At 65.1% G+C, this 56,321-nt stretch carries 51 protein-coding genes (2 of these 51 cut by a window edge); 31 read left to right on the forward strand and 20 right to left on the reverse strand.

The genetic code is table 11. The annotated features are described in order from the left end of the window. The 4 genes from M2342_RS08070 to M2342_RS08085 all read right to left on the reverse strand — a co-directional run. Nucleotides 1–253, reverse strand: partial view of a response regulator gene (locus M2342_RS08070; protein WP_264575982.1) — the 5' portion only. The gene continues 467 nt to the left of window position 1, outside the view; 253 of the gene's 720 nt are visible here — the first part of the coding sequence; it begins with the start codon at nucleotides 251–253; its stop codon lies off the left edge, out of view. 157 nt (nucleotides 254–410) lie between these two features. After that, nucleotides 411–1,010 carry an EF-hand domain-containing protein gene (locus tag M2342_RS08075; RefSeq protein WP_264578703.1) on the reverse strand — a complete coding sequence of 200 codons (600 nt, stop codon included), beginning with the start codon at nucleotides 1,008–1,010 and terminating at the stop codon, nucleotides 411–413. Nucleotides 1,011–1,145: 135 nt separating this feature from the next. Next, nucleotides 1,146–2,927 carry a diguanylate cyclase gene (locus tag M2342_RS08080; protein WP_264578704.1) on the reverse strand — a complete coding sequence of 594 codons (1,782 nt, stop codon included), beginning with the start codon at nucleotides 2,925–2,927 and terminating at the stop codon, nucleotides 1,146–1,148. A 77-nt stretch (nucleotides 2,928–3,004) separates the two neighbouring features. Further along, on the reverse strand, nucleotides 3,005–3,304 hold the full coding sequence (locus tag M2342_RS08085; RefSeq protein WP_264570091.1) for a chorismate mutase: 300 nt from the start codon (nucleotides 3,302–3,304) through the stop codon (nucleotides 3,005–3,007). 177 nt (nucleotides 3,305–3,481) lie between these two features. On the opposite strand from M2342_RS08085, the gene M2342_RS08090 reads away from it, so the two are divergent. Continuing rightward, on the forward strand, nucleotides 3,482–4,495 hold the full coding sequence (locus M2342_RS08090) for a polyprenyl synthetase family protein (RefSeq protein ID WP_264570092.1): 1,014 nt from the start codon (nucleotides 3,482–3,484) through the stop codon (nucleotides 4,493–4,495). 512 nt (nucleotides 4,496–5,007) lie between these two features. Further along, complete coding sequence (locus tag M2342_RS08095) at nucleotides 5,008–5,598, forward strand: FxDxF family PEP-CTERM protein (RefSeq protein ID WP_181559422.1); 591 nt, start codon at nucleotides 5,008–5,010, stop codon at nucleotides 5,596–5,598. A gap of 102 nt (nucleotides 5,599–5,700) precedes the next feature. Here the strand turns inward: M2342_RS08095 and M2342_RS08100 are convergent, their stop codons facing one another. Then, on the reverse strand, nucleotides 5,701–6,498 hold the full coding sequence (locus tag M2342_RS08100; protein WP_264578705.1) for an N-acyl amino acid synthase FeeM domain-containing protein: 798 nt from the start codon (nucleotides 6,496–6,498) through the stop codon (nucleotides 5,701–5,703). A 372-nt stretch (nucleotides 6,499–6,870) separates the two neighbouring features. Here M2342_RS08100 and hrpB point away from each other — a divergent pair, with 372 nt between their 5' ends. Continuing rightward, nucleotides 6,871–9,342, forward strand: a complete 2,472-nt coding sequence (gene hrpB / locus M2342_RS08105) for an ATP-dependent helicase HrpB (RefSeq protein WP_264578706.1) — start codon at nucleotides 6,871–6,873, stop codon at nucleotides 9,340–9,342. 190 nt (nucleotides 9,343–9,532) lie between these two features. After that, nucleotides 9,533–9,811, forward strand: a complete 279-nt coding sequence (locus M2342_RS08110) for an ETC complex I subunit (RefSeq protein ID WP_181559425.1) — start codon at nucleotides 9,533–9,535, stop codon at nucleotides 9,809–9,811. Nucleotides 9,812–9,841: 30 nt separating this feature from the next. Here M2342_RS08110 and dmeF read toward each other — a convergent pair whose 3' ends face one another. The 5 genes from dmeF to purM form a co-directional block, all read right to left on the reverse strand. Then, nucleotides 9,842–10,813, reverse strand: a complete 972-nt coding sequence (gene dmeF / locus M2342_RS08115; RefSeq protein WP_264578707.1) for a CDF family Co(II)/Ni(II) efflux transporter DmeF — start codon at nucleotides 10,811–10,813, stop codon at nucleotides 9,842–9,844. A 9-nt stretch (nucleotides 10,814–10,822) separates the two neighbouring features. Continuing rightward, nucleotides 10,823–11,098 (reverse strand): metal/formaldehyde-sensitive transcriptional repressor, encoded by a 276-nt coding sequence (locus tag M2342_RS08120; RefSeq protein WP_264578708.1) that lies wholly within the window; start codon nucleotides 11,096–11,098, stop codon nucleotides 10,823–10,825. Nucleotides 11,099–11,225: 127 nt separating this feature from the next. Next, the gene (locus M2342_RS08125; RefSeq protein ID WP_264578709.1) at nucleotides 11,226–11,915 is read right to left on the reverse strand and encodes a lamin tail domain-containing protein; all 690 of its coding nucleotides are present in this window, start codon (nucleotides 11,913–11,915) and stop codon (nucleotides 11,226–11,228) included. Between the two features lie 205 nt (nucleotides 11,916–12,120). After that, nucleotides 12,121–13,083, reverse strand: coding sequence for a phosphoribosylglycinamide formyltransferase (gene purN, locus M2342_RS08130; protein ID WP_264578710.1), 963 nt, complete (start codon nucleotides 13,081–13,083; stop codon nucleotides 12,121–12,123). 28 nt (nucleotides 13,084–13,111) lie between these two features. Beyond that, entirely contained in the window at nucleotides 13,112–14,218 is a 1,107-nt protein-coding gene (gene purM, locus M2342_RS08135) for a phosphoribosylformylglycinamidine cyclo-ligase (protein ID WP_264578711.1), read from the reverse strand. Between the two features lie 58 nt (nucleotides 14,219–14,276). On the opposite strand from purM, the gene M2342_RS08140 reads away from it, so the two are divergent. From M2342_RS08140 to M2342_RS08155, 4 genes are read left to right on the forward strand one after another with little or no spacing between them, the layout of a single operon-like run. Further along, nucleotides 14,277–15,521, forward strand: a complete 1,245-nt coding sequence (locus M2342_RS08140) for a heavy-metal-associated domain-containing protein (protein ID WP_264578712.1) — start codon at nucleotides 14,277–14,279, stop codon at nucleotides 15,519–15,521. Continuing rightward, on the forward strand, nucleotides 15,518–16,156 hold the full coding sequence (locus M2342_RS08145; RefSeq protein WP_264578713.1) for a DnaA/Hda family protein: 639 nt from the start codon (nucleotides 15,518–15,520) through the stop codon (nucleotides 16,154–16,156). The genes M2342_RS08140 and M2342_RS08145 overlap by 4 nt, the downstream gene beginning before the upstream one ends. 2 nt (nucleotides 16,157–16,158) lie before the next feature. Then, nucleotides 16,159–18,309: an RNA degradosome polyphosphate kinase gene (locus M2342_RS08150; RefSeq protein WP_264575970.1), complete on the forward strand. Its 2,151-nt coding sequence runs from the start codon at nucleotides 16,159–16,161 to the stop codon at nucleotides 18,307–18,309. A gap of 16 nt (nucleotides 18,310–18,325) precedes the next feature. Continuing rightward, nucleotides 18,326–19,834 (forward strand): Ppx/GppA family phosphatase, encoded by a 1,509-nt coding sequence (locus M2342_RS08155; protein ID WP_264578714.1) that lies wholly within the window; start codon nucleotides 18,326–18,328, stop codon nucleotides 19,832–19,834. Nucleotides 19,835–20,140: 306 nt separating this feature from the next. Here M2342_RS08155 and M2342_RS08160 read toward each other — a convergent pair whose 3' ends face one another. Both M2342_RS08160 and rnd read right to left on the reverse strand, forming a co-directional pair. Next, nucleotides 20,141–20,437 carry an I78 family peptidase inhibitor gene (locus tag M2342_RS08160; RefSeq protein WP_264578715.1) on the reverse strand — a complete coding sequence of 99 codons (297 nt, stop codon included), beginning with the start codon at nucleotides 20,435–20,437 and terminating at the stop codon, nucleotides 20,141–20,143. Between the two features lie 68 nt (nucleotides 20,438–20,505). Continuing rightward, nucleotides 20,506–21,693 (reverse strand): ribonuclease D, encoded by a 1,188-nt coding sequence (gene rnd / locus M2342_RS08165; RefSeq protein ID WP_264570104.1) that lies wholly within the window; start codon nucleotides 21,691–21,693, stop codon nucleotides 20,506–20,508. Between the two features lie 146 nt (nucleotides 21,694–21,839). Here rnd and aspS point away from each other — a divergent pair, with 146 nt between their 5' ends. Beyond that, nucleotides 21,840–23,621: an aspartate--tRNA ligase gene (aspS, locus tag M2342_RS08170; protein ID WP_264578716.1), complete on the forward strand. Its 1,782-nt coding sequence runs from the start codon at nucleotides 21,840–21,842 to the stop codon at nucleotides 23,619–23,621. A gap of 38 nt (nucleotides 23,622–23,659) precedes the next feature. Next, complete coding sequence (locus M2342_RS08175) at nucleotides 23,660–24,445, forward strand: polyphosphate kinase 2 family protein (protein ID WP_264578717.1); 786 nt, start codon at nucleotides 23,660–23,662, stop codon at nucleotides 24,443–24,445. Between the two features lie 5 nt (nucleotides 24,446–24,450). On the opposite strand, the gene M2342_RS08180 is transcribed toward M2342_RS08175, so the two are convergent. Genes M2342_RS08180 through M2342_RS08200 form a run of 5 tightly spaced genes read right to left on the reverse strand, consistent with a single transcriptional unit; the run spans nucleotide 24,451 to nucleotide 28,325 of the window. Continuing rightward, a complete protein-coding gene (locus M2342_RS08180) occupies nucleotides 24,451–24,948 on the reverse strand; it encodes an N-acetyltransferase (protein ID WP_319801087.1) in 498 nt (165 codons plus the stop codon). Between the two features lie 10 nt (nucleotides 24,949–24,958). Then, complete coding sequence (locus tag M2342_RS08185; protein ID WP_264578718.1) at nucleotides 24,959–25,609, reverse strand: hypothetical protein; 651 nt, start codon at nucleotides 25,607–25,609, stop codon at nucleotides 24,959–24,961. Beyond that, a complete protein-coding gene (greB, locus tag M2342_RS08190; protein WP_264578719.1) occupies nucleotides 25,606–26,094 on the reverse strand; it encodes a transcription elongation factor GreB in 489 nt (162 codons plus the stop codon). Before greB ends, M2342_RS08185 begins: the two co-directional genes overlap by 4 nt. After that, a complete protein-coding gene (locus M2342_RS08195) occupies nucleotides 26,091–26,273 on the reverse strand; it encodes a hypothetical protein (protein ID WP_264578720.1) in 183 nt (60 codons plus the stop codon). The genes greB and M2342_RS08195 overlap by 4 nt, the downstream gene beginning before the upstream one ends. Nucleotides 26,274–26,327: 54 nt before the next feature. Further along, a complete protein-coding gene (locus M2342_RS08200; protein ID WP_264578721.1) occupies nucleotides 26,328–28,325 on the reverse strand; it encodes a lytic transglycosylase domain-containing protein in 1,998 nt (665 codons plus the stop codon). A gap of 102 nt (nucleotides 28,326–28,427) precedes the next feature. On the opposite strand from M2342_RS08200, the gene dapA reads away from it, so the two are divergent. The 9 genes from dapA to M2342_RS08245 all read left to right on the forward strand — a co-directional run bounded on the left by dapA (nucleotide 28,428) and on the right by M2342_RS08245 (nucleotide 40,847). Next, nucleotides 28,428–29,306, forward strand: a complete 879-nt coding sequence (dapA, locus tag M2342_RS08205; RefSeq protein ID WP_181559441.1) for a 4-hydroxy-tetrahydrodipicolinate synthase — start codon at nucleotides 28,428–28,430, stop codon at nucleotides 29,304–29,306. 46 nt (nucleotides 29,307–29,352) lie between these two features. Continuing rightward, nucleotides 29,353–29,835, forward strand: coding sequence for an SsrA-binding protein SmpB (smpB, locus tag M2342_RS08210; protein WP_264570111.1), 483 nt, complete (start codon nucleotides 29,353–29,355; stop codon nucleotides 29,833–29,835). Continuing rightward, a complete protein-coding gene (locus M2342_RS08215) occupies nucleotides 29,835–30,443 on the forward strand; it encodes a DUF2062 domain-containing protein (protein ID WP_264578722.1) in 609 nt (202 codons plus the stop codon). Before smpB ends, M2342_RS08215 begins: the two co-directional genes overlap by 1 nt. Before the next feature lie 68 nt (nucleotides 30,444–30,511). After that, on the forward strand, nucleotides 30,512–32,881 hold the full coding sequence (locus tag M2342_RS08220; RefSeq protein WP_264580017.1) for a response regulator: 2,370 nt from the start codon (nucleotides 30,512–30,514) through the stop codon (nucleotides 32,879–32,881). Nucleotides 32,882–32,988: 107 nt separating this feature from the next. Further along, nucleotides 32,989–34,170: an HlyD family efflux transporter periplasmic adaptor subunit gene (locus tag M2342_RS08225; RefSeq protein WP_181559444.1), complete on the forward strand. Its 1,182-nt coding sequence runs from the start codon at nucleotides 32,989–32,991 to the stop codon at nucleotides 34,168–34,170. 5 nt (nucleotides 34,171–34,175) lie between these two features. Further along, nucleotides 34,176–36,350, forward strand: a complete 2,175-nt coding sequence (locus M2342_RS08230; RefSeq protein WP_264578723.1) for a glycosyltransferase — start codon at nucleotides 34,176–34,178, stop codon at nucleotides 36,348–36,350. A gap of 109 nt (nucleotides 36,351–36,459) precedes the next feature. Next, entirely contained in the window at nucleotides 36,460–37,539 is a 1,080-nt protein-coding gene (gene recA / locus M2342_RS08235; RefSeq protein WP_181559446.1) for a recombinase RecA, read from the forward strand. A gap of 188 nt (nucleotides 37,540–37,727) precedes the next feature. Further along, a complete protein-coding gene (gene alaS / locus M2342_RS08240) occupies nucleotides 37,728–40,382 on the forward strand; it encodes an alanine--tRNA ligase (RefSeq protein ID WP_264578724.1) in 2,655 nt (884 codons plus the stop codon). Nucleotides 40,383–40,448: 66 nt separating this feature from the next. Continuing rightward, a complete protein-coding gene (locus M2342_RS08245; RefSeq protein ID WP_264578725.1) occupies nucleotides 40,449–40,847 on the forward strand; it encodes a cupin domain-containing protein in 399 nt (132 codons plus the stop codon). A 13-nt stretch (nucleotides 40,848–40,860) separates the two neighbouring features. On the opposite strand, the gene M2342_RS08250 is transcribed toward M2342_RS08245, so the two are convergent. Then, nucleotides 40,861–42,645, reverse strand: coding sequence for a cation:proton antiporter (locus tag M2342_RS08250; protein WP_264578726.1), 1,785 nt, complete (start codon nucleotides 42,643–42,645; stop codon nucleotides 40,861–40,863). A gap of 113 nt (nucleotides 42,646–42,758) precedes the next feature. Then, a complete protein-coding gene (locus M2342_RS08255; protein ID WP_264570116.1) occupies nucleotides 42,759–43,979 on the reverse strand; it encodes an NADP-dependent isocitrate dehydrogenase in 1,221 nt (406 codons plus the stop codon). Between the two features lie 208 nt (nucleotides 43,980–44,187). On the opposite strand from M2342_RS08255, the gene M2342_RS08260 reads away from it, so the two are divergent. Continuing rightward, nucleotides 44,188–44,934, forward strand: a complete 747-nt coding sequence (locus M2342_RS08260; RefSeq protein ID WP_264570117.1) for a phosphatidylserine decarboxylase — start codon at nucleotides 44,188–44,190, stop codon at nucleotides 44,932–44,934. A gap of 58 nt (nucleotides 44,935–44,992) precedes the next feature. Beyond that, a complete protein-coding gene (locus M2342_RS08265; RefSeq protein WP_181559452.1) occupies nucleotides 44,993–45,775 on the forward strand; it encodes a CDP-alcohol phosphatidyltransferase family protein in 783 nt (260 codons plus the stop codon). Here M2342_RS08265 and M2342_RS08270 read toward each other — a convergent pair. Further along, nucleotides 45,735–45,962, reverse strand: a complete 228-nt coding sequence (locus M2342_RS08270) for a hypothetical protein (RefSeq protein ID WP_264578727.1) — start codon at nucleotides 45,960–45,962, stop codon at nucleotides 45,735–45,737. The genes M2342_RS08265 and M2342_RS08270 overlap by 41 nt on opposite strands. Before the next feature lie 210 nt (nucleotides 45,963–46,172). On the opposite strand from M2342_RS08270, the gene rpsB reads away from it, so the two are divergent. From rpsB to M2342_RS08320, 10 genes are all read left to right on the forward strand, one after another. Beyond that, complete coding sequence (rpsB, locus tag M2342_RS08275) at nucleotides 46,173–46,931, forward strand: 30S ribosomal protein S2 (protein ID WP_181559454.1); 759 nt, start codon at nucleotides 46,173–46,175, stop codon at nucleotides 46,929–46,931. A gap of 114 nt (nucleotides 46,932–47,045) precedes the next feature. Beyond that, entirely contained in the window at nucleotides 47,046–47,972 is a 927-nt protein-coding gene (gene tsf, locus M2342_RS08280; protein ID WP_264570120.1) for a translation elongation factor Ts, read from the forward strand. 106 nt (nucleotides 47,973–48,078) lie between these two features. Continuing rightward, nucleotides 48,079–48,801 carry a UMP kinase gene (gene pyrH, locus M2342_RS08285; RefSeq protein WP_264570121.1) on the forward strand — a complete coding sequence of 241 codons (723 nt, stop codon included), beginning with the start codon at nucleotides 48,079–48,081 and terminating at the stop codon, nucleotides 48,799–48,801. 18 nt (nucleotides 48,802–48,819) lie between these two features. Continuing rightward, nucleotides 48,820–49,377, forward strand: a complete 558-nt coding sequence (gene frr, locus M2342_RS08290; RefSeq protein ID WP_264570122.1) for a ribosome recycling factor — start codon at nucleotides 48,820–48,822, stop codon at nucleotides 49,375–49,377. 60 nt (nucleotides 49,378–49,437) lie between these two features. Further along, complete coding sequence (locus tag M2342_RS08295) at nucleotides 49,438–50,181, forward strand: isoprenyl transferase (protein ID WP_264575953.1); 744 nt, start codon at nucleotides 49,438–49,440, stop codon at nucleotides 50,179–50,181. Further along, nucleotides 50,178–50,843, forward strand: a complete 666-nt coding sequence (locus tag M2342_RS08300; RefSeq protein ID WP_264578728.1) for a phosphatidate cytidylyltransferase — start codon at nucleotides 50,178–50,180, stop codon at nucleotides 50,841–50,843. Before M2342_RS08295 ends, M2342_RS08300 begins: the two co-directional genes overlap by 4 nt. Then, on the forward strand, nucleotides 50,840–52,006 hold the full coding sequence (locus M2342_RS08305; RefSeq protein WP_264578729.1) for a 1-deoxy-D-xylulose-5-phosphate reductoisomerase: 1,167 nt from the start codon (nucleotides 50,840–50,842) through the stop codon (nucleotides 52,004–52,006). Before M2342_RS08300 ends, M2342_RS08305 begins: the two co-directional genes overlap by 4 nt. Continuing rightward, entirely contained in the window at nucleotides 52,003–53,139 is a 1,137-nt protein-coding gene (locus M2342_RS08310) for a M50 family metallopeptidase (protein WP_264578730.1), read from the forward strand. The genes M2342_RS08305 and M2342_RS08310 overlap by 4 nt, the downstream gene beginning before the upstream one ends. 175 nt (nucleotides 53,140–53,314) lie before the next feature. Beyond that, a complete protein-coding gene (gene bamA / locus M2342_RS08315) occupies nucleotides 53,315–55,918 on the forward strand; it encodes an outer membrane protein assembly factor BamA (RefSeq protein WP_413715162.1) in 2,604 nt (867 codons plus the stop codon). Then, on the forward strand, nucleotides 55,918–56,321 hold the 5' portion of the coding sequence (locus tag M2342_RS08320) for an OmpH family outer membrane protein (protein WP_264572649.1). It continues 268 nt past the right edge of the window; the window shows 404 of its 672 coding nt (coding positions 1–404); it begins with the start codon at nucleotides 55,918–55,920; the stop codon falls past the right edge of the window. Before bamA ends, M2342_RS08320 begins: the two co-directional genes overlap by 1 nt.

Raw genomic sequence — 56,321 nt, forward strand, 5'->3', positions numbered from 1 at the left:
TGCGGGCGGTGAGCAGGATCACGGGCAATTCGCCCTGTTCGCGGATCGAGCGGCAAAGGCTGAGGCCATCCTCACCCGGCATCATGATATCCAGCACCACCAGTTCGATGGCGCTGCCGGCGAGGATCTTGCGCGCGTCGGCCGCATTCCCGGCATCGGAGACGCGAAAGCCGGCCCGCTGGAGATATTGCCCCAGCGGCTCGCGAATGGCCGCTTCATCGTCGACGAGGAGGAGATGGGGCCGTGCGGACATCAAAGTGCTTTCGCAAAATCGGTGGGATGCAATTCTCTGCCCTGCTTGGGTCTTGAGGTCCATCCCTCAGCCGCCTGAAAGGCGCAGGCGACCGAGGGCAGTAGGGATGGCCGACCCGGCGGCATGGGAGTTGTCTCCGCCGGATCGGCCAAGGGGCTCAGCGCACCGGGGGCGTTTGCGCAGGCCGTTGGTCGGTATTGCGGCGCTCCATCATGGCTTTCCGGCCGGCCTGCCGTTCCTCGGGCGAAATCTTGCCGTCACGGTTGGTGTCCATTCGGTCAAAGCCAGCAAGGCCTGCCTGAATGAAGGTGGCGCGGGGGATCGGCTTGTCACGATAGGCAGCAAGCTCGCCTCCCATCATCATCATGCCGCCGCCCATGCCGGGGCCGCCATGACCACGCCGTTTGCCTTCATGGCCGCGTCGCTGATGGCCGCCGGCCATCGCACCAGCTTCCGCAAATTCGGCTTTTGAGATCGAGCCATCCTTATTGGCATCGAGGCGGGCGAACATCGCATCGCGCATTTTGTCGCGATTCTGCGCCTGATGGGCCTTGCGCTCCTCAACCGAGAGCACGCCGTCCCGATTGGTGTCGGCGGCATCGAACATGGTCGCGAGGCGCTTTTCAAGAGACGCGCGATCCATCGGCGGACGGGCTTCGCCGCGCTGGGGCGGCTGCGGTGCCGATTGAGCGATTGCCATGGTCCCGATGGACAGCAGGCCGACGCTGGAGAGCGCGATTGCGGTGAGACGTTTCATAGACTTGAATTCCTGGTCTGCCGGCGCTGGGGGGTAGCGCCATGACCATGATATAGCGGGGACTTGTCGCGAGACTTTGTCGCGGGCAGGCGCAAATGTCACAAAATGTCGCCAGTTCGCGGCCGCCTTTGCGGATCAGGCAGCGACCACCCGATTGCGACCGCCGCGCTTCGCCTGGTAGAGCGCGATGTCCGCCTCATGGATGAAATCCTCGGCACTTTGTCCCTGCCGGTAGCGCACGACGCCGCAGCTGATCGCAGCCCGCAGGCTGTTGCCCGAGGGCAGGGCAATGGGCTCGCTGCTGACCGCGGAGACGATCCGGCCGCAGATTTCCTGCACACGATCCCAATTCGAGGTGGCGAGGAGCACCACAAACTCGTCGCCACCCATGCGCCCGACCGCGTCGCTCGCCCGGACCTGGCTCGAGATGCGACATGCGATTTCCCGCAGCACGGTATCGCCCATCTGGTGGCCGCTATTGTCATTGATCAGCTTGAATCGGTCGATGTCGATCACGGCGAGGCTGAGGGTGCCCGGTGTCGCCTTCACCAGCGCCTGCTCCAGCCGCTGATGGAAGCCGGCGCGGTTGAGCAGACCGGTCAGGCTGTCCGTTGTGGCGGTGCGGGAGAGCCACAGCTCCTGCTTCTTGCGCTGCGTGATGTCCTGCACAGTGGCGATCGTCCCGATGCACCGGCCGCGCTCATCGAAGTGGGCGCGGAATGTGGCTTCCATCCAGGCGTCACGCAGCTTGAGGGTGCGAAACTCGGCAATCTGGCTGGTGCTCACATCCTCAAGCGCCGCGCTATGCGCGCGGGTCAGGTCATATTGGCCTTCCTCCGAAATGTCGGAGAGCCCTGCGCCGACGAGCGCGTCGAACGGGCGGTCGAGCAGCAGTTCGCGGGTGCCCACGACCCGCGTGCAGACGCCTTCGAGGTTGAAGGCCAGCAGGAGCACCGGAGAGGCTGAGGCGAGCAGGTTCAGCGATTGTTCGTTCTGGCGCATTCGCTCGATCGTCGCTTGGCGGCTGGCGAGCATGGCAGAGATCGGCACCTGCACCACGATGAGCAGGGCGATGAACATCTGGATGCCGTAGAGGTGATGGGCCGCATGATGGCTGTGCATCACGGGCGGCCCATAGCCACCCATCATCGCTCCGCCGCCGATGACGGTGACGATGGCGAGGGCGATCTTCGTCGCCATCCACCCACTGCGCAGCAGAACGAGCAGCATGGGCGGAACGACGAGCAGCAGATGCGATGATTCCGTCGAGAAGAAGGCGATGCTAGCCGCACCGGCGGTGAGAGCGAGCAGCGCAGCGGCTTCCAGCCTGCGTCGCCGGGTCTGGCTGGCGAGGCTGCGCTTCATCTCGCCGTTGAACATGGCAAGGAAGACCGGGGTGAAGATCAACAAGCCCAGAGCATCCGCCAGGAACCAGCGCGCATAGGCTTCGCTGAGCGGATGGGCATTGTTGGCCCAGGCGCCGAGCCCGCCGAGAAAAGCGCCGCAAGCCGGGCCGACCAGCCCGGCCCAGATCAGGACATGAGGGAGAGCCTCCGGGTCCGAAAAGGCGTGGGCGCCATTCCTGTGCAGCTTGAGCCCGGCCACCGCGACGGCGATTTCCAGCCCATTGGCGAACCCGTAGACCAAAGCCGTCTGGAGATTATTGCCAGCCGGCAGGCCAGACAGCACATTGGCGACCATGCCCGCAATGATGAGGACAGGGGCCTGCCGCGCGGGCCGGGTGAGCACGAGCGCCAGCAGGAAGGCGTTGGCGATCCAGACGGGCGCGACCATGCCGTTCGTGGACTTGAGCGAGATTGTCGCGTAGGAAATCACGAAATAGCCCAGGCCCGCCAGTACCGGCAGACCGGCATGGCGGATGAAGGCGTAAAGGATTTGGCGCTGGCTTTGCCCCATGGCCCATCATGGCCCGGCGCAGGTTGTTACCTGGTTAACGCAGCGGGAATAATCTGGCGGCGTTACCCTCGGGCGCCTCAGGCGCCAGCGGCATCCGCCTCGTCGGCGCGCATCTGCTCGTGATGCCGGATCACTTCATCGATGATGAAGCGCAGGAACTTCTCGGTGAAATCCGGGTCGAGATTGGCGTCGACTGCCAATGTGCGCAGGCGGGCGATCTGCCGGGCTTCGCGGTCCGGGTCAGCGGGGGGCAGGGCGGACTGAGCCTTGTGCTCACCCACCGCCTTGGTGATCTTGAAGCGCTCTGCCAGCATGAAGACCAGCGCTGCGTCGATATTGTCGATGCTTTCGCGGTAGCGCCTGAGCGTTTCGTCCATTCCGGGTCGTCTCCCTGAGCTTCTGGGGCATTGTTCCTGTGGCCTGATCTCGCTGGGGCGAACCAGGCTGATGAGGGGCCGGGCAGCGCCCGCAACGGCGCATCACTTGCCGCTCCGGGCGCACAAGGCAAGCCAATTTGCTTGCCAAAGCGCGGTCATCTGGTCAGAGCACCGCGCATGAGCGCCACAATCCACCACCTGCCCCGCCAGGGCGCGCCATCCCTCCAGCCGATGCTGAGCCTCGTTGCGGAGGATATGAACCGCGTCAACGAAGTCATCCTCGCGCGAATGCAATCGCGCATTCCGCTGATCCCGGAGCTGGCCGGGCATCTCATCGCCGGCGGCGGCAAGCGGCTTCGGCCCATGCTCACGCTCGCCTGCGCGCGGCTTCTGGATTATGCCGGCACCCGGCACCACAAGCTGGCGGCGACGGTGGAGTTTATCCACACCGCCACACTGCTGCACGATGATGTGGTGGACGGCAGCGCCATGCGCCGCGGCAAGCAGACCGCCAACATGATCTGGGGCAACAATGCCTCGGTTCTGGTCGGCGATTTCCTGTTCAGCCGGTCCTTCGAGTTGATGGTCGAGGATGGCAGCCTCAAGGTTCTCAAGATCCTCTCCAACGCATCTGCGGTGATCGCCGAGGGGGAGGTCAATCAGCTGACCGCCCAGCGTCGGGTCGAGACCGACGAGGACCAGTATCTCGACATCATCGGCGCCAAGACCGCCGCCCTGTTCGCCGCGGCCTGCCGCATCGCCGCCGTCGTCGCTGAGCGCCCGGAGGCGGAGGAGCTGGCGCTCGACGCCTATGGTCGCAATCTCGGCATTGCCTTCCAGCTCGTCGACGATGCGATCGACTATGTCTCGGACGGCGCGACGATGGGCAAGGATACCGGCGATGACTTCCGCGATGGCAAGATCACGCTGCCGGTAATCCTAGCTTATGCGCGCGGCGGCGAGGCGGATCGCAAATTCTGGAAAGAGGCGATGTCCGGCCTCCATGGCGACAATGCCGATCTCGCCCATGCCCAGCATTTGCTGCGCGAAACCGGCGCGATCGACGACACTATGGCGCGGGCGCGCCATTATGGCCAGCGCGCCATCGACGCCATCGGCATGTACGGCAAGGGTGCCGCCAAGTCTGCGCTGGTCGAAGCCGTCGAATTCGCGATCGCGCGGGCTTACTGATCCCGCTTTCCGGCAGGCGCCCGCGCCTCCCACGTTGTGCCGACACCCATAGCGAGATGACGCGCCGCGCTGCCCGATTGGGTGGGGCGGCCGCCTCGCCTAGCCGGTCTCGAATCGGGGCTTGTCGGTGCGGCAGGCCGCCACTTCCCCTACTTTCGCCAGTCCCTTCCCGTCCATTTTCGGGACACGGGGTATATCGGCCACGACCAAATAATTTTGCACTGCACGGGAACGATGGTGCGTTGCGATGAAGCGACCGCATCGTCCGCCACAGCGTGGTAAATCTGCGGTTAACGGTTGGGAACTTTGGGAACCCGGCAGATTAGTTGGTTGGATTAAGTATCTGAAATACAGCAATAAAATATGAGGAATTCGTTGATAATCCGTTAACCGACCAGTATTTCTCTGCTCGAGCGGTCGCCTCATTATCTACTCGGAATGTTCGCCTTTCAGGCGGTGTGGGAGAAGCATGATGAGCCAGCTCAAAAACCGAACAAACAAAGGAGCTATCCATGAGGAAACTGGTATCTTTGGCCGCGCTGGCCACTGCGGCAGCATTTGCGCCGGGTGCGGCCAACGCCGCTACCTGCGTTGCCATGAACTGCACGTTCACGCCTGGCGATGACGAGTTCACCACGTCTGGCGACACCATCCCCCCCATCACCGAAGCCGTTTCGGCCACCATTGGCCGCACCGACATCGGCTCGGGCATCTTCACCGACATTTACCGCTTCATCGTTGACGTTGATGGCGTCGGCAGCGGCGGCATCATCACGACGCTGTCGGGCCTGTCGACCAACATCGACCTGCTGACGGTCACGATCAACGGCAAGGACGTCCCGATCTTCGGTCAGGGCACCGATGTTGAATCGGCTGGCATTTCGGGCTTCCCGATCATGGCCGGCATGCTGAACGAGTTGGTGATCAGCGGCACGTCCGCCGGTCTGGGCTCTTATGGCGGCAACCTCACCTTCACGCCGTCGCCGGTGAGCGCGCCGGTTCCGGAGCCGGCCACCTGGGCACTGATGCTGCTCGGCTTCGGCAGCCTTGGCTACACGATGCGCCGCGCACGTCGCACGAGCGCACGGGTCCAGTTCGCCTGATCATCCTGGCCGTCTCCCACGGGACGGCCTCGATAAAGAATGGGGATCAACGGGTGCAGCCGTTGATCCCCATTTTCATGCCATGACAGCGAATGATCCCATTCAGGCGGCGCTGCGCCAGAAGGTGCCGCTCATGCCATTGCGGCTGCGCGGTTCTGCGCAACCCGCATCCCTGTCCCACAAGCGCGCGACGCGCCGTGCGACGTCCTGCTCCTCATCGCGCGAGAAGAAATAGGGGTAGAGCGAGCGGCCGATCTTGTCGGCGCGGCCGGCAAAGCGATTGATCTGGTCGGCGACATCGCAGACCTTGAGGCGCATCAGCTGTACCGGTGTATCCTTGGGCCACCAGGAGACGGACTCATCCATCTTCGGCGGGCCAAGCCGGTCGAAACCGAGCATGGCCTCATAATAGCGCACATGGCGTGGATGCACCTCGATCACCAGATCCGTGCAATCGAAGCGCTGCATACCGTAAATGAAGATGACATGGAAAAGCCCCGCGAGGACTGAGGGGGACTTGGTCATCGGGTCGACCGCGAACTTGGTGAGTTCGCAAAGGCGGGCACCGGGCGCCTCGCGCAAGGCATCCAGTTCCATGCGGAACGTCTGATCGGTCGAAAGGCCGGCTGGTGAGTCCACCGTCAAGGTGAGCGTGGCGATTACGGCATCTTCCAGCGCTGCCGTGAAGACGGCCTGGTGATCGCCATTGTCGGGAAGCAGATGCGCCATGCCATAGCCGCGCGACCCATACATGCGGTTCAGGAGATCATGCGCCTGCTGGCGCAGGTCCGGCCGATCGGCCAGCCGGACATCGATGGTGCGCAGCCGCTGGCCACAGGCAGACGGGATACGGCGCACGGACAGCAGCCCGCCGTGCGGTTCCGCCAAAGAGGCGGACACAACATGATCATGCACTTGGACGACCCCCAAAAGGCCCAACCGGGCCAGACGAGCTTTCTATTTTTACGAAGCCTTGCGCCTCAGCGAGACCATGGATGGGTTCGAACGGTTAACAGAGCAATACCTCTTCGCGGCAAAGAGGCGGAGCGTTCGGGCGTTGCGGCAAAAGGTAGAGAGTTCCATGACTTAAGTGAACAAGTGCACGGAAGTCTTGCCGCACCGGTGCAATCGCAGGAGCAGATTGCTCCCATGGCGGTGGTTAAGCATTAACCATGTTCGCCATCCTCGGATGACGCTGCGGCGGTCAGGCTTTGCTCTTATCCCTTACGCCGCCAGCTTGGCTTTGCCGGCGTCGGCGCATAAGCGAATGACGTGACCGCTGCGTTCCCCATCCATGAGGTTCTGCCCGACCTGCTCGCTGGCTTGCGAGCAGGATCGAACGCCGTGCTCGTGGCGCCGCCCGGCGCGGGCAAGACGACCAGCGTTGCGCCCGCTTTGCTGGGCGAGCCGTGGGTGGCGGGCGGGCAGATCTGGCTGCTCTCGCCGCGCCGGCTTGCCGCGCGCGCTGCTGCCGAGCGCATGGCGGATCTGGCTGGTGAGAAGCCCGGCGACACCATCGGCTATGCCACCCGACTTGAGAGCCGCCAGTCCGCCCGTACGCGACTCCTCGTTGTGACCGAAGGGATCTTCCGGCGCCGCATTCAGGCCGATCCGGAGTTGACCGGCGTCGCCGCCGTGCTGTTCGACGAGGTTCACGAGCGCAGCCTGGAAGGCGATTTCGGGCTGGCCCTCGCGCTCGATGCGCAATCCGGCCTGCGCGAGGATTTGCGCCTGCTCGCCATGTCCGCCACGCTGGATGGTGCGCGCTTTGCCACGCTCATGGCGGTGGAGGGCAAGCCGGCCCCCGTGATCGAGAGCGCGGGCCGATCTTTCCCCATCGATCTGCGGCATATCGGCCGGGCGGCAGAGCAGCGCATCGAGGATGGCATGGCGGCGGCGATCCGTCGCGCGCTGGCCGAAGAGCCGCAGGGCGATGTTCTAGCCTTCCTCCCCGGTGTCGGCGAGATCGAGCGCACGGCCGAGCGGCTGACGGGCCTCGCCGACAGTATCGTCCTCCATCGCCTGCATGGCTCGCTCGACCCGGCAGACCAGCGCGCGGCCCTGCGGCCGGCGGCGGCAGGGACGCGCAAGCTGATATTGGCGACCAGCATCGCCGAGACCAGCCTCACCATCGACGGCGTGCGCATCGTGGTCGATTCAGGGCTTGCCCGTCGGCCCCGGCACGATCTTGCCGCCGGCGTCACGCGCCTGGTGACGGAGCGCGCCAGTCAAGCCGCCGTAACCCAGCGAGCCGGCCGCGCGGGTCGCCAGGCGCCGGGCGTGGCCTACCGCTTGTGGGAAGCAGCGGCGACCGCCGGTCTGCCGCCGTTCGATCCGCCCGAAATTCTGGAAAGCGACCTGACCGGCCTGCTCCTCGATTGCGCGGTGTGGGGCGTGACCGACCCGACCACGCTGCGCTGGCTCGATCCGCCACCGGCGGCTGCTTTGGCCGAAGCCGGACGCCGGCTCGAGGCACTCGGAGCGCTGGATGGGGAGGGGCGGGCGACGCCGCATGGCCGCGCGGTCGCCGATCTGCCGCTGGAGCCGCGCCTCGCGCATATGCTCATTGCCTCGGCTGAGGCGGGGGAGTGCGGTGCGGCGGCTGACTTGGCGGTGCTGCTCACCGAGCGCGGGCTGGGCGGCCCATCGGCGGACCTCGCCCGGCGTCATGCGTTCTGGCAGCGCGAGCGAGGGCAGCGGGCCGAAGCGGCGCGCGGCCTCGGGCGGCGTTGGCTGGGGTTGGTCGCGTCCGGCTCGTCGCGAGGCTTCATCGACGATGCGGCGCTTGCCCGCTGTCTGATGCGGGCCTTCCCGGACCGCATCGCCCGGCGCCGGGATGCCAGCGGCGAACATTGGATCAGCGCGGGCGGGCGCGGCTTCCGGCTCGATCCCGCCGATCCGCTGGCGCGCGCAGACTGGCTGGCAGTGGGCGATATTCAGGGCAGCGCCGCCGGCGCGCGCATCCTCTCCGCATTAGCCGTGCAGGAGGAGGATGTGATGGTCGCTGCCGGGCATCGCGTCGTGGATCGTCGCACGGTGCGCTGGCGGAAGGATCTGGCCGGCGTGGAGGCATTGCGCGAGCGGCATCTGGGCGCAATCCGTCTCAGTAGCGGGCCGGATGACGCGCCCGAACGGTCCGCCATCATTGCCGCACTGGCGCAGGCGCTGCGCAGTGAGGGACTGGGGCTGCTGCCCTGGGGCAAGGCGGCGCAGGCGTTGCGGACGCGGGCTGCCTTTGCGGGCGTGGGCGATGAGATCGGCGATGCGGCGCTGCTCGCCGATGCCGAGGATTGGCTGGAGATGCTGCTCCCCGCCAATGCCCGGCGCTTTTCAGCGATCGACGGTGGCGCACTGCATGGCCTGCTGACGCAGCGCCTGGGATGGGATGCCACGCAGCGTATCGAGGCGCTGGCGCCCGCCGAGTTCCGTAGCCCGGCCGGCAGCACCCACGCCATCGACTATGAGGCGCCGGCCGGCCCGACCGTCGAATTGCGGGTGCAGGCGCTCTTTGGCCTGTCGGAACATCCGGTCATCGGGCGCGAGCGCATCCCGCTCGTCTTGTCCCTGACATCGCCGGCGGGTCGCCCCATCCAGACGACGCGGGATCTGCCGGCCTTCTGGAAAGGCAGCTGGGCGGACGTCGCCAAAGAGATGCGCGGGCGCTATCCGCGGCATCCGTGGCCGGATGATCCCGCCGCGGCCAGCGCGACGCTGCGGACCAAGAAGGCTGATGCCCGTCGGTGATCCTGTTCCGGATGACCTTCCGTTATTGTCGAGCGAAGTCGAGACACCCAAGCACGATCATGCCGTGTCTCGACTTCGCTCGACACGAACAGGTCGCCTCAGTCCTCCAATCATCTTGACAGGGCCACCCGCTTTGCGCGACGGCGAAAGCGCTCACATGTTGGGCATATGCACGATGGGGAAAGCACCGATGTCCGCCCGGATCTACCAGATACCCAAGAACGCCATGCAGTCCGGTCGGGCGCGCACCGGCACCTGGATGCTGGAGTTCGCCCCGGCAGAAGCCAAGAAGCCCGATCCGCTGATGGGCTGGGCCGGCTCTGGCGACACGCAGGAGCAGGTCAAGCTGAGCTTCCCCGACGAGGACGCCGCCCGTGCTTATGCCGAGCGCTATGGCATCGCCTATCACGTCGTGAGAACGCCACCCAAGACGTTGAAGATTCAGGCTTACGCCGACAATTTCCGCTAAGGTCTAGGGCCGTCCTGACTGACGGGACGGCTACCGCACTTCAATCGTGAGATGCGCGAGCGTGCAGCGGCCGGCCATGCGGGCGCGGATCGTCTCGCTGCTCACCTCCGGTTGCGCGATGACGCTGACGATCGTGGCATGGGCCTCCGGGCCCACGCGCCAGACGTGAAGATCGACCACACGCACATCGCCTTGCTCCTCGACCACCGCGCGGACCTTGCCGGCCAGCACCTCGTCGCTGCGGTCGAGCAGCATGGCCGAGGTGTCCCGCATCAGCCCCCAGGCCCAGCGGGCGATGACCAGCGCGCCGACGATGCCCATCAGCGGGTCCATCCACACCCAGCCCAGATAGCGCCCGGCGAGCAGGGCGCCGATGGCGAGGACAGAGGTCAGCGCGTCCGCCAGCACGTGGAAATAGGCTGAGCGCAGATTATTGTCATGGCCGTGGCTATGCCCATGCTCATGGCCATCATGGTGATGCGCCCCATGGTCATTGCCAGCGTGATGATGGTGCGCGTGACCGTGATCATGATCATGCCCATGCGCACCGCCCATCAGCACCAGCGCGCTGGCGATGTTCACCAGCAGGCCGATCACCGCCACGAAGGTGGCCTCGCCGAAGGCGACTCTCGTCGGTTCGAACAGGCGCACCGCCGATTCGCTGGCAATCGCCAGCGCGACGAGACCCAGCGCCATGGCAGAGGCGAAGCCTGCGAGATCGCCGACCTTGCCGGTCCCGAAGCTATAGGCGGGGTCCTGCGCATGTTTGCGCGCATAGCCATAAGCGAATGCGGCGATGGACAGCGCGCCGGCATGGGTCGCCATGTGGAAGCCATCCGCCAGCAGCGCCATTGATCCGGTCCAATAGCCAGCGATGATCTCGCACACCATCGTCACGACGGTCAGCAGAATGACCCAATAGGTGCGCCGGGCATTCTGGTCGTGCGAGGCGCCGAGGAAGTCGTGGCTCGGCGTCAGGCCGTCAATATCGAGTGTCCGCATCACGGGGGCCTACTTCGCGTAGCGGCGGATGACCGCCAGCAGTTCGTCCGCCCCTATCTGGCGTTCGGCATCGCTCAGGCCAGGCCGCACGACATGCGCCTCCAGATGCTCGGCAATGATTTCATCGAGCAGCCCGTTCACCGCGCCACGCACGGCTGCCACAAGATGCAGGATGTCCGTGCAGCTTTTGTCAGATTCCAGTGCTCGCTCGATGGCATTGACTTGCCCGCCGATGCGCCGAACGCGGGCAAGAAGCTGCGGATTGATTTCCAACATGTGCGACATAGGAATACCCCCTACGCCTATGTGTCGATACGGTCAAGATGTCCGGGAGGGTGCGCCGGGTCTCTTGCGACAAATACGAACCCGGCCTCCGGAAGGAAGCCGGGGTTCGTGCGTTCATGTCAGTGGATCAGGCGAAAGCCACCTTGCGGCTGCGCCGCGCGCGCAGGCCGATGAGGCCGAAGCCCGCGATCATCATCGCCCAGGTCGCCGGCTCGGGCACTGCGGCCGTCTGAGTTGCGAAGCGGCCGGGATTGGCGAGGTCGGACTGCGCGCCCGAGGCGTAGGCCGAGCCAAAAGCATCGCCGGTAGCCGAATAGACGAACTGGCTGTTGGTCGCGGTGCCGGTCAGGCTTGCGGGGCGATTGCGCGAGACGCCGGCCGTCGTGCCGGCGGGATAGGTCACGCTGTCAACCAGCGTGGCGAGCGACTGGCTCGCGGAATTATAGATGTTGATCGTGTCGCCATTGCCGAGGTTGGAATTGCCGCCAATCGAGAAGATGCGCACGCTGCTGTCCAGGTTCCAGTAGCTGCGGAAGGCGTCGGCCGTCATCTCGGTGAGGATGATCGATTCGTTGGCGCCCAGCAGGCCGAAGGCATTGCCGAACGTGACTGGATTGTTCGTGTTATCGTCATTGTAGGACCAGCCGGTGATGTCGATGCCGGCATTGCCAATGTTGGTCAGTTCGATGAACTCGCGATTGCCGTCGCTGGCGCCTTTGTACATGAATTCCGTGATCCGAACCTCGGCGTGCGCCGTCACGGGAGCGATGACCGCAGCGGCGGCCAGCAGGATGGTCGAAATCGAAAAGCGCGTCATAAAAATCTCCCCACATGGTTAACGCAGCAGCGCCTATGGGAAGAATTTGACGCCGTGATTGCCGGATCATGAAGGTTTTGCGTCGGTGGTTGGTTAACGCCGCCGATAGTCCCGTTATGACCCACAAGGCCTGAGCTGCCGGTGAGACGAAGGTCGGCGACATCGGATTGGATGGCGAACGGGACAGCACCCTAACTCTCGGGGCCTAGAAGCTGTCCGCGACGTTCATCAGCGAGACGAGGCGCCGTGGAGCCACGGCCCGCCAGCTCTTTTCCAGCCAGCCGCGCACATGCTCCCAGTCGACGCCCGGGCGGTCGAGGCGGATCGCGATCCAGCCGCTCGCGCCGTAGTAAGCCGGGCGATAATAGATGTCGGGGTCGGCCTCGATCAGCGCGGCCATTTCGTCAGCGCCGGAGGTCTTGACCAGTAGCGCCACCGCATCCTCGCCATGGTGGCGCACCGAGACATAAGCGAAGAACTTGCCCGACGTTTCGCTGCCCACGCGCCAACCCGCCGCCCCATGCGAGTCGCGGGCATGTGTCTCCGGCAAGGCGAGAGCGAGTTGGCCCACTTGTCCGATCAGCCAGTCCGGGTCCATCTCGCGCCCCACATAGCTGGCGAGCATTCGGGGATAGAGCTGATATTCCGCATAAAGCACGCGCTGGGCGAGCGTGTCGGCAGTGTCCTCGGGCAGGATCGCGACCGGGATTTGCCCCAATACCGGGCCGTCATCCAGCGCCGGCGTGACGAGGTGGACGGTACAGCCGCCGTGGCTGTCGCCAGCATCGATGGCCCGCTGGTGCGTGTCGAGCCCCTTGAACTTGGGCAGCAGGGACGGATGGGTGTTGAGCATCCGCCCGGCCCATTGGCCCACGAAGTCGGCGGTGAGGATGCGCATATAGCCGCACAGCGCGACATAATCGGCGCCGGATGCCCGCAGCGCGTCGAGCATGATCGCCTCATGCGCCTCGCGGTTCATGCCCTTGTGGCTGTGGGCAAAGGTCGCCACGCCCTCGGCCGCCGCGACGGTCAGTCCGCGCGCTTCCGGCTTGTTGGAGGCGACGAGCACGATCTCATAGGGGCAGTCCGGCAGGCGCGAGGCATAGAGGAGCGACGTCATCGTCGTCCCCGTGCCGGAGAGCATCACCGCGACTTTGGCCTTGGACACGTCAGTTCCCCCAATCCGTTCGGGCTTATTACCCCAGATGGACCGCGTTCCAGTCTGCCATGGCGCACCACGTCTCTTGCGATCCGCGCACGGTGCAGCCCTTCTCGCCAGCGCGAATCTCGCCGATGCGGTGGACGGTCTCGCCCGCCTCACGCAACGCCGCACTCACCGCGTCCACATCGGCGGGCGCCACGACCACGGCCATGCCGATCCCGCAATTGAACGTGCGCGCCATTTCGCCCGGCTCGATATTGCCCTGCGCCTGAAGGAAAGCCATCAGCCGCGGCTGCGCCCAAAGATCCGCATCGATATGCGCGTGCAGGCCGGCGGGCAGAATCCGCGGGATGTTCTCCAGCAGGCCGCCGCCGGTGATGTGCGCCATCGCATGGACGAGGCCCTGGCGGACCAGCGGCAGCAGCGGCTTCACATAGATCCGGGTCGGCGCCATCAGCGCGTCGATGAGCAGCACTTCCTGATCGAACAGGGCAGGGCCGTCCAGCTTCCAGCCCTTGTCCGCCGCCAGGCGCCGCACCAGCGAATAGCCGTTGGAGTGGACGCCCGAGGAGGCGAGGCCCAGAATCACGTCGCCCTCGGCCACCTTGTCGGCGGTTAGCACTTTGTTGCGCTCGACCGCGCCGACGCAGAAGCCGGCGAGATCATAATCGCCATCAGCGTACATGCCGGGCATTTCCGCCGTCTCGCCGCCGATCAGCGCGCAGCCGGCCTGCTTGCATCCCTCCGCGATTCCCGCGATCACCCGCTCCGCAACGCCGTTGTCGAGGCGCCCCGTGGCGAAATAATCGAGGAAGAAGAGCGGCTCTGCGCCCTGCACGATAAGGTCGTTGGCGCACATCGCCACCAGATCAATGCCCACCGTGTCATGCTTGCCGCTATCGATGGCGAGCTTGAGCTTGGTACCGACGCCGTCATTCGCCGCAACGAGCAGCGGATCGGTAAAGCCCGCGGCCTTCAGGTCAAAGAAGCCGCCGAATCCGCCCAGATCGGCATCGGCCCCCGGTCGCCGCGTCGCGCGGGCGAGCGGAGCAATGGCGCGAACGAGCGCATTTCCGGCAGCGATATCCACGCCGGCCTGCGCATAGGTGTAGCCCTCGGGCTGGTTGTGCTTGGAGTCCATGCGTGGCCCTTACCAAATCGGGCTTGGTTTTCCAGAACAATGCCGCCAAAAGGGCGCCGTGACGCTCTCTCTGCCATCCTTGCGCCCCATTCACTTCGTGTTCGCGCTGGTTCTGGCGGCCTTTGCGGCTGTGCTGGTCGCGCAGATCGAGGGTGAGCGGGGCATTGCGCCGCTGGCCTCGCAGGGCGATTTCGAGGTGAAGGATATTCGCGTCGATGTCGCCGGGCCCAATGCCGATGCGGCGCGGGCGACCGGGTGGCGGTTGGCCCAGCGCCTCGCCTGGCAATCGCTGTGGAAGCGCACGCATGGCGGCAATGGCCCTGCGCTTGGGGACAGCGTGCTGGATGGGCTGGTGTCCGGTATCGAGGTGCAGCAGGAGCAGATCGGTCCCAATCGCTATATCGCTACGCTCTCGGTGATGTTCGATCGCGCCCGGGCCGGGCAGGCGCTTGGCGTTTCCGGGCAGATTCGCCGCTCCCCGCCGCTGCTGGTGATCCCCGTTCTCTGGGATTCGGGTACGCCGATGACGTTCGAGCGGGTGACGCCCTGGCAGAAGGCGTGGGCGGAATTCCGCATTTCCGACAGCCCGATCGATTATGTGCGCACCGCTGGCGATGGCCCCGATTCCCTGCTGCTCAATCCCGGTCAGATCGGCCGGCGCGGGCGCAACTGGTGGCGTATCCTCCTCGATCTCTATGGCGCGGCGGATGTGATCATGCCGATCGCGCGGATCGAGCGCAGCTTTCCCGGCGGGCCGATCACCGGCCATTTCAGCGCGCGCTATGGGCCGGACAATAATTTCATCGGGGATTTCACCCTGCGCGCCGCCACGCCCGCCGACCTGCCCAAGATGATGAGCGATGCCGTCGCGCGCATCGACCAGCTTTACGCCGGCGCGCTGGCGGACGGCACCTTGCGGCTCGACCCCTCGCTGGTGATCGAGGAGCCGGTCAACGCGGTCGAGATCGAGAATGCGGTTGGGCTGGAGGCGATCCTCGGTGTCCTGCCGGCCGATACGCCCGGTGCCGCCTCGTTCAGCGTTCAGATCGAGACGCCCACCACGGCCTCGGTCGGGGAAGCGCAGGCGATGCTGCGGGGTATTCCGGGGGTCAGCGCGGCCTCGACCTCAAGCCTGGCACTCGGCGGCACGTCTGTCATGCAGGTCGGCTTCAGCGGCACGATCGAGCAGTTGCGCGCGCAGCTTGAAGGACGGGGATATTCGGTCGCCGTATCTGGCAACACGCTGCGGATCGCCCGTCGGAGCGCAAGTCCACCAGCCGGCGGAGGCGGGGGCGGGCAATGACCCAGTTGCCGCTGCCCATCGGCTGGTCGCGGCATGGCGGAGCGGAAAGTCTGCTGGTCCACGCTGCCAATGCCGACGCGCTCGCTCTGGTGCGCGACTGGCAGCGCTGGCCCTCGCCCTGCACACTGCTCGTCGGCCCATCCCGGTCCGGCCGTTCGCTCATTGCGGAGGTGTTTCTGCGCGAAAGCGGTGGCGTGCTGGTCGATGATGCCGACCGCGCCGATGAGACCCACCTGTTCCACCTCTGGAACGAGGCGCGCGATTCGGGCCGGCCGCTGTTGATGGTCGCCAGAGGGGCGCCGCCGACATGGACGATTGCGCTGCCCGATCTGCGCACGCGTCTCGCCACCGCCGCCATCGCGCGCATTCTGCCGCCGGATGAAGCCGTTACCGCGGCGCTGATCGCCCATGGACTGGAGCGGGCCGGCTCTGCCTTCGCCCCGGACCTCCCGGATTTTCTCGCCCGCCGCACCGCACGCTGTTATGCCGCGATCGACGGCGTCGTGGCCGAGCTGAACGCGCTGTCGCTGGCGCGTGGGCAGAAACTCTCGGTTGCGCTGGCGCGGCAAGCGCTCCGTAACAATGCGCTGCTAGACGGGGCGGATGAGACCGCACCGCATGAGGGAACCCACTGACCGTGTCTGAAGCCGATCCCACTTCTTCGATCACGGGCGCGGGCGCCGCAAACGGGGCGCGCTACTTCAACCGGGAGCTGTCCTGGCTCAATTTCAATCAGCGCGTACTGGAGGAAGCCTGCAATCCGGCGCATCCGCTGCTGGAGCGGCTGCGCTTTCTCTCCATCTCCGGCAGCAACCTCGATGAGTTTTTCATGGTCCGGGTGGCCGGTCTCAAGGGCCAGCAGCTCCAGGGCGTCGAAATGCGCTCGGTCGATGGGCTGACCCCGGCCCAGCAGTTGGAGGCGATCGGCGACCGGGCCGAGGCGCTGATGTCCGCCCAGCAGGTCGTCTGGCATGATCTTCATGCCGCGTTGCGCAGCGCACATATCAGCGTGATCGGTCCCGAGCCGGTGGATGCCCGCGCGGACAGCTGGATGCGCCAGCATTTCCTCGAGCAGATCTTCCCGATCCTCACGCCCCAGGCGCTCGATCCCGCCCACCCGTTTCCGTTCATTCCCAATAAGGGCCTCAGCCTGTTCTTCGACCTGCTGCGCGAATCGGACAAGGAGGTGGTGCAGGAGCTGGTGATTCTGCCGGCTACGCTGCCGCGCTTCATCCGGGTGCCGGGCAAGAATGCGCGATACATTGCCATTGAGGCACTGGTACGGCGCTATTCGGCCTTGCTCTTCCCCGGCTTCATCGTGCGGGACAGCGGCCTGTTCCGCATCCTGCGCGATAGCGACATCGAGATCGAGGAAGAGGCCGAGGATCTCGTCCGCTATTATCGAAGCGCCATCAAGCAGCGCCGGCGCGGCCGGATCATCCGCGTGGAAATCGAGAGCGGCGTGGCCGAACCGGTCGAAACCAAGCTGCAGACGATGATGCAGGGCCATGAGGCCATGGTCGTGGATATCGATGGTTTCATGGGCATTGCCGATCTGGCCGAGGTGGTCGAGGAAGACCGGCCGGACCTCAAATTCCCGGCCTACGCCCCGCGCTTCCCCGAGCGCATCCGCGAATATGGCGGCGATTGCTTCGCCGCGATTCGCGCGAAGGACATCGTCGTCCACCACCCTTATGAGAGCTTTGATGTCGTCATCGCCTTCCTCAAGCAGGCGGCGGACGATCCCGATGTAGTGGCGATCAAGCAGACGCTCTACCGTGCCGGCAAGCAGAGCGCGATCATCCGTGCCCTCATTGATGCGGCCGAGGCAGGCAAGTCCGTCACCGCCGTCGTCGAGCTGAAGGCGCGGTTCGATGAGGAGCAGAACCTGCTCTGGGCCGCGCAACTGGAGCGCGCCGGCGTGCAGGTCGTCTATGGCTTTATCGACTGGAAGACCCACGCCAAGATTTCCATGGTCGTGCGGCGCGAGGGCAACGGCTTTCGCACCTACTGCCATTTCGGTACCGGCAATTACCACCCGATCACCGCGCGGATTTATACGGACCTATCCTTTTTCACCGCCGATCCCCGGGCCGGGCGCGATGCCGCCGCCGTGTTCAATTACATCACTGGCTATGTCGAGCCGCAGCATATGGAGATGATCACGCTCTCGCCGCTGCACATGCGCGACAAGCTCGCGGCGCTGATCGAAGCGGAAATCGAGCATGCCCGCGCTGGCCGCCCCGCGACGATCTGGGCGAAAATGAACAGCTTGGTAGACCCGGCGATCATCGAGCAGCTTTATGCCGCCAGCAATGCGGGCGTGAAGGTGGAACTGATCGTGCGCGGCATCTGTTGCCTGCGGCCCGGCGTGCCGGGCATGTCGGAGAATATCTCGGTCAAGTCGGTGATCGGGCGGTTCCTGGAACACAGCCGCATCTGGGCCTTCGGCAATGGCAAGTCCCTGCCCAACAATAGCGCCAGGCTGTTCATCAGCTCGGCGGACTGGATGCCACGCAATTTCGACCGGCGGGTTGAGTATATGCTGCCGATCGAGAACCCGACCGTCCATGATCAGGTGCTCGATCAGGTGCTGGTGGCCAATCTGCTTGATGACGAGCAGAGCTGGGCGCTGGGCAGCGATGGCAGCTACACACGCCTCAAGCCGGGGAAGAAGCCGTTCAACCTGCATCATTATTTCATGACCAATCCGTCCCTCTCCGGTCGCGGTGCCTCGCGGCGCTCCGCCCGCGCGGTGCCAAAGCTCTCGCTCTCCGAGCGTGGCTGAGGGGAGGGGTTCGGCCATGACCCTGCTGGATCGCACGACGCGCCGCTCGATGAAGGCGACGCTCAACGGGCCGCATTTCCGCCGCACGGCGATTATCGACATCGGCTCCAACAGCGTTCGCCTCGTTGTCTATGATGGGCCTCGGCGCATTCCCTTCGTGCTGTTCAACGAGAAGGTGCTGGCGGGCCTGGGCGCCGAGATCGGCACATCCGGGCGGATCGGCGCGGCGGCGATGGAGCGCGGGCTGGTGGCGCTGGAGCGCTTTGCGCGGCTGTGCGTGGAGATGGAGGTGGACCAGATCACCTGCGTCGCCACCGCTGCCGTGCGCGATGCGTCCAACCGGGATACCTTCATCGAACGCGCGGCAGAGATCGGCCTGGAGGTCCGCGTGCTGAGCGGTCAGGAGGAAGGGCTGGCCTCTGCCCACGGGCTGCTCTCCGGCATGCCGCGTGCGGACGGGATCATGGGCGATCTGGGCGGCGGCAGCCTCGAACTGGTGCGCGTGCGGCCCGAGGGCGTTGAGATGCCCGTTTCCCTGCCGCTCGGCATTTTTCGGATCGGTGACGTCCGCGCGCGGGGACGCAAGGGGCTGGTCCCGCATCTCGATGGGCTGTTGAAGGCGCAGGGTCTTGGCGACATCGAGCAGGGCCTGCCCTTCTATCTGATCGGCGGAAGCTGGCGCGCGCTGGCGCGGCTGGACATGCACCTCACCAATTATTCGCTGCCGATCCTGCATCATTACGAAATGACGCCGGATCGCCCGGCCGAACTGCTCAAATGGCTGGAAAGCGCGCAAAAGGCGGACCTCAAGGCGGTCGGCGTCTCCAGCGCGCGTTTTCCCACGCTGCCGGATGCCGCGCATCTGCTGTGCGCGGTGGTGGAACGGCTGCGCTCTGCCCATCTCACCGTCTCAGCCTTCGGGCTGCGGGAAGGGCTGCTCTACGAGAGCTTGCCGCGCGATATGGCGAATCAGGACCCGCTCCTCGTCGCCGCCCGCATCGAGGGTGAGGCGCAGGGGCGCTTTGTCGGCCATGGCGACACGATCAGTGGCTGGATCGCGCCGTTGTTCCACGACGATCCGCCGGAATGGGCGCGCATCCGCTTCGCGGCCTGTCTGCTGGCGGATGTCGGCTGGCGCGCCAATCCCGAGTTTCGCGCCGAACGTGGCATGGAATTCGCCTTGCAGGGCAATTGGGTCGGCGTGGATGCCGCCGAGCGCGCCGCGCTAGGGCAGGCGCTGCACGCGAATTTCGGCGGCGGCACCAGCATTCCCGCGCTGCTCGCAGGTCTCGCCCCCGAGCCGCTGCTGCGCCGCGCGATCCAGTGGGGCCTTGCCATCCGCCTGTGCCAGCGCCTCTCCGGCGGCGCGGAAGGCCCGCTGGACGGCTCCTCGCTCGATGTGCGCGACGGCACCGTCATCCTGCGCCTCGACCCGGAACATGCGGCACTCGCCGGCGAATCCATCGACCGCCGCCTGCGCCAACTCGGCCAGGCCATGGGCATGGGCTATCTGCTCGATGCGTGATGGGGGCGGTTTGGGTTGGGGAGCAGGGCGTCTTCCAAGCCCTCTCCCCTTGAGGGAGAGGGATGCGCAGACTTGGCAGCTTGCTGCCTAGCCGAAGCTGGGAGAGGGGTGTCGATCCGCAGGATCGAGCGGATCAGAGATCCGCACCCCTCATCCAACTGCGCCTAGCCGCCTCACGGCGACAAGGCTGCGTATCCTTCTCCCTCAAGGGGAGAAGGAGGGCTCGCATGACGTCGCGTCCGGACGGTCCGCCATCCGCACGGCTCTACAATGTCGTGCCATCTCGAATTGCCCGCTCGGCCCCCGTCACCCGCAGTTCACCTGCTCAATCATCATCGCGTCATCGTAACTGATGTTCAGCCGGTCCTCGCGATAGTCCATCGTCCTGGCGGAGCGCGGCGGGCCCCAGCGTAGGGTGCGGGCACCGGATTTGGCGAGGAGGTCGGCGCCCAGTGTCGCGGTTGCGCGCTGGCCGATGGCGCTTTGCAGCCCGTCCGCCGAACAGGCGCCGTTGCCGGCCATTGGCGGTTCGCCTACGCTGGTCGTGGCGGTAGCGCAGGCTGTCAGCGGGGCAAGAGCAAGAAGGGGAGCGATCATGCGCATGGTGCCGGGCCTTTCCTCAAAAAAGGCCAGCCTAGCATGCGGGCGTCCACCGGTCATCCGGCAGGCGATCAGTCGTTGGGCTCGGCCAGCTTTTCCGTGCGGGTCATCAGCAGCTTTCCGTCGCGCACCGCGAAGGCCATGCGGCCTTCCACCAGATCCAGCGCGTCGCGGCCAAATTGCTCGAACCGCCAGCCTTCCAGAATCGGCAGGTTGGTCCGCACGCCCGCCGCCAGCATCTCCAGATCGTCGGCGCGGGCGAGCAGGCGCGAGGCAACGTTGATCTCGCGCGAGCGGATCTTGAGCAGCAGCTTGAGCAGATCGGCGACCAGCGCGCCCTCCTTGCCAAGGCCAGGCCGACCCGGGTCGCGCTCGGGCATTTCGTCGCGGGGCAGGGGGCCGGCATTCTCCACCGCCGCCATCAGCCGCGCGCCGATGTCATTGCCTTTCCAGCTCGCCGAAAGCCCGCGCACCTTGCCCAGATCCTCCTGCTTGCGCGGCGGATGGGAGGCGATGTCGGCCAGCGTCTCGTCCTTGACGATGCGTCCGCGCGGCAGGTTCTTGTCCTTCGCCTCGGTCTCGCGCCAGGCGGCGAGCGCCTTCAGACGCCCGAGCACATCGGCCTTGCGGCTGGAAATGCGCACGCGCTTCCACGCCTCGGCGGGATTGACCTCATAATTACCGGGATCGGCGAGCCGCTCCATTTCCTGATTGAGCCACACGCCGCGCCCCGTCTTGCGCAGTTCCTCCAGCATCATGGGGAAAATTGCGGCGAGATGGGTAACGTCGCCGATCGCATAATCGATCTGCCGTTTGTCCAGCGGACGGCGCGCCCAGTCGGTGAACCGCGCGCCCTTGTCGAGATGGATGCCCAGCCAGCTGTCGACCAGATTGCTGTAGCCGATCTGTTCGCCCTGGCTCAGCGCCATGCTGGCGATCTGCGTGTCGAACAGCGGGTGCGGCGTCTTGCCGGTCAGGTTGAAGACGATCTCGATATCCTGCCCGCCGGCGTGGAAGACCTTGAGCACATCCTCATTGTTCACCAGCAGGTCGAGCAAAGGCCCCATGTCCAGCCCGGGCGCCTTGGGGTCGATCGCCGCGGCTTCCTTCCCGTCGGAGATCTGGAAGAGGCACAGTTCCGGCCAATAGGTGTTCTCGCGCATGAACTCGGTATCCACGGCGACAAAGTCGGCCTTGGACAACCGCTCGCACAGCGCGGCGAGGGAAGAGCTGTCAGTGATCAATGGATGGATTTGCATATGGCAGGTGATCTTATTATTGGCCGGTCCTCGGATTGGGGGCCGGCGGCACGCTTGAGCGTATCACCATATCCCCCACAAGTCGTCTTTGTCATCCAATTGGCGCCCTCGCAATGAGGCGCGTGAAAATAAAAGGCCGTTAGACCATGCACGCCTATCGCACGCACACCTGCGGGGAGCTCCGCGCCGCCAATGCCGGCGAGACTGTTCGGCTGTCCGGCTGGGTCCACCGCAAGCGCGATCATGGCGATCTGGTGTTCATCGACCTGCGCGACCATTACGGCATGGTGCAGATCGTCACCGAGGTCAGCGGCCCGGTGTTCGATGTGATCGAGAGCCTGAAGGCGGAGAGCGTCGTCACCATCACCGGCACCGTTGTGGGGCGTGCCAGGGAAGCCGTGAACCCGAACCTGCCGACCGGCGAGGTTGAGGTGCGTGCGGCAGAGGCCGTCGTGCTATCCGCCGCGCAGGAGCTGCCGCTCCCGGTTGCGGGTGAGCAGGAATATCCCGAGGATATCCGCCTGCGCTATCGCTTCCTCGATCTGCGCCGCGAGACGTTGCACGCCAACATCGTCAAGCGCACAAAGATCATCTCGGACATGCGCCGTCGCATGGAAGGCGCGGGCTTTACCGAATATTCGACCCCCATCCTCACGGCGTCCTCGCCGGAGGGCGCGCGCGACTTCCTCGTGCCCAGCCGCATCCATGCCGGAAAGTTCTACGCGCTGCCGCAGGCGCCGCAGCAGTATAAGCAGTTGCTGATGGTGGCGGGTTTCGACCGCTATTTCCAGATCGCGCCCTGCTTCCGCGATGAAGACCCGCGCGCCGACCGCCTGCCGGGCGAGTTCTACCAGCTCGATCTGGAAATGAGCTTCGTCACGCAGGAAGATGTGTGGAACACTATGGAGCCGGTGATCGCCCAGGTCTTCGAGACCTTTGCCGATGGCAAGCCAGTGACGCCGGCCGGCAGCTTCCCGCGCATTCCTTATGCCGAAGCCATGCTGAAATATGGCAGCGACAAGCCGGACCTGCGCAACCCGATCATCATCACCGATGTGACCGATCATTTCGTCGGCTCGGGCTTTGGCATCTTCGCGAGCATCGTCGAGAGCGGCGGCGTCATCCGCGCCATTCCCGCGCCGGGCGCCGGCGCGGGCAGCCGCAAGTTCTTCGATGAGATGAACAATTGGTCGCGCTCGGAAGGCTTTTCGGGCCTTGGCTATATCAATATCAAGGATGGCGAGCCGGGCGGCCCCATCGCCAAGAATCACGGGCCGGAGGCGACCGCCAAGCTGATCGAAACGCTCGGCCTTGGTCCCAATGATGGCGTGTTCTTCGCCGCCGGCAAGGAGACGCAGGCCGCCAAGCTCGCCGGTCTTGCCCGCATCCGCGTCGGCGAGCAGCTCGACCTGATCGACAAGGACCGCTTCGACCTGTGCTGGATCGTGGACTTTCCGTTCTACGAATATGACGAGGACTCCAAGAGCCTGGACTTCGCGCACAACCCCTTCTCCATGCCGCAGGGCGGGATGGAGGCGCTGGACGGGCCCGATCCGCTTTCGATCAAGGCCTTCCAGTACGACATGGTCTGCAACGGCTTCGAGATCGCGTCCGGCTCGATCCGCAACCAGTCGCCCGAGCTGATGGTTAAGGCCTTCGAGAAGGTTGGCCTGAGCAAGCAGGATGTGGAAGATCGCTTCGGCGGCCTCTACCGCGCTTTCCAATATGGCGCGCCGCCGCACGGTGGCATGGCCGCCGGCGTGGACCGCATCGTGATGCTGCTCTGTGGCGCTGTGAACCTGCGCGAGATCACGCTGTTCCCGATGAACCAGCGCGCCGAGGATCTGCTGATGGGCGCGCCCTCCAACGCGGAGCTCAAGCAGCTGCGCGAACTGCACATCCGCGTCGTCGAGCCGCAAAAGAGCTGAACTCTCGACAATGGCTGGCCGCACGATAGGGTGCGGCCATGACCATCAAGCTCTCCGATTATGAGAAGGGCGCCGATTTCGACGGCGACTTCGACAAGGCGCTGCTCAAGCTCCAGAAGCGGCTGGAGAAGATCCAGGTCGCCCACATCATCCACAAGCGCCGCAGCGTGGTGATGCTGGAAGGGTGGGACGCCGCCGGCAAGGGCGGCATCATCAAGCGAATGACGTCGCTGCTCGATCCGCGCTATTTCCACGTCTGGCCCATCGGGGCGCCGACGCCGGACGAACTTGGGCGCCATTTCCTATGGCGCTTCTGGACCAAGCTGCCCGCGGACAAGCACATCGCGATCTTCGACCGGAGCTGGTACGGGCGCGTGCTGGTCGAGCGGGTGGAGGGCTTCTGCACAAAAGCCGAGTGGAAGCGCGGCTATGACGAGATCAATGCGTTCGAGGCCCAGCAGATCGACAGCGGCACCGCAATCGTGAAGCTGTTCGTCCACATCACGCAGAAGGAGCAGGACAAGCAGCTTGCACAGCGGCTGGACGATCCCTTCAAGCGCTGGAAGACGGGCACGGAGGATTATCGCAATCGCGACAAGCGGGCGGATTATCTCGATGCCATCAAGGACATGTTCGCCAAGACCGACACCAAGCAGGCGCCCTGGCACGTGATCGATGGCAATGATCGCAAGGCTGCGCGGATCGCGGCGCTCACGTGCATCGCCGACCGGCTGGAAAAGCATGTCTCGATGGAGATGCCGGACGTCGATCCCGCCGTCGTGAAACTGGCGCATGAGGCGTTCGGCTATCAGCCGGAGGAGTGAGCGGCTCAGGCCTGATCCATGAGGCTGCGGTACATCACGAGCGCATCGACATAACCGTGAACCGGATGGTGGAACGCGCCGGGAAGCGCCCCGACCACGCTAAATCCCATATGCTGCCATAGGCGCACGGCGCGGATGTTCGTGGAAATCACCAGGTTAAACTGCATCGCGCGAAACCCCTGCGCGCGGGCCGTCTGCAGTGAGTGGCGGCACAGCGCCTGCGCAATGCCTTTCCCACGCTGGTCGGCCCGGACGATATATCCGGCATTGGCGACATGGGCGGCCGGGCCGGTCGAATTTGCGCGCAAGGTGTAGCTGCCGACGATGCCGGTGTCGGATGTCGCGACGAACACCTGCTTGTCCGGCGCGGTCCAGTAGGTGAGGGCACCCGCTTCATCCAGATCGCGGGCGAGGGGAAAGGTCGCGCCCTCGCGGATGACCGGCTCGAAAACGGTCCAGATGCCCGGCCAGTCGGCAGCCGAGGCGGGGCGGATGTCCATCATGGCGAGGCGCTCAGTCCGGCGCGGCAGGGGCGTAGCGCATCGTGCCGTCGCGCCAGGGGAGAACCAGCTTGTCGTCCTCGCGAGTCACCAGCGTATCGCGAAAAGCGGCAACGCCCATGTCATTGGGGGTGAGGATGATGTGGACGCGAAGATGCTCCTGCGCGGGCAGCGGGATCACCTCGGATTTTGTCCCGAAAAACACTTCGGAGACTTGAATCGAGCGCGGACGGCGCTCGCCCAGATCGCGGGTCCAGCCGTCGCTCTGGGTATAGTCGGCGATGGTGTCGCCATCATCGAGGGTGAGCTCAAAATCGACAGCGGGTACGCCCGCTCCATTGGGCCAGGTGACCAGCAGGGTGAACGGCTCGTTCCCGTTGCTGGCTACATCGGCGAGCGCGAAGGCTGCCGGCTTGGGAGTCGGCTCGGTCGTGAGGCGCAGGGTGCCGTCATTCCCGCATTCCCAACGCCCCGCTGCCGACTCATCGACCGCGCCGGCGGTGAACATGTAGCGGAAGCGACCATCCGGGCCGATTTCCAGTGCCGATGCTGCATCCGGCCCGGCATCGGCCATGAAGAGCCCCGTCGGGCAATCTGCAGCCCATGCCCCCGACGCCGTGCCGGCCAGCAGCCCAATCCCCAGCAAGGCCGTCCGCGCGATCATTTCGGATAGCTGATGGCAAGGATTTCCCATTCCTTGCTGCCGCCCGGCAGGTCGACGCGGCGCAGGTCGCCCACGGCAGCTCCTCTCAGGGCGCGTGCCAGCGGCGTATCCCAGCCGATCCGAGCGGCGCCGGCATCCGCCTCGTCATTGCCGACGATGGTAACACTGCGCTGATTGTCCTCCTCATCGGCGAGCGTGACCGTCGCGCCGAAGAAGATGCGGCTCTTATCCGGCTGCTGCGCAGGTTCCACGATCTTGGCGAGCTTCATCCGCTGCGCCAGCCATTTCAGGCGGCGGTCGATCTCCCGCATCCGCTTGCGGCCATAGAGATAGTCGCCATTCTCGCTGCGATCGCCATTGCCGGCGGCCCAGCTGACGATCTCCACGATCTTGGGCCGTTCTTCCCCGAGAAGCTGGTCATATTCGGCGCGCAGCGCGGCAAAACCGCCCGGCGTGATGTAGTTCGGCCGAGGAAGCGCGCTCATTTGCCCCGGCGTTTCGGCCGCTTGCTGGCGTACATCAGGGCTGCGGCGAGCGCTGCTGATCCGATGCCGACGCCGGCCCAGAAGGCCTTGGTCCCGCGCCTCTCGTCGGTCTCGGCGGCGTCGGCAGGCCCGGCGATGGGCGTCGATGCGGGCGCGGTACTCGTCTCTCTTTCAGTCATGATCTCTATTCTGTTCTGGGTCGAAAGGTCGGATTAGGCGGGAGCGGGCGGTCCTCAGCCGGGCAGGGACTTGCCCAGGAACCGGCTGAGCGGCGCCAGGTCGGCGGTGCTCTGCACGGGGCTCAGCATGTCATAGATCACCGCATTCTCCAGCACGCGCTGCACATAGTTGCGCGTCTCGAAAATGGGAATGTCCTCGATCCACTGGACCATGTCCACGCCGGGCAGGCGCGGGTCGCCGTTGGATTGCAGCCAGCGGTTCACTCGGCCCATGCCGCCATTATAGGCGGCGATGGCGAGCGGGTAGCTGCCGTTGTAGTAGCGCAGCAGCTGCTGGAAGTAGGCACTGCCAAGCTGCACGTTATAGTTCGGGTCGTAGAGCGAGCTCTGGTTGAAGCTCATGCCGATCTTGCCCGCGACTTCGCGCGCGGTGGAGGGCAGCAGCTGCATCAGTCCATGCGCATTGGCGTGGGACACGATGGCCCGGTCGAACTGGCTTTCCTGCCGGGTGATCGCGTGGATCATCGTCCAATTGGAGCGGTCGCTCAGCGGCACATTCATGCGGGGGAAGCTGTAGTCCGGCGCGGCACTCAGACCATTGCGGCCGGCGCTGCGTGCGGCCATGACGCCCAGATCCGGGCGGCCGAGGACTTGCGCCAGTTCGCCGGCGAGGGCCAACTCCGTATCCGTCTGCGCATTGTCGGCAATGGCGCGGATGAATAGCGACTGGTCGCGGGTCTGCCCGTTGCGCCCGAGCAGGCTGGCAGCGCGCACGACCGGTCGCGCCATGAATGCGGCGCGCTCACTGGCGCTGGGGCGCACGGCACTGGCGAGCGCATCGGGATTAACGCGGCGTTTGAGACGCTCGAGCGCGAGCTGGCCATAATATTGATCGGGATAGCTGCCGGCCTTCTCGAAATGCGCAGTTGCCTGCGCCTGACGACCAGCGGCCAACGCAGCGCGTCCGGCCCAATAGTGGCCCTTGGAGCTGGTCTGGCCCGATTTGGCGCCATTGGCATAGCGATCGAACATCGCTTCGGCGTCGGCGGGGCGGTTCAGCTTGTTGAGCGCGATCATGCCCGCCAGCCATGTGAGGCTGGTATAATCATCGCGTACGCCCAGCGACTGCGCACTGATGTCCGTCCCGCGGGGGAAGGCATCGTCGACCTTGGAAGCGATAGCAAAGGCGGTGCTGAACTGATTGTCATTGTTCGCCGCGCGGGCCTGCGCCAGCAGCACCTCATACCATTTTTCCGGGTCGGTCGGGCGTTGCATCAGCGCCGTGCGGTTGCCGAGCAGGCTGCGCGCCGCAGCAAGGTCGCCATTGTCGGTCAGCCAGCGCGCCTTGTCGGCCAGATAGCCGGCGTCCAGCATCCCGACCGGATCGGCCGGACCCATGAGGGCCGCAGCATTGGGCGATTTGCGCTGGAAGGCGATCCGCGCGGCGACAACCGCCTGGCGGGTCACCGGCACCGAGGCGAGCAGCCGTTCGGCGATCTCCGGGCGGCGTTGCCACAAAGCTGAATCCGCGCGCCGCAAATGATCTTCCGGCGTGAGGGCGGATGCGAACTGCATCCGCAGCCGGTCCTCCCATTTGGCGTCCATGGCGCCGGAAGCCCAGGCGTCCCGCGCCATTTTCTGCGCCTCGCTCTGCTTGCCCATCCGCGCCAGTGTCAGCGCATGAATGGCCTTGGCCTGAGCGGAACGTGCCGGATATTTCGCGAAGAAGGCGAGAATGACCGACGGCTCGTTGATGTCCGCATCCACCCGCCGCTCGGCATAGGAGCGCAGCTTGGATTCCTCGGGCCAGCCGGGATTGGCGAGCAGGAAGTTGGCGTAGACCGAGAAATCGTGGCTGTCGCTGGAGGCAATGCGGCGCCAGTTTTCAATCGCATCGCGGGTGCGCGCTTCGTCATTGGCGCCAGCGGCGAGGCGCTCCTGAACGGCCTGCCAGGTGACGGTCGGCGTGCTTTGCGAGGACGAAGCGGTCGTCGCTGCCGAGGCCATGGCCGCAACAAGAACGACAGCAGATAAGCGAAGGTCTTTTCCCATGGGAAGCATTATGGCAGAGCCTCGATGATCGAACGGTGAACGGGCGCGTGCATTTGCCCCACTATGCCTGTCCGAGCGCGCGCTTTGAAGGAGTTTTTTCATATGTTTTCCGGCTCGATTCCGGCGCTGATCACCCCGTTTCGCAATGATCGGCTGGATGAGGACGCTTTCCGCAGCTTTGTGGACTGGCAAATCGAGGAGGGATCGAGCGCCCTCGTGCCGTGCGGAACGACCGGTGAGAGCGCCACGATGACCATCGAGGAGCATAATCGCGTCGTGCGGATCTGCGTCGAGCAGGCCGCCGGGCGGGTGCCGGTGATTGCCGGCGCTGGCTCCAACGATACCCGGATCGCGCTGGAACATATGTTCGCCGCGCAGGCCGCCGGTGCCGATGCCGCGCTGGTCGTCGCGCCCTATTACAACAAGCCGAGCCAGGAGGGGTTGTACCAGCATTTCGCCTATCTGGCCTCGCGCTGCGATCTGCCCATCGTGCTCTACAATATTCCGGGCCGCTCCATCGTGGATATCGGCGTGCCGGTGCTGCACCGGCTGGTCGAGGAATTTCCGAGCATCGTGGGCCTTAAGGATGCGACCGGGAATATCGGACGGGTGACCGCCCAGCGCCTCGCCTGCGGAGCGGACTGGTGCCAGCTTTCCGGCAATGACGAGACGGCGCTGGCGTTCAACGCTATGGGTGGCCGGGGCTGCATCTCGGTCACGGCCAATGTCGCGCCGCGTCTGTGCGCCGATTTCCAGAATGCCTGCCTTGAGGATCGCTGGAAGGATGCGCTGGCGTTGCAGGACCGGCTCTATCCGCTTCACGATGCGCTCTTCACCGATTCTTCACCGGGCCCGATCAAATATGCGCTCTCGCGGGTACGACCGGAGATGCCGTGCGAGCTGCGGCTGCCGATAACATGGCCATCAGGTGCCTCGCGTGCGACGGTAGACCGCGCTCTTGAGATCGCGGGGCTGGTTTAGGCCGGTCACATCGCCTAAATCTGGCGCTCATTACAGAAAGATTCCGATGGCTCGCCCGCGCCCTGCGACATTCAACAAGGTCAAGACCGTGGCCGAGAACCGGCGCGCCCGTTTCGATTACGCGATTGAGGACGTTTACGAAGCGGGCATCATGCTGCGCGGGACCGAGGTCAAATCGCTGCGCTTTGGCGATGGCTCGATCACCGAGAGCTATGCCGAGGTGAAGGACGACGAGATCTGGCTGATCAACAGCAATATCCCCGAGTTCAGCCACGGCAACCGCTTCAATCATGAGCCCAAGCGCCCCCGCAAGCTGCTGCTGCGCGAGCGGGAGATCGCCAAGCTGCACGGCGCCGTCGCCCGGCAGGGCATGACGCTGGTGCCGTTGAGCGTCTATTTCAACGAGCGCGGCAAGGCCAAGGTCGAGCTGGCGCTGGCCAAGGGCAAGAACGTCCGCGACAAGCGGGAGACCGCCAAGGAGCGCGACTGGAAGCGCGAGCAGGGCCGCATCATGCGGGAGCGGGGCTGATGCCCAAGCGCCGGCTGATCAAGGCCTTTCGCGCATCCATGCCCAGCCGGGAGAGCCTGGCGGAAAACCGGTTCGTCAAGCCGGTGGCGCACCGCGTGCTGGCCCCCGAGCTGTGGCGCTTCACCCGCAGGTCCGTGCCGCGCGGCGTGGCGCTGGGCTTGCTCGTCGGCATCTTCCTGCTGATCCCCGGGCTGCAGATTGCCGGCGCGGCGCTGCTGGCGCTGCCGTTCCGCGCGAATGTGCCGCTGGCCGCTGCGATGACCTTCCTGTCCAATCCCGCGACGACGCCCTTCATCCTCGCCGCATCCTATTATGTCGGCGCGACCATGTTAGGGCGCTCCGGCGATGTCAGCCAGGTGATGGCGCTCATTCATCACGAGGCCGGGTTGGCGGAATGGACGGCGTGGCTTTTGTCCTCGACGGCACCGGTGCTGCTGTTCGGCCTGTTCGTCGTGTCGGTCGTCTCGGCCGCTATCGGCTATTTTGTTTCCTCCTGGCTGTGGAAGAGCCGCATCGGGCGGAAATGGCGCGGGCGTCAGGCGGGGCGCTCGGAAAGCGCTGAGACCGGAGGCGCCGGGATTTTGCCGTTGGGAGGGCAGATTTCGTGAGCGATGGGGGAGCGAATGCGCGCAATGGCGATTTGCTCAATCTGACGGCAAATCAATCGCGCTTCCCCATGCTGCTGCTCGTCGCTCTGGTCGCGCTGCTGGCGGGCGCGCCGCTGTTATGGCTGTTCGGCGATCCAGCCGTGGGCGCCGTGTTCGGGGCGTCCGTGCTCGCGGTGTCCGCGCTACTCTGGGTGACGCAGCGCAGCCTCGCGCCGGTCGTGCCGGCTCTGCCTGCAGATCCGGACTGGACGCTGATTCGCGCGGCGGCAAATGCAGCCGGTTGCGCCATCGCCCTGACCGACCGGACGGGCCGCATGGTGTGCGCCAATGATCATTATGGCGACTGGTTCGGCGGCTATCCCGCGCCGGCCGAGATCGACATTTCCCCGAGCGATCTGAACCGCGTGGCACAGGCCGGGCAGGCGGCCTGGCGCGAGGGCGAAATCACCGTGCGTGGCATCTTGCGCGGCAGCCTCCATCTCGATCTGCAGGTCACGCGCACCGGGCGGGCGGATGACTATCTGCTCTGGCGGTTCGAGAGTGTCCAGCAGGCCAGCATTGTCGATGATTTCGGCCGCATCATGGCGGGCGAGGCGGGCGAGCGCCTGTCCGATTCCGGCGTGATGTGCGTGATGATCGGTGGGGAAGGGCGCATCCGTGCGGCCAATCCCGCCTTCATCCTGCGCGCGACCGGTCGCGCGGACAGCATCATCGAGGGTCGCGACTTCGCCGGCTATATGCGCGTGGACGCCGAGGGCCGCATCTTCTTCGCGCAGGAAGAAAAGCAGGCGGTGCCCATCCGCATGATCCAGGTGCCGCTGCGCCCGGATGACCCCTCCGGCCAGATCGTGCTGGTCATGGTGGATGAGAGCGTGTCGGCGGTGGAGGGCATTTCCAGCCTCGCTTATGTCGAAGCCCTGCTCTCGCTGCTGCCCTTCGGCCTTGGCATGGCCGACCGGGAAGGGCGGCTGCTGTTCTTCAACAAGGCCTTTGGTCGCGCTGCCGGCATCCCGCCGGGTGAGAAGCCGAGCTATCCGGGCGATATCGTCGTGGTGGAGGATCGCGCCGCCGTGGCCGACACTATCCGCCGCTTTGCCAATGGCCCGCAAATGTCCGGCGACATGCAAGTCGGCCTGCTCGGTGCGCCGGACGAGCCGGTGTCCCTGAGCCTTGCAGGGGTGAGGGGGCTGGGCGAGGCCGCCGTGCTGCTGAGCCTCAAGGACAATAGCGAGGAATCGCGCCTCAAGCGTCAGGTCGCCCAGCAGACCAAGATGCAGGCGGTCGGGCAGCTTGCCGGCGGCGTGGCGCACGACTTCAACAATATTCTGACCGCGATCATCGGCCATTGCGATCTGATGCTGATGCGCCACACGCCCGGCGATAGCGACTATGACGACATCCAGCAGGTCAAGGCCAACTCCAACCGCGCAGCCTCGCTCACGCGGCAGCTTCTCGCCTTCTCGCGCCAGCAGACCTTGCGTCCGCAGGTGCTGCAATTGCCCGATGTCGTGTCCGAGGTCTCCAGCCTGCTCAAGCGGCTGCTCGGCGAGAATATCCGGCTGGAGGTCTTCCACGGCCGCAATCTCGGCCATGTTCGTGCCGACCCCGGCCAGCTCGAGCAGGTGATCGTCAATCTGGTGGTGAACGCGCGCGATGCGATGCCCGAAGGCGGCACGGTGACCGTCCGCACCTTCCCGGTCTCCGCCGCCGATGTGCGCGAGATGAAGAACGAGATCATGCCCATCGGCGACTATACGGGCCTCAGCATCTCGGACACCGGCACCGGCATCCCGCCGGAGGTGCTGGGCAAGATTTTCGAGCCCTTCTTCACCACGAAGTCGGTCGGCAAGGGCACCGGGCTCGGGCTCTCGACCGTCTACGGCATCGTCAAGCAGTCCAACGGGTTCATCTTCTCCGATTCGACCGTGGGGCAGGGCACAACGTTCAACATCTATCTGCCGGTGCACGCGGTCGCCTCGGAAGGTATGTCTTCCCCCGTGGCCCCGCGCAAGGCGGCGGTCAGCGAGACATGGGGCACCGGCACCATCCTGCTGGTCGAGGATGAGGACATGGTGCGCAACGTCGCCGAGCGTGCGCTGGCCCGGCAGGGTTACACGGTCGTCACCGCGTCCGATGGCGAGCAGGGTCTGGCGCGGCTTGCCGAAGCCGAGCGGATCGATCTGCTGATTTCCGACGTGGTGATGCCGGGGATGGACGGTCCGACGATGGTCCGCCATGTCCGGGAGAGCCATCCTGACATCCCGGTGCTGTTCATGTCGGGCTATGCCGAGGAGCAGCTTCGCAAGTCCATCGACATCGAGAATGTGGCCTTCCTGCCCAAACCTTTCTCGGTCTCCCAACTTGCCGAGGCCGCGCGCGATGTGCTGGCGAGCGCCCGCCAGGGCGATCCGCAGGATGATGCGACCGCCCGCGCATAACACGGCCCAGCCGTCCTTCGGCTAACGATATCGTAACCACGCCACTGCTAGTCCCGCTCCGTGGGCGCCGGGCAGACGCCCGGTATCTTTCAGGGGTGGTGGTATTCATGAGTCGCGTTGAAACGATCCTGCGGGCGCGCAGCACGCGCATTGCGCTGGCGGTAGCCTTGCTGAGTACGGGCGCCATTGGCTTTGCGCCTTATGTGTTCAACGATGTGTCGACGCAGGCGGCGGTGAACGCGCCGATCATCCGCCTGACCGCGGCGGCGGACGGAACAGTGGCGGCGCTGCCCGCCGATGGCCAGTATTTCATGAAGCCGACGCCCGTGCATCTGCTCGATCTCTCGCAGGACACCGGCGAGGTCGCGGAACTCAAGGCCCGGGCCGAAATTGCCCTCGCGCAGATCGATCTCGCCAAGCGCCAGCTCGGGGAGCTGACCGCGCAGGAGGTCCGGCTGGGGCGCCGTGCCACGGTGTTCTCCAACGCCACGACGGCGCGCCTCTCCGAGGATCAATCTGCCGCTGGCGCTGCCTTGTCCGGTTGCCAGGCCGAGCGGACGGAGCTTCGCGCAAGCCTAGCCCGAGCGCGCCAGCTCTCCGAGCAGGGCTTCATGTCTGCCTCCGGCGTGGAGAAGGCCAGCGCCTTGCTTGCCGCTAAGGACAGCGAGTGCAGCGGCCTTGGGGCCAAGATCCAGTCCATCGGCATTGCCCGCAACGCCGCGCGCGCCGGGGTGTTTCTGGGCGACAGCTATAACGACGCGCCCTATGCCGTGCAGCAGGCAGACAGGGTGGTGCTCCAGCGCCAGACCATCGAGAAGATGCTCACCGACGCCAATGCCGAATATACCCAGACGCAGCTCCGGTTGAAGGATGCGCAGGCCCGCGCCAATTATGTCGCGCCGGCGGGCACGCTGGTCTGGGCGACCACCGCCAGTTCCGGCACCTCCATTCGTGCGGGTGAACCGGTGGTCGATCTGGTCGATTGCCGCCGTCGCTTCGTGCAGGTGGCCTTGCCCGAGCGCAAGGCCGAGGTGATCCACGCCGGCTCACCTGCCAACATCCGCATGATCGGCGCGAGCGAGTGGATGAAGGGCCGGGTCATCGCGATCACCGGTGCTGCCGGTCGCCGGCAGGAAGGCCTGCTCGCCGCATCGACCTATTCCCTGCCGGAAGCGCGCGAGATCATCGTCGATGTTGCGCTGCCCGAGCAGGTGCCGGCCAAGGCCGATGCCGCCCGCAAATGCGATGTCGGGCGTCTGGCCGAGGTGCGGTTCAGCCGCAGTCTCTAGGGCGTATGACCGACGTCGCTTTCACGGCGCCCTGGGCCTCGCTGGCGCTGGTGCTGGGCGCCTTCGTCATATTTGGCGGGCTATGGCCGTCGCGCGTTGGCATCGTGGCGACGATTGCGGCCGCCATCGTCAATTATCTGCATTGGCGGATTTTCAACACGATTCCCTGGGGCGGCAGCTTCAGCGAGCTTTGGTGGCCGGTCTCCTGCCTGATCGTGGAAGTGCTGGCGCTGTTCGATGCCGGCATTCTTCTGGCGATTCTCTCGCGCCCGACCGACCGCTCGGCCGAAGCCGATGCGGGCGAGGCCCGGCTGCGGGCTTTATGGGCGGAGAATGCCGATCTCCTCCCGCCCGTTGATGTCTTCATCGCGACTTATAATGAGCCGCGCGAGGTGCTGGAGAAGACGATTCTCGGCTGTCTCGCAATGGATTGGCCCGAGGCGCGCGTCTGGGTACTCGATGACGGGCGCCGACCCTGGGTGCAGGACATGTGCCTCGCCAAGGGCGCGGGATACATCACCCGGCCGGATAACAAAGGCGCCAAGGCCGGCAATATCAACCATGGCCTCACCCAGACGAATGCGCCGTTCGTCGCCGTGTTCGATGCCGACTTCGTGCCCCAGCGCGATTTCCTCATCCGCACCATGGGCTTTTTCGAGAATGAGAAGATCGGAATCGTCCAGATTCCCCACAGCTTCTACAATCACGATCCCATGCAGACCAATCTTGGCCTGCAACAGACGATGCCGGACGATCAGCGCTTCTTCTTCGAGGCGATCATGCCGGGCCGCGATGGCTGGGACGCCTCCTTCTGCTGCGGCTCCAACTCGGTGACGCGCCGGGCGATCTTCGACGAGATCGGCGGAGGCCTACCCGAGGGCTCGATCACCGAGGATATGCTCCTGACCCTCGCCAGCCTACGCAAAGGGTACATCACGCGCTATCTCAACGAGCCGCTGGCCTACGGCCTCGCGCCGGAGAGCACCGCCGCCTTCTTCGTGCAGCGCCAGCGCTGGGCGCAGGGCGCGATCCAGATTCTCTATCTCAACCACGGTCCGTTGGGCGGCGCGCTGAAGCTGCGCTATCGGCTGCTGTTTCTCCCCTCCGCCTGGGTGACGCAGGGCCTGCAATCGGTCTTCACGATCCTCGCGCCGATTCTGTTCGCGCTGTTCAATCTGGCGCCGATGGTCGGAGTCGATCTGCCGGGCATCATCTTCTTCCTTCTGCCGATGATCGTCGCGCTGCTGGGTGGCATCAGTATGCTGGCGCCGGGCCGATACTATCCGCTCGCAGCGCAGATTCTGTCGGTCTTCCAGACGTTCCGCATCCTGCCTGCCGCGCTCAAGACGCTGATCGCGCCCAAGGGACTGACCTTCAAGGTGACACCCAAGGGCTCCGGCTCCAAGGGCGGCAAGCGCGGGCCGGGCGATTATGTGCTGTTCGCCTCGCTCACCCTCATGGCGGCGAGTCTGGCCAGCCTCGCCATCAACATGCTGCCCGATTATCGCATTGTCACGCAGGATGGCCTGCTGCCGGTCGTGGCCTTCTGGCTGGCGTTCAACATGGTGATGCTGCTGCTGGTGGCGATGATGTGCCTGGAGAAGCCGCGTGTGCGCGGCGAGGAGCGCTTCGACCTGCGCCAGACGGTGACGCTGATCGGCGACAACGGGCAGATGCTCAGCGCCTCAAGGGGGGATATCTCCATCTCCGGCATCGGCCTGCATCTCGATGCACCGAGCGGCTTCGCGGTGGGTGAAAGGGTGCAGATCGTGCTGCCGGATGTCGGCATATTGCGCGGCGAGGTGCGCTATTCGGCGCGCCGGATCGGCATTCTGTTCGATTTTCATTCCGAGGAAATCCGCGACCGGCTGATCGTCTCGCTATTCACCAACGGTATGAACGTGAATGCGCAGCGTCCCTCAGCGCTGGCCGTGGCCGGCGCAATTGTCCGGCGGCTCTGGTCGGCAGACCTCAGCATCCGCGTCCAGGCCGCATCCGCACCGGAAGCTCCGGAGGTGCCGGTCGAGAAGCTCAGCGCCGCAACGCGCTGTATCGCGCCCGGCAAGCGGCCGGATTTGCGCGGTCCGGCGCTGCTAACGGCCGAGGAGGGGGCTTCCCTCGCCGCTGCCAAGGTTGCGGTCGTGCCGGTCCCGGCGGAAGGTCCGCGCCGGGTCGCCTGACCTGCGTTTCCTAAATTTCGTTCCCCTCTTGTTCCATAAGAACAAATAGGATACATGGCTCTTGTGACTTTCGGTTCACGAGGATTTGACTTCCATGGGGAGCAGGCACATGACGGCGAGCTTGAAGCTTATCGACGGCGAGAAGAACGTGGGAACCATGGAACGGCAGAAAGCACTCGAAGCAGCACTGGCGCAGATCGATCGCGCCTTCGGCAAGGGCTCGGCGATGAAGCTGGGCTCCAAGGAGGCAATGCAGGTCGAGGCGATTTCCACCGGCAGCCTGGGCCTTGATATCGCGCTTGGCGTCGGCGGCCTGCCGCGCGGTCGCGTCATCGAGGTCTATGGTCCGGAAAGCTCGGGCAAGACCACGCTGGCGCTCCATGTGATCGCCGAGGCGCAGAAGACGGGCGGCACGGCAGCGTTTATCGACGCCGAACATGCGCTCGATCCGGTCTATGCCCGCAAGCTGGGCGTGAACATCGATGAGTTGATCGTCTCGCAGCCGGATACCGGCGAGCAGGCCCTGGAGATCACCGATACGCTGGTGCGCTCCAACGCCATCGACGTGCTGGTGGTCGATTCGGTCGCGGCGCTGGTGCCCCGCGCCGAGATCGAGGGTGAGATGGGCGATAGCCATGTCGGCCTGCAGGCGCGCCTCATGTCGCAATCGCTGCGCAAGCTGACCGGCTCGATCAGCCGCTCGCGCTGCATGGTGATCTTCATCAACCAGCTGCGCATGAAGATCGGCGTGATGTACGGCAATCCGGAGACGACCACGGGCGGCAATGCCTTGAAGTTCTACGCCTCTGTTCGTCTCGACATTCGCCGGACCGGTCAGATCAAGGATCGTGACGATATCGTCGGCAACGCCACGCGCGTGAAGGTGGTCAAGAACAAGGTCGCGCCGCCGTTCAAGCAGGTCGAGTTCGACATCATGTACGGCGAAGGCATTTCCAAGGTCGGTGAGATTCTGGACCTGGGCGTCAAGGCCGGCGTGGTCGAGAAGTCGGGCGCGTGGTTCTCCTATGATTCCGTGCGGATCGGGCAGGGACGTGAGAACGCCAAGAACTTCCTGCGTGAAAATCCCGAGATGATGGACAAGCTGGAGCGCACCATCCGCGCGCGCACCGAGGCTGTGGCCGAGGGCATGATGACCGGGCCGGACAGTGACGAGGCAAGCGAGGATTGATCTTTTGGGCGGCCTGATCGTGCACAAGCGCGGTCAGGTCGTTGTCTGCGGTGGCGTCGCATGAGTAGCGCGCTGCGCAGTCCAAGCGATCATGAAGCTGCGCTTGCGACTGGCGATCGGATTTTGGTCGCGATTTTCCGTTCACTCACCGCTTGTCGGCGGCTGCGGCTTCCCCTAATCGCTCGTCCATGACGTCGACCAACGATATCCGCCGCGCGTTCCTCGATTATTTCGGGGCCAATGGTCATGAGATCGTGCCTTCCGCGCCGCTCGTGCCCAATAACGATCCCACGCTCATGTTCGTGAACGCCGGCATGGTGCCGTTCAAGAATGTGTTCACGGGACTTGAGAGCCGCCCCTATAAGACGGCGACCTCCTCGCAGAAGTGCGTGCGGGCGGGCGGCAAGCATAATGATCTCGATAATGTCGGCTACACCGCGCGGCACCTCACCTTCTTCGAGATGCTCGGCAATTTCTCGTTTGGCGATTATTTCAAGGAACGCGCCATCGAGCTGGCGTGGACGTTCGTCACGCGCGAACTCGGCCTGCCCAAGGACCGGCTGCTGGTCACGGTCTATCACACCGATGACGAGGCCTTCGGTTACTGGAAGAAGATCGGCCTGCCGGACGAGCGCATCATCCGCATTGCGACCAAGGACAATTTCTGGTCGATGGGCGACGATGGCCCATGCGGCCCCTGTTCCGAGATTTTCTACGATCATGGCCCGGACGTCCCCGGCGGCCCTCCCGGCTCGCCGGATGAGGATGGCGACCGGTTCGTCGAGATCTGGAATCTCGTCTTCATGCAGTTCGAGCAGCTGGGCGGCGAAATCGTCGGCGATCTGCCGCGTCCGTCCATCGACACCGGCATGGGCCTCGAACGCGCGGCCACGGTCATCCAGGGCGTCCATAGCGTCTTCGATACCGACCAGTTCCGGGCACTGATCGATCTGTCCGCCGCGCTGACCAAGACGTCGGCAAAAGGCGAGCAGGCCGCCAGCCACCGCGTCATCGCTGACCATCTGCGTTCGGCGGGCTTCCTGATTGCCGATGGCGTGCTGCCGGCCAATGAGGGGCGCGGCTATGTGCTGCGGCGGATCATGCGCCGCGCCATGCGTCATGCGCATCTGCTGGGTGCCGCCGAGCCGTTGATGCACCGGCTCGTTGGCGGTCTCAGCGCGGAAATGGGCGCGGCCTTCCCGGAATTGATCCGCGCCCAGCCGCTGATTGAGGAAACGCTGCTGCGCGAGGAAACCCGCTTTCGGCAGACGCTCGACAAGGGTCTCAAGCTGCTGGACGAAGCCGTGGCCGGTCTGCCGACGGGCGCGACGCTGCCCGGCGACACCGCGTTCAAGCTCTACGACACCTACGGCTTCCCTTACGATCTGACCGAAGACGCGCTGCGTGCCCAGGGTCTCACCGTCGACCGCTCCGGCTTCGACGCGGCCATGGCAGCCCAGAAGGCCGCCGCGCGCGCCGCCTGGAAAGGCTCCGGCCAGAAGGCATCGGAAGACGTCTGGTTCGATATTGCCGAGAGCGAGGGATCGACTGAGTTCACCGGCTATCTGAGCGAAGCCGGTGAGGGTCGCGTGGTCGCGCTGGTCAAGGATGGTGCCCGCGTCGAGCAAGCGCAGGCCGGCGAGAGCGTGACCATCGTCACCAATCAGACGCCTTTTTATGGCGAGAGCGGCGGCCAGGCAGGCGATACCGGTCGGATCAGCAAGTCAGATGGGCTGTCTGCGACCGTCTCGGACACCGCCAAGCCCCTGGGCCGTCTTCACGCCCATCAGGCGAGCATCGAGGCCGGGCGAATCGCCATTGGCGATATCGTCCACATGGAGGTCGATGCCGCCCGCCGCGCGCGCGTGCGCGCCAATCACAGCGCCACGCACCTGTTGCACGCCGCGCTCCGCAAGACGCTCGGCCCGCATGTGACCCAGAAGGGCAGCCTCGTCGCGGAAGACCGGCTGCGCTTCGACTTCTCGCATCCTGAGGCGCTCACGCCGGCGCAGATCGCGCGGGTCGAGGCCGATGTGAACGCGCAGATTCGCGGCAATGCCGAGGTCAGCACGCGCCTCATGTCGCCGGACGATGCGATTGCCGCCGGCGCCATGGCGCTGTTCGGCGAGAAATATGGCGACGAAGTGCGCGTGCTCTCCATGGGCACGGGCGACGAGGGCACCTATTCGGTCGAGCTGTGCGGCGGCACCCATGTGCGCGCGCTGGGCGACATCGCGCTGTTCAAGATCGTCGGCGAAAGCGCGGTTGCCAGTGGTGTCCGCCGGATCGAGGCGCTGACCGGGGAGGCCGCGCGCCTGTGGCTCACGCAGCGCGACGAGCAATTGCGCGCCATCGCCACGACCTTGCGGACGACGCCCGAGGACGCAACGGCCCGCGTGGCCGCGCTGGCCGAACAGAGCCGCAAGCTGGAGCGCGAGCTGGCCGAAGCCAAGAAGGCGCTCGCACTGGCCGGCGCATCGGGCGGCGGCGCTTCGGCTGAGGCTGCGCCCGAGATCGTCAATGGCTACAAGGTTCTCGCCCAGCAATTCGATGGGCTCGACCCCAAGGGGCTGCGCGGTCTGGTGGATGACGCCAAGGGCCGGCTTGCCAGCGGCATCGCCGTTGTCATCGCGGTGAATGACGGGCGCGCGAGCATCGCGGCCGGCGTGACCGACGATCTGACCGGCACGTTCAGCGCTGTCGATCTGGTTCGTCTCGGCGTGGCTGCGCTGGGCGGGCAGGGTGGCGGCGGTCGCCCGGATATGGCGCAGGGTGGCGGTCCGGACGGTTCGGCTGCACCGGCGGCGATCGAGGCGATCAAGGCGCGCATCGCGCAGGGCTGAAACGGGGCGCTGAACGGGGGAGGGCAGACCTCTCGGTCCGGCCGGCTCCTGTGTGGGAGACGATCCATGACGCCGAAGTCGCTCATTACCTATCCCATACACCTCGCGCGGGGCGGCAAGGCCGTGGCACAGCCGGCCATGACCTCCGACCCGGCCTGGTATGCCGCCTATGATGCCCGCCATGGCGACGATGGCGCAGATGGCCGTCTGGTCAGCGTCTATCGCTTCAGCAGCGATTGGTCGATGTGGGAGCGGCATCCGCTCGGCGAAGAAATCGTCTATTGCATCGCCGGCGCCGTGACGCTTCGGCAGCGCGCGCGCGATGGCACGGAAACCCATGTGGCTTTGTCCGCCGGCGACTATGCGATCAACCCCGCCAATGTCTGGCACACGGCGGATGCGCCCGGAGAGGTGGAACTGCTGTTCATCACCCCGGGCAGCGGAACCGAGCACGAGCCGCGCTAGCGGCGAGTTGGGCTCAGGCGGGGCCGTTCGCTTCCCCCAGCCGCCGACTCCGCAGCCGCGGCGCGACGTCGAGTTCCGCCGCCGCCTTGATCTCATTCTGCAGGTCTTCGCGCTTCTGGTGCACGGACGCGATCACGGGCCCCATGGGCAGGCCGAGGTCCACCAGCGCGGTCTCGGCCAGGTGCAGTGAGCTTTCCAGCGTCTCGGGCACCGCGTCGCTTGCGCCGGCCCGATAGAGTTGGGCGGCGTGGGTGGTGTCCCGCGCCCGCACGATGATTGGCAGATCGTCCAGCCAGCCCCGCACGCGATTGGTGACGCGCATCGCCAGCACCGGGTCGTCCATGGTGATGATGAGCGCCTGCGCGCGCCCGAGTCTCAGACGGTCGAGCGTGTCGGGGCGCGACACATCGCCGAACTGGACGGTGTAGCCCTCCGCCCGGGCCTGCGCGACGATATCGATATCGTTCTCCACCGCCACATAGGGCACCTCATGCACGCGCAGGAGATCCGCGACGGTGCGGCCAACGCGGCCGAAGCCGAGGATGATGGCGGCGCGCGCATTGTCGTCAGTGTCGGTTCTGTCCGGCTCCAGCGCATCCCGCTCGACCCGCCGGGCCATGCGATGCCCGAATTTGGCGAGGATGGGGGTGAGGGTGAGGCCGATGGCGGTGGCCATTTGCCAGAACGCCGCCGTCCCGGGGCTGATGAGATTGGCCGTCACGGCGCTCGCCAGCACGATGAGCGTCGTTTCCGAGGGGCTGCCCATCAGGATGCCGGTTTCCAGCGCCACCCCGCGCCGCGCGCCCGCAAGCCGCAGTAGCAGGCTGGTCACTGCCACCTTGGCGAGAACCACGCCGGTGATCGCGAGCAGCAACCCATCCCATTGCGCGACCAGGGCGACCGGATCGATCGCCATGCCCACGGTGATCAGGAAGACGCCCAGTGCCAGGCCCTTGAACGGCTCGGTCATGCCCTCGACCTGGCCGTGATAGTCGGTTTCCGCGATCAGAATGCCCGCGACCAGCGCGCCGACGATGGGCGAGAGGCCTGCCGCCGTGGTGAGCAGGCTGGAGACCATCACCACGAGCAGGCTTGCCGCCAGAAACACCTCGGGCCGCTTGGCGCGCGCCGCCTGTGCGAAGAGGCGGGGGAGCATGAAGCGCCCGCCGATCAGCAAGGCGAGGACGGCGAGACCGCCGGTCAGCAGGACGGTAGCAAGATTTTCCCAACCATCGTCCGCGACATTGGGGGCCATGGCACCAAGCGCGAAGACGATCGGTACGAGCGCCAGATCCTCGAAGAGCAACATGCCGAACGCGGATTTGCCAACCGCTGAGTGCGTGCCGGCGATCGGCATGACGAGCGCCGTTGACGAGAGGGAGAGGGCAAGACCCAGGCCGATGGCGGCATACAGGCTGCTGCCCAGCAGCAGCATCCCGCCGCCGATCAGCGTGGCGCTGCCGAGCAGTTCCGCCGCACCGATGCCGAAGACGAATTTGCGCATCGACCACAAGCGTTTGAACGACAGTTCCAGGCCGATAGAGAAAAGCAGCATGACGATGCCGAGTTCGGCAAAGGCGGTGATCGCCGATTCCCGCGAGATCGTCACATGGGCGAGCGCCGGATAGGCGCTGACGAACCGGCCGAGACCAAAGGGGCCGACCAGCAGGCCGACGAGGATGAAGCCGATGATCGGGCTGATGCGGAAGCGTGCGAAGGCAGGGATCACGAGGCCCGCCGCGCCGAGAATGACCAGCGCCTCGTTGAAGGTCTGGCTGCCGAACGTGCCGTGGATCATCGGATCAGTCCGCTCGGGCGAGTGGGCGGGAGGCCAGGGTGCGGGCGTACCGCAGGGAGGGAGGAGGGCGCTTCGAGCGTGGTTGACCCCATCGAAGCGCCCCCTTCAGGTCTTTAGGACCAGTTGCTCATTTCGGCTTCGAGGTTCCGGCGGATCGCCTCGAAGAACTGCTCGGTGGTCATCCAGGCCTGATTCGGCCCGATGAGGATCGCGAGGTCCTTGGTCATCTCGCCATTTTCCACCGTCTGCACGCAGACGCGCTCCAGCGTCTCGGCAAAGCGGACGACGTCCGGCGTCTCGTCGAACTTGCCACGGAACTTGAGGCCACCGGTCCACGCGAAGATCGAGGCGATCGGGTTGGTGGAGGTCGCCTTGCCCTGCTGGTGCTGGCGATAGTGACGGGTCACGGTGCCGTGCGCGGCTTCGGCCTCGACCGTCTTGCCGTCGGGCGACATCAGGACGGAGGTCATCAGGCCGAGCGAGCCGAAGCCCTGCGCCACGGTGTCCGACTGAACGTCGCCGTCATAGTTCTTGCACGCCCACACGAACTTGCCGCTCCACTTGAGCGCGGCCGCGACCATGTCGTCGATCAGGCGGTGCTGATATTCGATGCCAGCAGCCGCGTACTTGTCCTTGAATTCACGGTCGAAAACGTCCTGGAACAGATCTTTGAATCGGCCGTCATAGGCCTTGATGATCGTGTTCTTGGTGGAGAGGTATAGCGGCCACTTGCGGTCGAGCGCATAGTTCATGGATGCGCGGGCGAAATCGATGATCGACTGGTCGAGATTGTACATCGACATGGCGACGCCCGAGCCGGGGAACTGGAAGACTTCGCGGTCAATCACCTTGCCATCGTCGCCTTCGAACACCAGACGCAGCTTGCCGGGGCCGGGCACGAGGAAGTCGGTGGCGCGATATTGATCGCCAAAGGCATGGCGGCCGATCACGATCGGGTCGGTCCAGCCCGGCACCAGGCGGGGCACATTCTTGATGACGATCGGCTCGCGGAACACGACGCCGCCCAGAATGTTGCGGATCGTGCCGTTCGGCGACTTCCACATCTGCTTGAGGTTGAACTCCTCGACGCGCGCCTCGTCCGGCGTGATCGTGGCGCACTTCACGCCGACGCCGTACTTCTTGATGGCCTCGGCGGAATCGATGGTGATCTGGTCGTTGGTGCGGTCACGCTCTTCGACGCTCAGATCATAATAGTGAAGGTCGACGTCGACATAAGGCTTGATGAGCCGCTCGCGGATCCATTCCCAGATGATCCGGGTCATCTCATCGCCGTCGATCTCGACGATCGGATTTTTCACCTTGATCTTGCTCATGCGTGCCATGTTCCCTGTTCGATGTCGCTGGGGCCGCCGCGACCGCGCGCGGCAGGACCTTTCAGCATGCCTCTAGGGAAGGTCGCGGCGATGATCAACTGCCCTGGCCACGCATGAGAGGCTGATGTCGGGCGATTTATGCCGCGTGGCAGGCCTGTTTGGGCCGGCGGGGATTGTGCCGGGCGGCGGCTCACCCTAAACAGAGCCCATGACAACAGAATTTTCGGGCACGCAGCCGGTCGCGCCTTCACGGACAAGCGTCAAGTGGAGTTTCCCATCGGTTCACCCGGAGGGGCGGCGCTTTGGGGCGATTGCCGCTGCGATTACCCTCATTTTTGCCTTGATGGGCTGGTCGATCCTGGCCTGGCTGATGGTCGGCGTGACGCTTTGGGTGTTCGCCTTCTTCCGCGATCCCATCCGCGCCGTGCCGCAGGACGAGCGCGCAATCATCGCGCCGGCGGATGGGCTGGTGACCCTGATTCAGGTCGTTCCGCCCCCGCCGGAGATGCTCGGACCAGACAAGCTTGGAACCGAACCCATGACACGGGTTTCTATCTTCATGAGCGTGTTCGACGTCCACATCAATCGCACCCCGATCAGCGGCACCATCAAGGATGTCGTCTATATCAGTGGCAAGTTCGTCAATGCGGACCTGGACAAGGCCAGCGAAGACAATGAGCGCCAGCACATTCTGGTCGAGCGCAGCGATGGCGTGCGGGTGGGCTTCACGCAGATCGCTGGGCTGGTCGCGCGGCGGATCGTTCCTTTCGTCAAGCGCGGCGATATCGTCGCGGCAGGCCAGCGCGTCGGGTTGATCCGCTTCGGCAGCCGCGTGGACGTCTATCTCCCTGCCGGCACGGCGCCGCAGGTCGCGCTTGGCACGCATACCGTCGCCGGCGAAACGATCCTGGCGCATCTGGGCGAGAACCAGTCCGCCACGGCTGTGCTGCAATGAGGCCTCGCTCGCTTGGCGCGCCCATTGGCGGCCCCGCGCCTGTTTCGGATTTGATATAATGGCGCGACCGCGTCCCATCGCCCGGATGAGCCGCGGCATCACGCTGCGTCAGGTTGCACCGAACGCCATTACGGCGATGGCGCTCTGCTTTGGTCTCACCGCCATTCGCTATGGCATTTCCGGTGAATGGCAGCTTGCCGTCGCGGCGATCATCTTTGCCGGCGTGCTCGATGGGGTCGACGGACGTGTCGCGCGCCTGCTGCGGGCGGACAGTCGCTTCGGCGCGGAACTCGATTCGCTCTCGGATGCGATTGCCTTCGGCGTCTCGCCAGCGCTCCTTGTCTATCTCTGGTCCTTGCAGTCCATGCCCCGCTTTGGCTGGATCGTCGCGCTGGTGCTGGCGCTGAGTTGCGCGCTGCGTCTTGCGCGCTTCAATGCTAGCCTCGATGTCATCGATCAGCCGCGCAAGGCTGCGGGATTTCTCACTGGCGTACCTGCCCCGGCGGGCGCCGGCATCGCCCTGCTGCCGCTCTATGCCTGGTTCATCACCGGATTGGACGTGTTCCGCGACTGGCGGCTTGTCGCCCCGTGGATCGTCATTTCGGCGTTCCTGATGATCTCCAGCCTGCCGACGCTGGGCTGGAAGGGGCTCCGCGTACCGCCGGCCTGGCGCCTGTTCGCCATTCTGCTGGCCGGCATCTTCGCCGCGAGCTTGATGGTTGCCCCGTGGCACGCTTTGCTTCTGCTGTCGCTGGCATACATCGCGCTGCTGCCGGTCGGGCTGGTCAGCTACGCTCGAGTCAAGCGGCGGCTCGTGGCGGCATCGCTATCGCAAGGCTGAGGCCTGTCGCGGCGACGGGCTGTGCCGTCTGCCGCTGCCCGGCACGTTCGGGCGTCCAACCTTCCAGATCCAGCGTCCGCAGGGCGCGTATCATCGCGCCATGGCGCAGGCGCAGTTCATGGACCATGATCGTCGCCGCCAAAGTCGCCGCAACCGCAAACAAGGCACATCCCAGAATATAGAACATCGTAGTCTCTTTCCTGTGTCCACAGCATCGCCATGGCTTTATGTTCACTATTTGTTCTTGTTCTCGCCGCCTGTCAAGCGTGATGTGCAGGCTTGTGCTCCTGTCGGGCTTGGTCTAAGGGCGCGCGTCTAACCCACATGGGATTCGCCACATACCGGTGCCGCTTCGCGGTCACTGAATCCCAGAGGCTCAACCGGAAGGAGATATATTATGGCGGCACCCGTCGTCACCCTGCACCAATTGATCGAGGCCGGCGCGCACTTCGGCCACCAGACGCACCGCTGGAATCCCCGCATGAAGCCGTACATCTTCGGGGAGCGGAACGGCATCCACATTCTCGATCTCTCGCAGACCGTTCCCCTCTTCGCCCGCGCGCTGGACTTCGTGTCCGCGACGGTCGCCGCTGGCGGCAAGGTGCTGTTCGTCGGCACCAAGCGCCAGGCGCAGGAGCCGATTGCCGAGGCCGCCCGTCGTTCGGGTCAGCACTTCGTCAATCACCGCTGGCTGGGCGGCATGCTCACCAACTGGAAGACCATTTCCGGCTCGATCAAGCGTCTCAAGACGCTTGAGGAGAAGCTGTCGGGTGACACCCACGGCCTCACCAAGAAGGAAGTGCTCCAGATGACGCGCGAGCGCGACAAGCTCGAGCTGTCCCTCGGCGGCATCCGCGACATGGGCGGCATTCCGGACGTGATGTTCGTCATCGACGTCAACAAGGAAGAGCTGGCGATCAAGGAAGCCAACACGCTGGGTATCCCGGTGGTCGCGGTTCTCGACTCGAACGTCGATCCGTCGGGCATCGCCTTCCCGGTTCCGGCCAATGACGACGCCAGCCGCGCCATCCGCCTCTATTGCGAGGCTCTGGCTCAGGCTGCGACCCGCGGCAACCAGAACGCCGCCGCGGCATCCGGCATGGACCTTGGCGCCATGGACGAGCCGCCGGCTGAGGAAGCGCTCGCGCAGGCCTGATCGGCGCCGTCAAACGCACGCAACAATGTGCGGGCAGGGCGCCGGATCGGGAACGATCCTGGCGCCCGCCTGACATCTGGCAATATTGAATTCGAGATTTGAGGAACAAGAGACATGGCAGAGATTACCGCAGCCGCCGTCAAGGAACTGCGCGAGCGCTCGGGCGCTGGCATGATGGACTGCAAGAAAGCGCTTGCCGAGACCAATGGTGACGTGGAAGCTGCAGTCGACTGGCTGCGCGCCAAGGGCCTTGCCGCCGCGCAGAAGAAGTCGAGCCGCACCGCAGCCGAGGGCCTCGTGGTCGTCGCTGTCGATGGCACGCGCGGCGTTGCCGTCGAAGTGAACAGCGAGACGGACTTCGTCGCCAAGAACGATCAGTTCCAGGGCTTCGTCCGCACGGCCGGCGACGTGGCGCTCAAGAACGCCATCGGCGACGCCGAGGCCCTGCTGGCCGCGCCGCACCCGGCCGGTGGCACGATCAACGATGCGCTGGTGACCAATGTCGCCACCATCGGCGAAAACCAGCAACTGCGTCGCGTGAAGGCGGTGTCGGTCGACCAGGGTCTGGTCATTGATTACATGCACAACGCCGTGGCGCCCTCGCTCGGCAAGATCGGCGTGCTCGTCGCGCTGGAGAGCCCGGCCGGTGCCGACGTGCTCGCCCCGCTCGGCAAGCAGATCGCCATGCACATCGCGGCGGCTTTCCCTGTCGCGCTCAAGGCTGAGGACATTCCGTCCGAGATCCTCGACCGCGAGCGCAAGATCGCAGCTGAGAAGGCTGCCGAGTCGGGCAAGCCCGCCGACATCGTCGCCAAGATGGTCGACGGCGCCGTGGCGAAGTTCGCCAAGGAGCAGGCGCTGCTCTCGCAGATCTTCGTGATGGACAACAAGACGCCGATCGCGGACGTCGTGGCCAAGGCCGCGAAGGATGCCGGCACGACCATCGTCCTCAAGGACTATGTGCGCTTCCAGCTCGGCGAAGGCATCGAGAAGGAAGAGAAGGATTTCGCGGCGGAAGTCGCAGCCGCCGTCGGCGCCTGATCCTTTCCTTCATTTATTACGCACCGGGCGCGCTCGGTGCTTGGCATGGCGGCGCGGGCTTACTAAGGTCCGCGCCGCTCCCGTCTCTGGAATTTGTTAGGCATTCATGACCACCACTGCCCCCAAGCGCATTCTCATCAAGCTCTCGGGCGAGGCCGCGATGGGGGCTCAGAGCTTCGGTATCGACCCGGGCACTGTCGCGCGCGTGGCCGGGGAAGTGAAGGAAGCCAAGGAGTTCGGCTTCGAGATCTGTCTGGTGATCGGCGGCGGCAACATCTTCCGTGGCATGGCCGGCGCAGCGCAGGGCATGGACCGCGCCAATGCCGATTATATGGGCATGCTGGCGACCGTCATGAATGCCCTCGCCATGCAGGATGCGCTGGAGCATCTGGGCGTCGCGACGCGGGTGCAGTCCGCTATCCCCATGGCGAGCGTTTGCGAGCCCTATATCCGTCGCCGCGCCCAGCGGCATCTGGAGAAGGGGCGGGTGGTGATCTTTGCCGCCGGCACGGGCAATCCCTATTTCACGACAGATAGCGGCGCGGCGCTACGGGCGGCCGAAATGAGCTGCGATGCGCTCTACAAGGGTACGTCGGTCGATGGCGTCTATGATGCCGATCCCAAGCTCGTCGATTCTGCAAAGCGTTTCGATCGCGTGAGTTACGATCAGGTGCTCACACAAAATCTCAAGGTGATGGATGCCAGCGCCGTGGCGCTGTGCCGCGATAACGCCATTCCCATCATCGTGTTCAACATTCGCGAGCAGGGCAACCTTGCCCGCGTGCTGCGCGGCGAGGGTGTCTCGACCCTGGTCGACAGCGGTCGCTAGGTTCATCGGAGAGGCAAGATGGCAAAATATGACAAGGCTGATCTGGAGCGCCGCATGGCAGGCGCCGTCGACGCGCTCCAGCACGATCTGAACGGGCTGCGCACGGGCCGGGCCAATGTGGGCCTGCTCGATCCCATCACCGTTGAGGTGTACGGCGCGAAGATGCCGCTCAACCAGGTCGCGACCGTCTCCGCGCCGGAGCCGCGCCTGCTCTCCGTGCAGGTGTGGGACAAGTCCAATGTCGGCCCGGTCGACAAGGCGATCCGCTCGGCGGGCCTTGGCCTCAACCCGATCGTCGACGGGCAGAACGTCCGCCTGCCGATTCCGGACCTGACCGAAGAGCGCCGCAAGGAACTCGCCAAGCTGGCCGGCCAATATGCCGAGAAGGCGCGCGTCGCCGCCCGCAACGTCCGCCGCGACGGCATGGACAATCTGAAGACCGACGAGAAGAAGGGCGAGATCAGCGAGGACGAGCGCAAGCGCGCCGAAGCCGACGTGCAGAAGCTCACCGATTCTACCATAGCGGATATCGATGCGGCAGCGCAGGCGAAGGAAAAGGAAATCCTTGGCAAATAATCCGTCCTTCGACTGCCGAGGGAGAGGCCAGGGCTATTTATGAGCCTTTTGAGGTCCAGGATGACGCGCAAGGCCGCGCCGACCCCCGCCCAGACCGGCGGGGAAGGGGCGGTGCCGCGCCATGTCGCGATCATCATGGATGGCAATGGCCGCTGGGCGAAGGCGCGCCGCTTGCCGCGCGTCGCCGGTCATCGCGCCGGCGCCGAGGCCGTGCGCCGTACCCTGCGGGCTGCATCCAAGCTCGGCATCGAATGCGTGACGCTCTATGCCTTTTCGTCTGAGAACTGGAAGCGGCCCGAGGACGAGATTGCCGACCTGACCGGGCTGATGAAGCAGTTTCTCCGCTCGGAAGTTGACGACCTGCACGAGGCCGGCATCCGGCTGAAGATCATCGGCAATCACCATGCCTTCGAGCCGGAAGCGGCGGCCATGGTCGATGCCGCCGTGGCGCGCACCGCCGCCAACACCGCGTCCACGCTGGTGGTGGCGCTCAATTATGGGTCGCAGGACGAACTGGCTCGCGCCATGCGCACGCTCGCCCAACAGGTGCAGGCCGGCACGCTGGCACCCGAAGCGATCACGCCCGCCGTCATCGCGGCGCAGCTGGATACCGCTGACCTGCCGCCGCTCGATCTGTTGATCCGCACCTCTGGCGAAGTGCGCCTCTCCAACTTCCTGCTCTGGCAGGCGGCCTATGCCGAACTGTATTTCACCGAGACGCTCTGGCCGGACTTCGATGAAGCAGCGCTGGCAGCTGCGGTGGAAAGCTATGCCTGCCGCGAACGCCGGTACGGAGGGCGATGATGGCCGAACGCGCGCCTCGTTCCGATCTGGCGGTTCGCACCGGCTCGGCGATCGTGCTGCTGGTCGGCGCCGGGCTCGCGCTATGGGCCGATGGCGCGGTGCTGATCCTGCTGGTGGCGCTGGTGAGCGCCCTCGTTTTCTGGGAATGGCGCGGCCTCGTCCGGCGCTTTCCCGATGGCACGCTCGCCCGCGTGCTCTGGCTGCTCTTCGGGCTGATCTATATTGGCGGCGCGGCGCTGGCGCTGCTGTCTTTGGGCGCTGCGACGCGCTGGTTGCTCATCGGCATCGTCATCGCGACGGATGTGGGCGCCTATTTCGCCGGGCGGACGATTGGCGGACCGAAGATCGCCCCGGCGATCAGCCCCTCCAAGACCTGGGCGGGGCTGGGCGGCGGCATGACCGCCTCGGCATTGCTGGTGGCGGTTGTCGCCAGCGTGAGCCTGCAGCCCGGCTTCGTGCTGGTCAGCGCGCTGCTCGGCGCGGCCATCGCAGTGGTGGCGCAAGTCGGCGATTTCTTCGAAAGCTGGATGAAACGGCGTGCGGGCGTGAAGGATAGCGGCAATCTCATCCCCGGCCATGGCGGCATGTTCGACCGTGTGGACGGCCTGCTGCTGGCCGCCATTCTGGCTGCTCTGGCTAGCGCAGGAGGAATGCTGGGATGATCGCGCCGCGCACCGTTTCCGTCTTCGGCGCGACCGGGTCGGTTGGCACCTCCACGCTCGATCTCATCGCGCGCGAGCCGGAGGCGTTTGAGGTTCTGGCCGTGACCGCCGGGGACGATGTCGACAAGCTCGCCGCGATCGCCGTCACGCACCGCGCCCGCCGCGCCGTCATCGCCAATGAGAGCCGCTATGACGCGCTCAAGGCTGCGCTGGCCGGTAGCGGCATCGAGGTCGCCGCTGGCAGCGAGGCACTGATCGAGGCGGCGCAAATGGGCGCGGACTGGACGATGGCCGCCATTGTCGGCTGCGCGGGACTGGCTCCGACGCTTGCGGCGGTCGCCGGGGGCAAGACGGTGGCGCTGGCCAACAAGGAGGCGCTGGTCTCGGCCGGTGACGTCATGATGGCGGCCGTCGCCCGCAGTGGCGCTGCGCTGCTGCCGGTCGACAGCGAGCACAACGCGATCTTCCAGTGCCTCGCAAGCGGCGGCCTCGACGCCGTGCGCAAGATCACGCTGACAGCCAGCGGCGGCCCGTTCCGCACACTCAGCCGCGAGGCCATGCGCGCGGTGACGCCGGCGCAGGCGGTCAAGCATCCCAACTGGTCGATGGGCCGCAAGATCAGCATCGACAGCGCGACGATGATGAACAAGGGGCTGGAGCTGATCGAGGCTTATCACCTCTTCCCCATCGGCCTTGAGCGCTTTTCGATCCTCGTTCACCCGCAATCGGTCATCCACTCGATGGTCGAATATCGCGATCGCTCGACGATTGCGCAGCTCGGTTGCCCGGATATGCGCATCCCCATCGCCAGCGCGCTGGCCTGGCCGCAGCGCATGGAGACGCCCTGCGAGGCGCTCGATCTCGCCACGCTCGGCCGGCTCGATTTCGAGGCACCCGATGAGGAGCGCTTCCCCGCGCTGCGCCTTGCGTGCGAGGCGATTCAGGCAGGCGGCGGCGCACCTGCCGTCCTCAATGCCGCGAATGAGATCGCCGTCGGGGCGTTCCTCGATGGGCGGATCGGCTTTCTTGATATTGGCCGGATCGTCGAAGACGTGCTAGCCCGCAGCGATGCCGGCCGCATCGCCACGCTCGAGGATGTTCAGGCCATCGACAGGTCGGCGCGTGCAATGGCCGAGCGGCTGACGGCGGAGCTCATCAATTGACCGATAACCCCGGTTTCTTCTTCACGATCCTCGCGTTCCTGCTGGTCATCGGCCCGCTCGTGTTCGTTCATGAGCTGGGACATTATCTCGTCGGCCGCTGGTTCGGCGTTCATGCCGAGACCTTTTCCATCGGCTTCGGCAAGGAAGTCTTCGCCTGGCATGACAAGCGCGGCACGCGCTGGCGCGTCGCGGCGCTGCCGCTCGGCGGCTACGTCAAGTTCGCCGGAGACATGAACGCGGCCAGCCAGTCCGACCCGAGCTGGCTGCAACTGCCGCCGGATGAGCGCAACCGCACGTTCCAGTCCAAGTCGGTCGGCAAGCGCGCGCTCATCGTGCTGGCCGGGCCGCTTATCAACCTGCTGTTCGCCGCGATCATTCTGGGCGGCTTCGCTTATGCCTATGGCGAGAATGTCACCCCGGCCGATGTGACGGCGGTGGAAGCCAATTCCGCGGCGGACCGCGCCGGCATCCTGCCCGGCGACAAGATTCGCGGTGTCGATGGCAAGCCGGTGGAGCTGTTCGGTGAGCTGCGCCAGATCATCGTGACCAAGCTGCCCGGCGAGGAGGTCACTCTCACCGTCGAGCGTGGCGGGGCGGCGCGCCAGATTCCGGTGAAGATCGGCGAGGTCGTGCAGGTCGATCGATTCGGCAATGAGTTCCGTTATGGCGCGCTGGGCGTGCGCAGCCTTGAATCGGTTTCGCGCCCTGTCGGGTTGCTTGAGGCACCCTGGGTCGGCGTGCGCCGCACGGGCGAGCTGATCGGCATGATGGCAAGTGGCCTTGGCGACATAATCACCGGGCGACGCTCTGTCGATGAACTGGGCGGGCCGCTCAAGATCGCGCAGATTTCCGGCGAGCAGGCGGCATTGGGTCCAGAGGCGCTGATTGCCTTCGTTGCATTGGTCTCCATTAACTTGGGGTTCATCAATCTCTTGCCAATTCCCATGCTCGACGGGGGTCATTTGTTCTTCTACGGAATAGAAGCTATTCAGCGCAGGCCAGTCAGTCCACGCTTTCAGGAAATGGCGTTTCGGTCGGGCCTCGCGCTTTTGCTGGGGCTGATGATCTTCGTGACTTTGAACGATCTGGCGTCGTTTGGCGTCTGGCGAGGGCTGAGCGGCTTGATTGGCTGATCGGGTTGGGGCAGGGGAGGCAGCGCGGATGCGGCTTCCCCGGATGAAGTGCATTCAGGACATGTCGAGGAATCTGAGTTTGAGCGAAGCAGCACGCATTTCATCGACACAGGGCCGCCTCGCGCCGTTGCTCCTGTGTGGCACCATCCTGGCGGGCTTTGGCTCCGTGCCGGCGATGGCACAGGCCACCGGGAGCGCTGCGGCGCAGCCGGCCCCCGCGCTGCCTGCCGCGCCTGCGGTTCAGCCGGTGACCGCTGAAGAGCGCACCATCTCCGCCATCACGGTGGAAGGTGCCCAGCGCCTCGAGGCGGACACGGTCCTCTCCTATACCAAGCTGCGGATCGGCAACAAATACACCCGCGAGACGCTCGACGAGGCGCTGCGCGAGCTTTACGCCAGCGAGTTGTTCTCGGATGTGCAGATCCGCGACAATCAGGGCGCGCTCACCATCCAGGTGACCGAGAACCCGGTCATCAACCGCATCGTGCTGGAGGGCAACAAGCGCCTCAAGGACGACAAGATCCTCCCCGAAATCCGCATGGCGCCGCGGCAGATCTACACGCGCTCCAAGGTGCGTGCGGACGTCGCCCGGATCATCGAGCTGTATCGTCGCCAGGGCCGGTTTGCAGCGGTTGTCGATCCCAAGCTGGTCCAGCTGGACCAGAACCGCGTCGACATCGTCTACGAAATCACGGAAGGGCCGAAATCCAAGGTCCGCCAGATCAACATCATCGGCAACGACAAATTCTCCGATGGGCAGCTGCGCAGCGAGATGGCGACCAAGCAGTCGCGCTGGTTCCGCGTCTTCTCGTCCGGCACCACCTACGATCCCGATCGCCTGGCCTATGACCAGCAGAAGGTCCGTCAGTTTTACCTGACGCAGGGCTATGCCGATTTCCGCGTCGTGTCGGCGGTGGCCGAGCTGACCTCGAACAAGCAGGACTTCATCATCACCTATGTGGTGGAGGAAGGCGACCGCTACAAGTTCGGCGACGTGACCGTGCAGAGCGATATTCGCGACCTCAGTTCCGAGGGCCTGTCCCGCTCGCTGCGGATGAAGAAGGGCGACTGGTACAACGCCAAGGCCGTGGAAGACACGGTGGAGCAGCTCAACCAGACTGCCGGCCTGTTCGGCTATGCCTTTGCCGACGTGCAGCCCGAGTTCAATCGCAGCCGCGAAGACCTCACCATGGGCATCACCTTCCGTATCGCCAACGCGCCGCGCGTCTATGTCGAGCGGATCGATATCAACGGCAACACGCTGACGCAGGACAAGGTGGTCCGCCGCGAGTTCCGTCTGCATGAGGGCGACGCGTTCAACACCTTCCAGGTCCGCCGTTCGCAGGACCGGATCAACTCGCTGGGCTTCTTCCAGGAGCGTCTGGAGATTGACCAGAAGCCGGGTTCCGCGCCCGACCGCATCGTGCTGGAAACCAATGTCGAGGAAAAGGCGACCGGCGAGCTTCAGCTCTCCGCTGGTTTCTCGAGCCTTGAGCGCTTCATCCTCTCGGCGTCGGTCACGCAGCGCAACTTCCGCGGCATGGGCCAGGAACTGCGAACCTCGGTCAATTATTCGAGCTATTCGAAGTCCGTGAACGTCGGCTTCACCGAACCCTACTTCCTAGACAAGAACATCGCGCTGGGCGGCGATATCTTCCGGCAGGATACGAACTCGTTCAACTACCTGTCCGGTAATGACCGCAACACGTTGTACAGCCAAGTCCGCACCGGCTTCCAGCTGCGCGCCGGTCTGCCGATTACCGAATATCTCTCGCTGGCGCTGCGCTACGGCCTCTCGTTCGAGGACGTGACGCTGGACAAGGCCAATTATTATTCCGACCGGCAGCAAGCCGGCAACTTCCAGTGCGACCCTCTGCGCGCAAGCCAGTATCTGTGCGACGCCATTGGCAAGCGCACCACGTCGTCGATCGGCTATTCGTTGATCTACGACATGCGGGACAACCGCATCCGTCCGACGCGCGGGCACAGCATCACATTCAGTCAGGATTTCGCCGGTCTGGGCGGTAACGTGCGTTACCTTCGCAACCGCCTCTCGGCCGATAAATACTGGCCGCTTGGCGGCGGGTTCATCTTCTCGGTGAAGGGCGAGGCTGGCTACATCCATTCATTCGAGGATGGCGCTGGGCCGAATTCCGACCCCGTCCGGCTCGTGGACCGCTTCTTCCTGGGCGAGCCGCAATTGCGTGGCTTCGATATTCGCGGCGTGGGGCCGCGTATCATTCGCAAGCCTTATGTGGCGGATGCGAACGGAAATCTTACCTCGCAACTGAGCGAGAATCGCGACCAATGGTCAGACGACGCTCTGGGTGGCCGCGCTTATTACCTTACCCACTTTGAGATCGAAATTCCGCTCGGCGCTGGCGCGCGTGACATGGGCCTGCGTCCGTCTGTCTTCGTCGATGCCGGTGCAGTTTTTGGCGTTCGTCGGCCGGATCTTTTAGACCTCCCCGCGTACCAGAATATTCCGATCCGCGATGCCAGTGGTCTTCGGCAGTGTGATGACAGCTCTACGAACACCACGACATCCATTCCAGACGGAGCATCATGCCCGAGCGGGACATCGCTTCGGACATTCCCCGCAGGCGGCTTCAAGGAAGTTTTCCTCGGCGACAGCCCCAAACCGCGCGTTTCGGTCGGTTTCGGCGTGAACTGGAATTCGCCCTTCGGTCCGTTCCGGATTGATATCGCCAAGGCCCTGGTGAAGGTCGACGGCGATGATACCAAGCTTGTAACCTTCAACATAGGGACACAATTCTGATGCGTAACTCCATCTTTTCCGCTGTTGCGCTCGCAACGGCATCGGTCGCCGCCCTCAGCGTTTCAGCGCCGGTTTCCGCACAGGTCAAGCAGGCGATTGCCGTCGTCAACATCGACGAGGCGATCGGCCAGTCCAGCGCGGCCACCACGGCCAGCCAGCAGATGCAGGTGACCTACAAGTCGAATATCGATCAGATCAACACACGTCGCACCGCGCTGCAGACCGAGATCCAGCAGAAGCAGACGGCGCTGCAGACCGCGGCGCAGGCCGCTGGCCAGAACCCGCCCGCTGCCACGCAGACCACCCTGCAGAACCAGTATAACGAGTTGCAGCGTCGCGCGCAGGAAGCGCAGGCCGAACTGCAGCGTCTCGAGCAGCCGCTCCAGCTCGCCCGCGCCTATGT

The sequence above is a fragment of the Sphingobium sp. B8D3A genome, assembly GCF_025961995.1.
GTDB lineage: Bacteria > Pseudomonadota > Alphaproteobacteria > Sphingomonadales > Sphingomonadaceae > Sphingobium.

What these genes read in the sequence shown, in the direction of transcription:
- frr (WP_264570122.1), top strand. Translation starts at nt 48,820, where the DNA reads ATGGCAAAATATGACAAGGCTGATCTGGAGCGCCGCATGGCAGGCGCC.
- M2342_RS08080 (WP_264578704.1), bottom strand. Translation starts at nt 2,927, where the DNA reads ATGGGGCAAAGCCAGCGCCAAATCCTTTACGCCTTCATCCGCCATGCC.
- M2342_RS08145 (WP_264578713.1), top strand. Translation starts at nt 15,518, where the DNA reads ATGACCCAGTTGCCGCTGCCCATCGGCTGGTCGCGGCATGGCGGAGCG.
- rnd (WP_264570104.1), bottom strand. Translation starts at nt 21,693, where the DNA reads ATGCAAATCCATCCATTGATCACTGACAGCTCTTCCCTCGCCGCGCTG.
- M2342_RS08090 (WP_264570092.1), top strand. Translation starts at nt 3,482, where the DNA reads ATGAGCGCCACAATCCACCACCTGCCCCGCCAGGGCGCGCCATCCCTC.
- M2342_RS08225 (WP_181559444.1), top strand. Translation starts at nt 32,989, where the DNA reads ATGAGTCGCGTTGAAACGATCCTGCGGGCGCGCAGCACGCGCATTGCG.
- M2342_RS08185 (WP_264578718.1), bottom strand. Translation starts at nt 25,609, where the DNA reads ATGATCGCGCGGACGGCCTTGCTGGGGATTGGGCTGCTGGCCGGCACG.
- M2342_RS08195 (WP_264578720.1), bottom strand. Translation starts at nt 26,273, where the DNA reads ATGACTGAAAGAGAGACGAGTACCGCGCCCGCATCGACGCCCATCGCC.
- M2342_RS08095 (WP_181559422.1), top strand. Translation starts at nt 5,008, where the DNA reads ATGAGGAAACTGGTATCTTTGGCCGCGCTGGCCACTGCGGCAGCATTT.
- M2342_RS08085 (WP_264570091.1), bottom strand. Translation starts at nt 3,304, where the DNA reads ATGGACGAAACGCTCAGGCGCTACCGCGAAAGCATCGACAATATCGAC.
- M2342_RS08120 (WP_264578708.1), bottom strand. Translation starts at nt 11,098, where the DNA reads ATGTCGCACATGTTGGAAATCAATCCGCAGCTTCTTGCCCGCGTTCGG.
- M2342_RS08180 (WP_319801087.1), bottom strand. Translation starts at nt 24,948, where the DNA reads ATGATGGACATCCGCCCCGCCTCGGCTGCCGACTGGCCGGGCATCTGG.
- M2342_RS08160 (WP_264578715.1), bottom strand. Translation starts at nt 20,437, where the DNA reads ATGCGCATGATCGCTCCCCTTCTTGCTCTTGCCCCGCTGACAGCCTGC.
- tsf (WP_264570120.1), top strand. Translation starts at nt 47,046, where the DNA reads ATGGCAGAGATTACCGCAGCCGCCGTCAAGGAACTGCGCGAGCGCTCG.
- M2342_RS08255 (WP_264570116.1), bottom strand. Translation starts at nt 43,979, where the DNA reads ATGAGCAAGATCAAGGTGAAAAATCCGATCGTCGAGATCGACGGCGAT.
- M2342_RS08200 (WP_264578721.1), bottom strand. Translation starts at nt 28,325, where the DNA reads ATGGGAAAAGACCTTCGCTTATCTGCTGTCGTTCTTGTTGCGGCCATG.
- dapA (WP_181559441.1), top strand. Translation starts at nt 28,428, where the DNA reads ATGTTTTCCGGCTCGATTCCGGCGCTGATCACCCCGTTTCGCAATGAT.
- M2342_RS08260 (WP_264570117.1), top strand. Translation starts at nt 44,188, where the DNA reads ATGACAACAGAATTTTCGGGCACGCAGCCGGTCGCGCCTTCACGGACA.
- M2342_RS08110 (WP_181559425.1), top strand. Translation starts at nt 9,533, where the DNA reads ATGTCCGCCCGGATCTACCAGATACCCAAGAACGCCATGCAGTCCGGT.
- M2342_RS08155 (WP_264578714.1), top strand. Translation starts at nt 18,326, where the DNA reads ATGACCCTGCTGGATCGCACGACGCGCCGCTCGATGAAGGCGACGCTC.
- M2342_RS08075 (WP_264578703.1), bottom strand. Translation starts at nt 1,010, where the DNA reads ATGAAACGTCTCACCGCAATCGCGCTCTCCAGCGTCGGCCTGCTGTCC.
- purM (WP_264578711.1), bottom strand. Translation starts at nt 14,218, where the DNA reads ATGGACTCCAAGCACAACCAGCCCGAGGGCTACACCTATGCGCAGGCC.
- aspS (WP_264578716.1), top strand. Translation starts at nt 21,840, where the DNA reads ATGCACGCCTATCGCACGCACACCTGCGGGGAGCTCCGCGCCGCCAAT.
- M2342_RS08175 (WP_264578717.1), top strand. Translation starts at nt 23,660, where the DNA reads ATGACCATCAAGCTCTCCGATTATGAGAAGGGCGCCGATTTCGACGGC.
- rpsB (WP_181559454.1), top strand. Translation starts at nt 46,173, where the DNA reads ATGGCGGCACCCGTCGTCACCCTGCACCAATTGATCGAGGCCGGCGCG.
- alaS (WP_264578724.1), top strand. Translation starts at nt 37,728, where the DNA reads ATGACGTCGACCAACGATATCCGCCGCGCGTTCCTCGATTATTTCGGG.
- M2342_RS08265 (WP_181559452.1), top strand. Translation starts at nt 44,993, where the DNA reads ATGGCGCGACCGCGTCCCATCGCCCGGATGAGCCGCGGCATCACGCTG.
- M2342_RS08305 (WP_264578729.1), top strand. Translation starts at nt 50,840, where the DNA reads ATGATCGCGCCGCGCACCGTTTCCGTCTTCGGCGCGACCGGGTCGGTT.
- M2342_RS08245 (WP_264578725.1), top strand. Translation starts at nt 40,449, where the DNA reads ATGACGCCGAAGTCGCTCATTACCTATCCCATACACCTCGCGCGGGGC.
- M2342_RS08215 (WP_264578722.1), top strand. Translation starts at nt 29,835, where the DNA reads ATGCCCAAGCGCCGGCTGATCAAGGCCTTTCGCGCATCCATGCCCAGC.
- M2342_RS08220 (WP_264580017.1), top strand. Translation starts at nt 30,512, where the DNA reads ATGCTGCTGCTCGTCGCTCTGGTCGCGCTGCTGGCGGGCGCGCCGCTG.
- M2342_RS08125 (WP_264578709.1), bottom strand. Translation starts at nt 11,915, where the DNA reads ATGACGCGCTTTTCGATTTCGACCATCCTGCTGGCCGCCGCTGCGGTC.
- bamA (WP_413715162.1), top strand. Translation starts at nt 53,315, where the DNA reads ATGGCACAGGCCACCGGGAGCGCTGCGGCGCAGCCGGCCCCCGCGCTG.
- M2342_RS08270 (WP_264578727.1), bottom strand. Translation starts at nt 45,962, where the DNA reads ATGTTCTATATTCTGGGATGTGCCTTGTTTGCGGTTGCGGCGACTTTG.
- recA (WP_181559446.1), top strand. Translation starts at nt 36,460, where the DNA reads ATGACGGCGAGCTTGAAGCTTATCGACGGCGAGAAGAACGTGGGAACC.
- smpB (WP_264570111.1), top strand. Translation starts at nt 29,353, where the DNA reads ATGGCTCGCCCGCGCCCTGCGACATTCAACAAGGTCAAGACCGTGGCC.
- pyrH (WP_264570121.1), top strand. Translation starts at nt 48,079, where the DNA reads ATGACCACCACTGCCCCCAAGCGCATTCTCATCAAGCTCTCGGGCGAG.
- dmeF (WP_264578707.1), bottom strand. Translation starts at nt 10,813, where the DNA reads ATGCGGACACTCGATATTGACGGCCTGACGCCGAGCCACGACTTCCTC.
- M2342_RS08300 (WP_264578728.1), top strand. Translation starts at nt 50,178, where the DNA reads ATGATGGCCGAACGCGCGCCTCGTTCCGATCTGGCGGTTCGCACCGGC.
- M2342_RS08230 (WP_264578723.1), top strand. Translation starts at nt 34,176, where the DNA reads ATGACCGACGTCGCTTTCACGGCGCCCTGGGCCTCGCTGGCGCTGGTG.
- M2342_RS08250 (WP_264578726.1), bottom strand. Translation starts at nt 42,645, where the DNA reads ATGATCCACGGCACGTTCGGCAGCCAGACCTTCAACGAGGCGCTGGTC.
- greB (WP_264578719.1), bottom strand. Translation starts at nt 26,094, where the DNA reads ATGAGCGCGCTTCCTCGGCCGAACTACATCACGCCGGGCGGTTTTGCC.
- M2342_RS08295 (WP_264575953.1), top strand. Translation starts at nt 49,438, where the DNA reads ATGACGCGCAAGGCCGCGCCGACCCCCGCCCAGACCGGCGGGGAAGGG.